The sequence below is a fragment of the Alishewanella sp. SMS8 genome (genome assembly GCF_030737935.1).
GTDB lineage: Bacteria > Pseudomonadota > Gammaproteobacteria > Enterobacterales > Alteromonadaceae > Alishewanella > Alishewanella maricola.
In genome coordinates, this window is the sequence record NZ_JAPJEA010000003.1 from 348,771 (window position 1) to 406,441 (window position 57,671).

The following is a 57,671-nucleotide window of genomic DNA, read 5'->3' on the forward strand; positions in this document are numbered from 1 at the left end:
AAATGATACAGTGTTCGGGTTTAAATTCTGCTTTTTCAATCGCGCTATCAAGTAACGGTTTGTAGCTGATAACACGATTAATCTCGATGCCACAAGAGGCACTGATCACCACTTTGGGTTTAGCATCATCGATTCGGATCGCTAACTCATGCGGTGCAAAACCACCAAATACCACTGAGTGAATGGCGCCCAGTCTTGCTGAGGCTAACATGGCGATCACCGCTTGTGGGATCATCGGCATGTAGATGACCACACGATCACCTTTGGTTACGCCATGTGCTTGTAATACGCCGGCGAATTTTGCTACTTCATCGAGGAGTTGCTTATAAGTGTATTGTTGTTTGGTTTGCGTTACCGGAGAGTCATAAATTAGCGCAGTTTGTTCGCCACGGCCTTCAAGCACTTGCTGATCCAGTGCTAAATAACAGGTGTTAAGCTCACCATCGGCAAACCAGTGATAAACATTGTCATACTGGCTGATAATTGTTGTAGGCGCTTTATACCAAGCAATTTTACTAGCCTTGTGAGCCCAAAATTTAGCGGGATCAGCAACAGACGCTTGATATTCTTGTAGGTAAGACATGTTAGTATCCTTAAGGATGTTTAGTTATATAACCAATGTACAGAATTTATAATGAAATAAAACTAGACTTATGGCTAAGGCGCAATAGTTGAGCTACCACGTTTTGAGTGCTTGGCTAGCGCAATTTTGAATTTACAGATACACTTTTGAAGTATGTTTAAATTGGGAAGAGAATATTGTCTGTTAACCAAGACTATAACGTTGCTTTTTTTAGATTAGTTGCGGCGATTTCCGCTGAATTTGTGTTGAGTTCAGCTAACGAAGTGGATGACGTCATTAATAAAGCCATATCGCGTATTGGTATGTTTTATGGTGCTGATCGTTGTTACGTATTTATGTTTAGTGCCGACTTAGTGACTGCAAGTAACACACATGAATGGTGTGCCTCGGATGTTTCGCCTCAAAAATCGTGTTTACAAAATTTAGCTTCAGCAGAATTTGGTGGCTGGTTTAGCAGCTGGCAAGAGGGAGAGATCTCGCGTATCGCAGATATTTCCGTTTTAGAGCACACGTCAAATGAGTATCAATTGTTAGCCAGTCAAGGTATCAAATCGCTTTTGATGATCCCGTTACGCAGCAATACACGCTTAATCGGCATGTTTGGTATTGATATGGTGAAACAATTACAGGATTGGCCTGAAGCAGAAGTGGCCGGCTTAAGTCTGATTGCGGGTAATATTTGCGGCGCGTTATTGCGAAAAGAGGCTGAAGAAAAAGCAGAAAGTTTGTCGTTTTACGATACGGTAACCGGTTTGGCCAATCGGCAGTTAATGTTAGATCGGATCCATCAAGCCCAATTGCAAAGCCATCGTAATCAGTTTTATGTGGCATTACTGTTTATTGATGTCGACGATTTTAAAACACTCAATGATAGCTTAGGTTTTAGTAAAGGAGATGAAGTCCTTAAACTTATCGGCCAAGCGTTGCAATCGGTGTTGCCGCAGGGAGACACCATTGGGCGCTTTAGTGCAGATGAATTCTTAGTATTAAGCGAATTGTTTACTGCTGAGCGTTGTAAAGCGGTGCAGGCGGTAACGGAATTAGCAGCGCGTTTACAGTACGCACTCCTTTTTAATCACGATTTAATGTCGCTCAGAGAAAAAAACACCATCAGTATTGGTTGCACTTTGTTTTTGGGCGGGCAGCATGATACCGATGTTCTTATTACACAGGCCGATCTTGCCACTTACCAAGTAAAGCAAGCGGGGGGTAATGGCCTAAGCTTTTTTGACATGACATTACAGGAACAAGCTAACCAACGTTTGAATTTAGCCAACGAATTACGGCAAGCATTAAATCAAGCACAGTTTGAATTGTTTTATCAGCCACAATTGGTTCATCCGGGGGTCGTGCTGGGGGCTGAAGTATTGTTACGCTGGCGTCATCCCGAGCGCGGCTTACTTGGTCCAGATGCGTTTATTCGTTTTGCTGAAGAGACCGGCTTGATTGTGGAAATCGGTGAGTACGTGCTTTTTCATGCCTGTAAACAATTGGCTGTTTGGCAGCAAACGCCTAGTACAGCCCGTTTAGAACTGTCGGTAAATATTAGCGCTAAGCAATTAAAACAAGCTAACTTTTCAGATAAGGTGCTCGAAATTTTAAAACACACTGCTATTGATGCGTCGGCGCTGAAGCTGGAGCTTACTGAAAGTGTGTTGGTTGAAGATTTTGATAATGTTATTGGTATTATGCAGATTTTGCAGGCTAAAGGGATCCGTTTTTCTTTGGATGATTTTGGTACAGGGTATTCTTCGTTAGTCTATTTAAAGCGTTTGCCCTTATATCAATTGAAAGTTGACCGTAGTTTTGTTGCCGATTTACTGACAGATGAAAATGATCAGGCTATTGCGAAGATGATCATTTTATTAGGCCAGACCTTAGGATTAGAAGTGATGGCTGAGGGCGTAGAGACGGTGGAGCAGTTAAAAACCTTGTTCAAACTGGGATGTTACCATTATCAAGGTTACTATTTTTCTAAACCATTACCATTGAACTTATTTGAGCATTATTTGGCAAAAACGAGCCGGCTTTTGATTTAGTTTTCGAAAAGTCAACAAAAGCCTTTAACTCAATTGGTCAATTAGGCTCATAGTGCTAACTAACCTTTTTAGCCATGAATAGTATGAAGTTTAATCATACCTTCTTGTATCGCACCATTAAGATCTGATTGTAAATGCGGCTCTGCATCGGCAAACGGCACTTTCAATTCGTCAATCAGGTTGATTTGGTTACGGCCATTCAACTTACTTAAGTAAAGGGCCATATCGGCAACCTGTAATACTCTTTCCCAGTTAAATTGATGTTCAGGCACTTGCGAAAACGGTAAGCGAATAAAGCCACCGCTAATCGTCACGGGGATCTCATTGCCTTCGTATGTCACGGGCAGGGCGCTAACTACTTGCAACACTTGCTGGCAGAGTTGATCAATTTCTTCTTGCTCTAAACGCTGAATTACAATTAAAAACTCTTCACCGCCCCAGCGGATCAACAGCTCGTTCTCATCAGTTAAGGTCAATAAGCGTCGACTTAAATCAATCAGCACGGCATCACCTGCCGCATGGCCATAGTTATCGTTAATTTGTTTGAAAAAGTCGATATCTAACAATAAGAGTGCGCAAGCATCCGGCTGGCTGCTTTTATGGCGTTTTGCCATTTTATCTTGCATAGCACGTCGATTGAATAAGCCGGTTAATGGGTCGCGTAAAGACTGATATTCCAGTTGTTTGTTAACTTCTTTTAAGCGTAGATTAGAGCGTTGTACTTTGCGATATAAATTAACCAACAACAACGCCGCTAAGCCCATAATAAAAATAAACAAAAGGGTAATGGTTTGCTGCAGTTGTTTATTTTTAAGCATCTCTTCTTGCAGTTCGTTTTGTTGTTGTAAGATAGTGATTTGCTGTGTTTGAGATTTGAGTTCATAGCGAGATAACAAATCACGTGTAATTTTTTCACTGGACGCTGCGGCAATTTCTTCACGAAGTTGCATTTGCCACTCAAGGGTTTCGGCTAGTTTTGGATAGTCTTTAAGCGATTTATAGGCTTTAGCAAACCACCCAAGTAGGTCTTCTAGTTCAGTTTTACTATCGCGTTGCTGGTAAAAAGCAAAAGCGTTTTGCATTTTGGTCAGGCCTGATTCGGCGTCACCTAAAAGTACTTCTAAATAACCGATGTTAAAGTTAATAAGGTTAACGTTTTCTGTATCTTTTAATGCTAGCGCTTCAGTTAATGCTTCTTCTAGAATATTTTTTGCTGCGGGATAATTTTGTTGCTCGATATACACCGAACCAAGGTTGTTCATGAAGGTAAGCACCAGACTCTGCTGTTTTTGAGCTCGGGCGCGGGCTAAACCTTTGAGATTCACTTCCACAGCTGCGGCATAATCTTTTTGACCCGCCATGACAAAACCGAGCGATAAAAATAGGTCAGGTAGAAGTTGGTCTTGTTTATAGCGTAACAAATCTTTATAAACTTCTTCTAACAAACTTCGTGCACGTTGCCAATCTTTTAAATCGGTATGCACAATTGCAATCTGTTGTCTTAAAGAGGTGCTACGAACTAAAGTTCTACTGTCGTTTGTTGTATTTAAGGCATCAAGTGCTTGCTCATAATGTTTTAACGCCTTTTCGTATTGTGTGTCTTGTCTAAATAGTCTACCTAGTAGAGCGTTTATCCAATATTTAACTCGGGGGTTTTCAACGTCTGTGAGTATACCGGCCAGTATTTCAGCATTAATATATGCCTGATTACTTTGATTGCGAAAAGACAGCACTTCGAGTTCTGCAGCCATAATTTCTGCAATGGCGTTAACTGATGTAGTGTTATTTTTAATTTCTGCCAGAGTCGCTAAAATATCATCTACAGCAGAAGAGTTGGCTTGATATAAATGAGCAAATAGCTGGTAAGTTAGTGCTCTTACAGTGCTCTCAGGTGTATTGTCTTCAGCCAGATTAGTAGGAAGGCGGTCGATGATACTTTGTAGTTTTAGATTTGCTTGTTCTGGGTCAACTAAGGTTAACGTTAAATATTCGTCTAATGCTTGCTCAACTGAAGCATCGCGCATAGCTTGAAACTGAACGTGTTTCGTGTCATCGCTAACATGTTCTTGCGCCACTGCCCAATTAGGTAGCAGCGATATTGCCAGAGTAAAAACAAGAACAATAAAACATTTAGTTAATGACATTATTTTTATGAAACCAAATTTAACTTAAATTTATTCTATAGTTTTAACTAAGATTGCATAATAAGTCCACTTTAAAAAAATATACTTATAAATCAGGTATAATTTAAATAGTTCAGCATAATGCTTAATAAAGGCGATATCACGAGAATGGATTTATTATGAGTGCTTTAGAATACCTTATTATCATGTCTACTTTAGTCGCCACCAGCGCCTTTTTTTCTGTTTCTGAAATTTCTTTAGCTGCCTCGCGCAAAATGCGTTTGCGTTTATTAGCGACTGAGGGCGATGTTCGCGCAGAGAAAATTTTAGCGCTGCAAGATCACCCTGGTAATTTTTTTACGGTAGTGCAAATTGGTCTTAATGCCGTGGCGATACTCGGCGGTATTTTAGGTGAATCGGCTTTTACACCTTATTTTGCCAATATGCTTGGTTTGTTTAGCAACGAAACTTGGGTACAACCTGCGGCCTTTGGTTTGTCCGTGTTCTTTGTCACGTCATTATTTATCTTGTTCGCAGACTTAATGCCTAAACGTTTAGCCATGATTGCCCCCGAGCAAATTGCGCTGCGCATTGTCGCCCCCATGCTATTACTGATTATGCTGCTTAAACCCTTAGTGTGGTTGTTTAACGGTTTAGCCAATTGGTGTTTTAGTATGCTTAAAATACCGACATTGCGTAAAGATGATATTACCCCCGATGATATTATGGCGATGATGGATGCCGGCGCGCAGGCGGGTGTGTTACAAGAACATGAGCATCAGTTACTAGAAAACGTGTTTGATATGGAATCGCGCACCGTAACCTCTGCCATGACGGCGCGCGAAAGCTTAATCTTTTTCACCAAAGACGAAGCGCAAGAGAGTATTAAAGCGAAAATTGCTGAGCATCCCCATGCGAAGTTCTTGGTGTGCGCGGGTGTGTTAGATCAAGTGATTGGTTATGTCGATACCCGTGATATTTTAATGCAGGTATTACACGATCAGCCTATTTCTTTGCAAAAAGACGGCATTGTGCGCACGCCATTAATTATCCCCGATACCTTGTCTTTATATGAGGTGTTAGAGCACTTTAAATCGGCGGGAATCGACTTTGCCATTATCTTAAACGAATACGCGATGGTGGTGGGTATTATCACCTTAAAAGATGTGATGAGTATTGTGATGGGCGAGTTGGTTAATTCAGAAGAAGAGCAGATTGTCGCGCGTGACAGTAATTCATGGTTAGTTGAAGGCTTAACGCCACTGGCGGATGTGATGCGGGTACTGGATATATCGCGTTTTCCGAATGCCGAAAACTACGAAACCATTGCGGGTTTTATGATGTATACCCTAAAGAAAATTCCGAAACGTACCGATTTTGTGCTGCATGCTGGCTATAAATTTGAAGTGGTTGATATCGACAGCTACAAAATTGACCAATTATTGGTCACTCGTATCGAGCCTATTGCGGAATAAACGCTTAATGTTGGTTATGGGGTTTTTGTCTCTGGCTCATTTTTAACCGTTTCGGCTTGTTGCTCATAGCTTGCCATTAATTTTTCACGGAAATTTTGTAAGCCTTTCATTACCATGTCGTAGGTGCTAGCGACACCTGTTTCGACATCACCTTCAAACACTTTTAACCCAGTTAAGATAGCCTTTGCATCGTTAAAACCTTGCTCAATGCCTTTGCCGATGGTTCCCATAAAATCATCTAATTGCTTTAAGCTATCTTCTGATGGTTTCTGTTGTTTATAGATATTAAACAAGCTAGTGGCAAAACTGACAATGCGTTCGGCCGTGGCCTCGGGCGAGGTATCAATGCCAGACTCATAGATTTTTTTGCTGGCGTTTTTACCTAAGGTTGGCTCTAGCGCCTCGTTAATGCCTTCGAGTGCTGTTTTGTAAAGCAGGCTGAGGGTGTTGTTATTACTTTGCAGCGCGACTTTTTCACTGGCCGCTAAAATAGCGGCATTTTGTTGTTGTTTGCTCAGTTTCTCTGGGATCACAGCAGCGTTATTAGCATTGCTACGTAGCGGACTTACCATGCTGTCGGTTTTAATGCTACTCATGAGTTATCCCTAGATCCATTTTCAATTAACGTTGTAGCGGCCGCTACAGCAATAACTTTAGCCGTAAATCCATAAAAAAACACCTCGGCCAGTAGACCGAGGTGTTTGAGGGTAAAGAAGTGTTTAAGATTATTGAATGCCGTGCATGCGTTTTTTCAGTAGCGGGCTGATAACCAACATAAAAATACCTGCAGCGATACCAAAGTAACATAAGAAGGTAAACAGCTCAGTGTAGGCTGCTAAGGCAGCGCCAACATCGGCGACTTCACCACTGGGGGTTTCAATGGCGGCCAGTTTAGCTAATTGCGTTGCCAGTAATTCTGAGTATGCGGTGGCCAAGAACCACGCGCCCATCATCACACCGACCACTTTGTGGACAGCTAATTTGGTAACTGCTGATAAGCCCACTGGGGATAAGCACAATTCGCCCATGGTATGCAGCATATACGCTAGCACCATCCAACCGGCACTGACTAAGCCCGCTTCATTCGGAAATTGTGCACCAATGACTAAGGCTCCAAAGCCTAAACCCGCTTGCATAATACCCAGTGCAAATTTAACTGGCGTACTCGGTTCAAGTTTACGTTTGCTAAGTGCCACCCACAGCCAAGCAAAAATAGGCGCTAGGGTAATAATAAATAAGGGATTTAACGCACCGTATTGACCAGCGGTAGTTTCAAAACCGAACACTGTTCGATCCATTACTCGATCGGCAAACAAGGTCATGGATGAAGCAGATTGTTCAAACAAGGCCCAGAACACCACTGTAGAGAAGGTTAAGATGATCAGCACTAACATGCGATCACGCTCTTCTTTGTTGCATTGCGTTACCATAAACCAGATCACGCCGGCTAAAACTAAGAACGATAAACCTAACAACGCAGAATGAACGATAGGGTTGTATTGTACTAATTGCCAAACAACAAACAGGGCAGGGATTGTTGCTAGGTAAATCAGCCATTCACGATCGACAAAAGCAAATACCTTTTGTTTTAAGCGCACGGGATCATTGGGCTCGGCATAACCATACAGGTATTTTTGACCAGCTAAGAACACAATTAAGCCTAGTACCATACCGATACCGGCTAAACCAAAACCCCAGCCCCAACCGAATTTTTCACCGATATAGGTAACCAATAAGGTGGCAATAAATGAGCCGGTATTGATACCCATGTAAAAGATGGTGAAGCCAGAATCGCGGCGGGCATCATCTTTACCGTACAATTGGCCAACGATAGTAGAAATGTTTGGCTTTAAAAACCCCACACCCATGATGATTAAGGCTAACGAAAAGTAGAACACTTGAATTGCGCCGGTATCTTGCACGACCACATCGTTTTCGACATAGGCTTGGAAGCCTTCGTAGGCAAGGCCTAAGTGACCTAAACACAACAAAATGGCACCAAAGGTAACGGCTTTGCGCATTCCTAAATAACGGTCAGCGAGCATGCCGCCGATCACGGGCATGGCATACACCAAACCGGCATAGCTACCTAATACATCTAAGCCGCCGGCGTCACTGAATAGGTGATATTTTGTTAAATATAACAACAGCAAATATTTCATGCCGTAAAACGAAAAGCGTTCCCACATTTCAGTTAAAAAGCATACATAAAGCCCGACCGGATGGCCGAAAAATTGTGGCTGAGTTTGATGGTTGCCCAGCGCAGTGGATTGAGAATTCATGGAGTCCCCGGGTAATGAATTATTATTATTGTCTGCTTTTATGCAGTTCGCACTCGATTATGCCGCTATCACAACGTTTTGTCATCCTCGGTACAAGCATTTACTTCATCGCTCCTATAATCTCCGCCGCAAGCTGGTCATACCACACTCCGGTACAGGTCGGGCCTCACTCAGAGACAGGTCATACCACACTCCGGTACTGGTCGGGCCTTACTCAGAGACAGGTCATACCACACTCCGGTACTGGTCATACCTTACTCAGAGACGTTTTATTGGGGGGGGGAGTTTTATTGTGATTAGTTGGTCAGTTGGTTTGTTCGCGGTTGGCGATCCGTTACAATAACCGCAAGTAGTTAACTGAGCATAGTCAGTGATCGAATATAAATCTGCCGCTTATTACCGCAGTGTTGCAGCACTTTGTTTAGCCGCCGTGGCGGTATTTGCTAATTTGCATTTAATGCAGCCGCTGTTGCCGGAAATTAGCCGTCAATTTGCGTTAACCCCGCTGCAAGCCAGTATGAGTTATACCGTGGCAACATTGTGTTTGGGCCTGTCGCTGCTGGTATATGCTGCTTTATCGGATGCATGGGGGCGCAAAACGCTGCTGTTAGCCACTTTAATTGGCATGAGCGTAAGTACCTTGTTACTCACGCAAGTGCAAAGTTTCAGTAGCCTGGTGTTACTTCGGGCAGTACAAGGCTGTTGTTTGGGGGGCTTGCCGGCGATTGCAATTGCCTGGATGGGCGAAGAATACAGTAAGCCGGCGTTAGTGAGCGCGGTGGGCTATTACATCAGTGCCAATTCATTAGGCGGGATCTCAGGGCGCTTGCTCGCCGGTGGTTTAGCGGATTTGGGGCATTGGCAATGGGTGTTTTGGCCAATGACGCTGTTAGGGGCGCTCAGTTGTTATGCGGTTTGGCGCTATTTACCGGCCGCTCAGTATTTTGTGCGTCAACCGTTTCGTTTAAAACAGGCTTTACGAGATAATCTGTATCACTTACGCCAGCCATTATTATTATTAACCTACCTGATTGGTGGCTTAAATTTTTTAGTCTTTTTAAACCAATATACCTACTCCAGCTTTGTGCTGGCAGCCACGCCGTTTAATTTAAGTAGCGGCCTTATCGGGCTGTTATTTATAACTTATTTAACTGGCACTTTAGGCTCGGCTTATTCCGCTAAAATTGCCCAGAGGCTTAATTTGCCCGGCGCGATGGCGCTGGGGGTGTTGATTATGATGTTAGGCTCAATTATGACGCTTTTTGCAGGGCTGTTGGGAATGGTAACGGGCTTTTTTATCAGCGCCTTTGGTTTCTTTTTGTGCCATTCACTCGCCAGCAGTTATGTCAATCAACAGGCTACCCGCGCAAAAGCCAGTGCCAGTGCGTTATATCTGGTGTTTTACTATATCGGCGCCAGTAGTGGTGGCGTTTACCTACAACCATTTTGGCAGTGGGCGGCTTGGCCTGGGGTGATTATGGGCTCTTTGCTGATGTATAGTTTAACGTTAGCACTAAGTTGTTGGCTCTGGCGTTTGCAACGCACGAAGTTGTGCTAATTCGATTGTAGTTAAAGGCCGATAGCGGCCCTCTTCGAGATCACCAAGTGGTAAATCGCCAATAGCGATCCGACACAAATCAACCACTTTAAAGCCGAGCGCTCGGCACATATAACGAATTTGCCGATGCTGTCCTTCACTGAGGCAAATTTCTAAGCTGTGTGCAGTTAATACCTTAACTAAACAGGGATTTGCTTGATATTGATGCGGCCCCACTTGCCATGTTATGCCATCGGCAAAAGCTTTGATCAGGGCGTTTGCATCGGTAATCGCTTGCTGCACACGCACTCGATAGCGCTTATGGTGCTGATAACGTGGATGAAGTAAGCGCTGGGCAAGTTCGCCATCATTGGTCAGCAGTAATAAACCGCGTGAGTCTTTATCCAGCCTACCCACGGCAAAGGCTCGAACCGGTAATTGTGACAGCACGTGCGCGACACTGGCGGGATCAGTAGCTCGATTATTACAATCGATACCCACCGGCTTATGATAAAGCCAATATTGCCATGCTGGGGCAGGTGCTAAGCTTTGACCGTTAATCTGGATTTCATCATCAACAGCAACTCGTTGTTGTAATCGAGCCGGCTCACCGTTAACCAACACTTGGCCTGCACTGATCAAACGGTTTGCCGCTTGGCGCGAACAAAAACCGCGCGAAGCAATTGCTTTAGTTAGAGGAATTCGTGGGTTCATGGTCGAAGGGCAAAGCAGTTAACTAAGGACATCAGCGGGCTTGAGCATCTAGGGTGTTAATAGTCGACATTATAACTCAATGTAATACCTTGTTGGCAGCACTTGATTAAATCTTCGGGCATTAAGCCAGTGCTGTTGAGGCACTGGCTAAAGCATTTATTTGTTGTCGGCACTTAACCGTGTAGGGTAACGCTGATAAATCAGCGCCACCGCTGCGCTAATACTATCTTGCGAATGTACTTTCGAGTCTGCTGCTAATTTACCTTCGGTCATACCTTGCCAAATTAAACGATTCTCGCTGGCATCAATCACATCAATCAGAATTGATCCTACTTTGTAACGATGTGTTTCAACACCGCCAAAAATAGGAAAGCCGAAACTCAAAGCGCTATTGCGACCGAAAAAGCCATAACCGGCGTTAATGCTAAAAGGCGAACTGCGAACATCTTCCCGATTCTCTGTATTGATCTGGTAATTCACTAATAATTGCGGGCTTTGCTCATTGTAGCGATAGCCTAAATCGGTCATTTCGCGAATGATGGCGGCTTTAAAATGTTGCGCTTGTAGCGGATCGTAGCTAGGGGCTGTCGCAGCAGTCTCTGCCGTATCAGCTGTTTTAGTTTCGGCTGTTGCCTCAACCGTTTCGGTGGGCTTAAAAAAAGCAAAGGTTTGATATTGTTGAAAGTTAACCGAACGGTCATAGTCAATATTAGCTTGTTTCGGGCTGGCGCAACCGGCCAATACAAGCGTGGTGGTCAGCAGCAATAAGCTGGTTTTTAGCACGTTAACAACAGACATCAGACACCTCATCCTGAAACAAACAATTATTACAGCGAGTTTAGCGCAGTTTATACGAGCCTCACAGTATAATAATTTAGCAAGCCAAGCTGAACGCAGCCTGTACTTCGTTTTACGCCGCTATCAGGCTGAAAGTTTAGCAAGGCTAGTTAAATTGACTAATTAATCGTTATTTACGCTATTTAATTACCATGTTAAAAAACATGAATTGTAACAATTATCTGCTAACTTACTGATTATATTTTTATTTTAGTTTTGGCATAGTGGCTGCAACAAATATCTATAATACTTTTTATAGTTCAAGGAATGGAAAAATGCAGGCGAAATTAGCATTAGTGGCGGTGGTGTTTCTCGGTAGCGTAGTTTTAACAGGATGCAATAAGGCGCAAAGTAGCCCGAACAGCACCGCTGCCGCTGAGGTGGCAATCCCAGTAGAAACGTCACGTTCGCGTTTAGGGGCCATCAGTAGCAGTTATCGTACAACCACTACCTTAACAGCGCGGGCTGAAGCCGACATGATGGCGAAAAGCACCGGTATCGTGCAGCAAGTGCTCGTGGAAGAAGGCGATCAGGTTAAAGCGGGGCAATTGTTAGCGGTTTTAGAAAACGAGCGGCAACAACACTTGTTAGCCAAAGAGCGGGCAGAGTTAGGCCGCTTAGAATCTGAATTAAGCCGCATGCATGAAATGCATCAGCGCAAATTGGTTAGTACCGACGTGTATGAAAAACTAAAATGGCAAGTCTCGGCCATGCAAGCCGGCGTTGCACTGGCTGAGTTAAATTTGCGAGAAACCGAAATTCGCGCACCGTTTAACGCAGTGGTGGCACGGCGTTTTGTTAAAACCGGCCAATTGATTAACCAATTGGCGCCAAATTCACTGTTTTATTTGGTCAGTGAAAGCGAATTAGAAGCGGTGGTGCATTTACCTGAGCAACAAATGCTGCAAGCGAAAAGTGGCCAAGCCGCCATACTAAGCTTTGCTGGCGTACCCAGTGTTACTGCCAGTATTAGTCGCGTCGCGCCTGTGGTCGATGCCAGTTCTGGTACGGTGCGTACCACGCTGATTATTGATAACCAAGCAAGGCAGCTCAAAGCCGGCATGTTTAGTCAGGTAGAGATCCAATTTGATACCCGAGAACAGGCACTGTTAATCCCTAAGCGCGCGCTCATTACCTTAGATAATTTAGCCGGTGTGATGGTGTTAGATGCCGACAATCGGGTGCAACGTCGCCAAGTGTCTTTGGGGTACACCGCTGATCATATGGTTGAAGTGCTTGAAGGTTTAAACGTGGGTGATCAGGTGGTGGTTGCAGGTCATGCTGCATTAAAAGATCAGAGCTTGGTCAAGGTTGTTTCTGAGCGCGAATTCTAACAAGGACGTTAATCATGAGTTTGGTCAATACTGCTGTAAACCGGCCGGTTACCGTCTGGATGTTTACCCTCGCCATTGTATTATTTGGTTTAGTGTCGGTCGGTCGCTTAGCGGTTAATTTACTACCCGATCTGTCCTATCCTAGCTTAACGGTACGTACTACCTATATAGGCGCGGCCCCAGCTGAAGTAGAGCAACTGGTCAGTAAGCCGGTTGAGGAAGCGCTGGGCATTGTTAAAGGGGCTCGTAAAGTCACGTCGGTATCTCGAGCTGGGCGCTCTGACGTGGTACTGGAGTTTGATTGGGGCACGGACATGGATCTGGCGCTGTTAGAAGTGCGAGAGAAACTGGATGTGTTGTTCTTACCCTTAGATGTTGATAAACCGTTATTACTGCGTTTTAACCCCAACCTAGACCCGGTGGTGCGGCTGTCGTTGTCTAAAGCAAACATGACCGCAGCAGAGTTGGTCAGTATCCGTACCTTTGCCGAAGAAGATTTACGCCGCAAGCTTGAATCGTTTAGCGGTATCGCTGCGGTGCGCCCAGACGGGGGGTTAACCCAAGAAATTCAGATCTTGGTGGATCCACAAAAGTTAAGTCAGCTGCAACTTGATATCAGCGTGATCACCCAGCGCTTAAAAGCCGAAAATATTAATTTAGCAGGCGGACGGTTAGAAACCGCCTCTTATGATTATTTGGTCAGAACCATTAACCAATTTGCTGAGCTGCAAGAAATTGAAAATCTGTATTTAACTACGGTTGGCAACAGCCAAGTTCGCCTAAAAGATGTGGCCGAGGTGCGAGATGCCTTTGCTGATCGGCAAAGTATCAGTTACATCAATGGCAGTCAGGCCATTGAGCTGGCTATTTATAAAGAAGGCGATGCCAACACGGTGCGCGTGGCTGAAGGGTTATTGGCGCGTTTGCCTGAGCTACGTAAAATGCTGCCGCCAGGCTATCAGCTAGAGGTGCTATCTGATCAATCTCAATTTATTAAACAAGCCATCTCCGATGTAAAATCTGCTGGTATGGTCGGCGGTTTGCTGGCGATGTTAGTGCTGTATTTGTTTTTACGAAATGCTTGGGCCACCTTGATAATTTCGGTTTCCATTCCGGTTTCGGTGATTGCGACCTTTAATTTGATGTACGGTCAGGGTATTACGCTGAATATGATGAGCCTAGGCGGTATTGCCTTGGCGGTGGGTTTACTGGTCGATAATGCCATTGTGGTACTGGAAAATATAGCCCGGCACAAAGAGCTGGGGTTATCGGGTAAAGCTGCTGCGCAAAAAGGCGCCGGTGAAGTAGCGATGGCGATTACGGCCTCTACTTTAACCACGGTTGCCGTGTTTTTCCCCTTGGTCTTTGTTGAAGGTATCGCCGGGCAACTGTTTCGTGATCAAGCCTTAACCGTGACCTTTGCTTTGTTAGTGTCGCTGGTAGTGGCTCTGACGTTAATTCCGACCATGGCTGCGCGCAGTCGTAAAGCGAGATCTTTAGAGAGCGATCAAGCCCCTGCACCCTTGCCATCATTAAAACCCTCACGTTGGTATCACTGGCTATTATTGCCGCTGCGCTTAATTGGTCGCGGTTTTTACCTTGTACTATTATCGCTGGTTAGCGTGCTGAGCCTGCTATTTAGTCTTATTGCAAAAGGCTTGTATTGGCTGTGTCGCCCTGCCGTGTTGTTGGTGCAATGGGTATTAAGTGTAACAGAGCAAAGCTATCTGAAAGTGCTTCGTGCTGCGCTGCGGGCGAAAACGCTGACTTTACTTGTTACTTTTATTGCCGCAGGGGCCTGCTTTAGCTTGCTACCGCGCTTAGGGGCTGATGTGTTGCCACAACTTAGCCAAGGTGAGTTTTATGTTGATGTGCAATTACCGGTAGGCTCGGCAATTGAGCAAACGGATGCACTGTTAAAGCAGCTAGCTAAGCAATTAGAGCAATATCCGGTGGTGGCGCGCAGCTATGGTTTAGCCGGTACTGGCGCGCAAATGACAGTTGATCCCGCCATTGGTGGCAGCCATTGGGGCCGTTTACATGTGGTGTTAACCGATGAGAGTAGTGCTGCAGACGAGCAATTATTGCAAGAAGAGCTGCGCCGCAGTTTAGCCTTACAGCCAGGGGTAAACGCGCACTTTGACCGGCCGCAGTTGTTTAGTTTTAGCACGCCGTTAGAAATTGAAATTAGTGGTTATGATTTAACCCAGCTAGCCGAATCGGCAGAGCGCTTGCAGGGCTTATTAAGTGCCGATCAGCGCTTTACGGATGTTAAATCGAGTTTACGGCCAGGCCAGCCTGAGATTACGCTGTATTTTGATCATGCCCGTTTGGCGCAATTAGGTATGACAGCACAGCAGGTGGCCAAGCGTGTCGCAACCTATATCGGCGGTGAAGTGGCGGGGCAGTTTTCGGTAAACGATCGTAAGATTGATATTCGCGTACGCTTAGCTGAGCAATATCGGCAATATGAATTACAACTGGCGCAACTGATTATCAACCCCGGTGCAGCCGAGCCTTTGCCGTTAAGTGCCGTTGCGCAAGTGCGCCGTGAAGTGGGCCCAAGCGAAATTACCCGAGTTGGCCAGCAGCGGGTTGCCATTGTCACGGCCAATTTAGCCTATGGTGATTTAGAGCAAGCTACAGACCGTGCTAATACACTGTTACAGCAACTGGTGTTGCCGCCAGGTCAAGTAGTGCAGGTGATGGGCCAAAGCGAAGAAATGGCCCGCGCATACAGCTCTTTGCTGTTTGCGTTGTTATTGGCCGTGTTCTTGGTGTACCTAGTAATGGCCTCGCAGTTTGAGAATTTACTTCAACCCTTACTGATTTTATTTACGGTGCCGCTAGCAGGAGCAGGGGCGGTGTTAGGTTTGTGGCTAACAGATACACGGTTATCAGTGATTGTGTTTATTGGTTTAATTATGTTAGCCGGTATCGTAGTAAATAACGCCATTGTGCTGATTGACCGCATCAATCAATTGCGAGCAGAAGGCCAAGCGATGACCGAGGCCATTATACTGGCTGGGCAAAGTCGTTTACGCCCCGTGTTGATGACCACTTTAACCACGGTGCTCGGTTTATTACCACTGGCGCTTGGTACTGGCGAAGGCAGTGAAATTCGGGCGCCGATGGCGATCACGGTCATTTTCGGTTTAAGTTTAGCCACCTTATTAACCTTGGTGTTTATACCAGTGCTGTATAGTTTTCAGCAAAACCGCCAAAGCGCTGTTGTTACGGAGGCGCAAGTATGAACACAGAGCAACCTACAACAGAAAAACCCTTAGGGTTAACCCGGTTAGCCTTGCGTCGGCCGGTGACTATTTGCATGTTTTTTATTTCGCTTCTGTTACTCGGCGGTTTAGCCAGCAGGTTATTGCCGCTAGAGATGCTGCCGGGTATTGATGTGCCGCAATTATATGTCACTGTGCCGTATCCTAATGCTAGCCCTGCTGAAGTAGAGCGTTTAATTACCCGCCCTTTGGAAGAAGCATTGGCTACGGTTAGTGGTATTAAGCGTTTGCGCAGTTTTGCCAATGAAAACAGCGGTGATGTTTCGCTTGAGTTTCGTTGGAGCGAAAACATCAGCAGCAAGGGCTTAGAGGTACGCGAACGTCTTGATAGTATTCGGCATTTGCTGCCAAGCGATGTCGAGCGCGTGTTGCTGTTTCAATTTAACACTAGCGATTTGCCGATTTTTCAATTACGCATTTCTTCTGAGCGTGATTTGGCGATGGCCTACGATCTGCTGGAACAGCAAATTAAGCGGCCATTAGAGCGCGTGCCGGGCGTATCAAAAGTGGAATTATACGGTGTTGAAAAACGCCAAGTCATTATTCGCCTTGATCCCGACAAATTGCGCGCCCTGAATGTTGATGCCAGTAGTTTACTGGCGCAATTACGCGGCAGTAATTTTTCGTTAAGTGCCGGCGAGTTACGTAATCCAGAGCAAAGTGTCTTAGTGAAACCGCTGGGTGAGTATCAAGATTTAAGTGAGATCGCTGCTTTGCCGATACGCCCCGGTTTGCAACTACGCGATCTGGCCAGCGTTGAGCTTGAACTGCCTAAACGCCAAGAAGGGCGCCATTTAAATCAAACCTACGCGGTTGGTATGAACGTGTACAAAGAGTCGGGTGCTAACCTAGTGGATGTTGCCGCTGCCGCCATGCAAGTTGTGGCAAAGGCTGAAGCGAACCCGGCGTTTAATGGCATCAATTTATTTGTGATGGATGATTTGGCCGACAGCGTGACAACGTCGTTGCGTGATTTATTAATGGCCGGTGCCATCGGCGCTTTGCTGTCGTTTATTGTGTTGTTTTTATTTTTACGGCATTTAACCACCACCTTAATTGTGGTGTTATCGGTGCCTGCGGCCATCGTGATTGCGCTGGGCGCCATGTATTTTATGGGCTACAGCTTAAATATTCTTAGCATGATGGGCTTAATGTTAGCCATAGGTATGCTGGTTGATAATGCGGTAGTTGTCACCGAAAGCATCTTTCGGGAACGTGCAGCAGGCGGCGATATTCGCGCGGCGACCGAGCGGGGAGTAAAGCGCGTTGGCTTGGCGGTATTAGCGGGTACAGCCACTACGGCGATAGTGTTTTTACCGAATATTATTGGTGAAAAGATGCAGCTGACCATCTTTTTAGAGCATGTCGCCATTGCCATCTGTTTATGCTTGGGCATTTCTTTATTGTTAGCCTTAACGCTGATCCCGTTGTTAACCACCAAATTAAGTGTGCAGCCACAACCGCAACAAACCGCTTCAGCCTTAGAGCAGTTTTATCATCGTGCGCTGACACTGGTGATGAATTGGCCAAAAACAGCCAGTGTTGCCGCCTTGTTGGTGCTAGCCAGTGCGGGCTTACCCTTTTCACAAATGGGTACTAGTAGTGATGAAGACCAAGATAATAGCCGCTTGTACCTAAATTACAATGTGCAAGGCAATTACAGCCTAGAAGAAGTGCGGGCAGAAGTGTCAACGATGGAAGCGTTTTTATACAGTCGTCAGGCAGAGTTTGGTATCGCTTCTGTATACAGTTATTATCGTGCTGGGCATGCCATGTCGATTATTCTACTGAAACCTGAGCTTGAAGTGCCCTTAGCGCAACTAAAAGAGCACATTCGCGCCGACTGGCCAACGTTGGTGCGTTCGCAACCTTCATTTAGTTTTGGTAATAATAACAATGCGTTGCAGCTACACTTATTAGGCAATTCGACTGAGCGTTTATTAAGCTTAGCGGGTGAGATCCAACCGCTGTTACAAAGCTTGCCCAGCCTTGCCGAAGTGAGCTCTGATTTGGCGAAAGGTCAACAAGAAATTCAAATCATACTTAAACGTGCTGAGCTGGATCGCCTTAAATTGGCGGCCGATCAGGTAGCGAATGCCGTTGCGTTGGCGTTACGTGGGGTCAATTTACGTACCTTTCGTAGCAGTGAGCAGGGGGAGCTGTTGATCCGCTTGATTTACGATGAGCGCATCAGCCAATCACCGGCCGAGCTTGCTGCCTTGCCCGTGGCGGTGGTTAACGGTGTCAGTATTTCATTGTCGCAGGTGGCGGAATTAAAGGTGATGCCACGGTTACAGTCGATCCAACGCTTCGAACGGCAGACCGGCATAGCATTGCAATTAGCATTACAGCCGGAGGTTAAAAACGAAGAGGCGAGAGCGCAAATCGATCAGTTAATGCAACAGGTGCAATTACCCGATGGTTATCGTTGGTCTTATCAAGGCGGCTTTGTACGGCAAAACGAAGAGCAGCAAGTGATGATGGTGAATATGTTGCTGGCGCTGGCGATGATTTACATTGTAATGGCGGCGTTATTTGAATCGTTATTACTGCCCAATGCGGTGATCAGCAGCCTGTTGTTTTCTTTTGTTGGGGTGTTTTGGACATTCTGGCTCACCGGTACCAGCATGGGGGTGATGGGCATGATTGGTATGCTGGTATTAATGGGTATTGTGGTGAATAACGGCATCGTATTGGTTGATCGTATTAATCAGGATCGGCAATTACAGCCTGATATGCCGCTAAAAACTTTGATTGTAGAAGCCTGTACTTTAAGGCTACGGCCAATTTTAATGACGGTATCGACCACGGTGTTGGGTTTAGTGCCCCTGGCGTTAGGCGGCACTTCGATTGGCGGTGACGGCCCCAGCTATGCACCGATGGCCTTAGCGATCATCGGTGGCTTGTTATTCTCTACCTTAACGAGTTTGCTGCTGGTACCGTTAAATTATTATGGCTTGATAAAGTTACGCGCCGGTTGTGCGCAGTTGTTACTGCGCAGTCAGCGTTGGCAACATCGGTTATTGAAAAGAGCTTAACCTTTAACTTTGGCTGAGTGGGTGGCGAGCACGTTGCCGACTCAGCCAAAGGCCAAATATGATAATTAAAAAGCTTGAACCGAAGCTACCGCCACCACGGTAATGGCTGCTTTTGACAATTTGGATATCCTCTGGCCGTGCTTTTAAACGCTCGGTAAAGCGTTGTAATTCAGTTTCTAAATTGCTGATCATATCTTCACTGGCGGCAGCAAAGCCGGCGCTACTATCAAGCCGTAGTTCTTCACTTAAATTAATGGGTGTGGAGCGCCCTTGTATTTGGCTGACGCCCGGAGCTCGAAATAACAACTTACGACTGTCGATGGCATAAACCGCCGTGTCCATTAACGTGCTGGTATCGTTTTTTTGCCCCGATACTAAATAAGCACCTACCAAGGTCCAATAACTCAGCGCCGCTTTGGATTCGTCACTAAACTGCGCTTGATCAAACGATACTAAAGCAATGACATCGACACCAAACATGGTTTTTAGTTGATCAAGATTGGTAAAACTACCTTGCGGCCGCAAATAGGCGCTGGGGATCACTTGAATATCGCCAATAAAGTCACGTTCTCTAAATTGTGCAGCAATGTTATCCAAAATTTGCATCTTGGCCGGCTCGGTCAGCAGGTTGGCACCAGTGTTTTGCCACGCCCAAGGATTGTCGCCACGTTGATGACTGCGATCAGCCGGTACAAAGGCAATACCCAAACGAATAGGTAATTGTAAAATCGGTGTCGCTGGGCTGATCATCACTTCATTTTCAGTGGGGTAGAGGTACTCGACCACGCTACTGCGACTGCCCATTTGCTGGCTGGCGCAACCGGTTAAACTGCAAAGTAGGGCAAGACTAATGCTGATTTGACGAATTGATAGAGCCATAATAGCGTCCTTTAGGTTGAGCAGGTTTGCTTACGCATTAAACTAGCAGGCAAGTGAACATAGCGCTACTTAAAAAATAAAAGCAGCAACATTTATCGCTTTTGGTAGCGTAATACGCTACTTTTAAGGCTGGGTATAACAATAGCTGATCTTCCGATGCAACAAAGTAACGCATTAATTAAAGTGATAAAACAGGCCTTAAAACAGCATGGTTTTACTTACCAACAGGTTGCGGCTCATCTTGAGCTGACTGAAGCCAGTGTAAAACGGATGTTTTCCCAGCAACAGTTTACGCTGGCGCGCATTGAAAGCATTTGTCAGCTGATGGCGCTCGATTTTACAGATTTGCTGCGTTTATTAGAGCAAGCCCAGTGGCAGGTGACGCAACTGAGTGAACAGCAAGAGCAGCAGTTAACTGAAGATCTGACCTTGTTAGTGGTGGCGGTATCGGCGTTAAATCATTGGACGATGCAAGACATGCTGCAGTGGTATCAACTGACGCCAACTGAATGTTTGCAAAAGTTGATTAAATTAGACCGTTTAAAGTTGATTGAACTGTTACCGCAAAACCGCATTAAATTAAAAGTTGCCCCCAATTTTAGCTGGCGTAACGATGGTCCCATTCAACGCTTCTTTCAACAGCAATTGGCAACTGATTTCATTCATCATCGTTTTAACGGCGATCAAGAATGCTTACTGGTATTAAATGGCATGTTGTCGGTATCGAATAACGCGGTGTTTCAACGAAAACTAAAACGTCTTGCTAATGAATTTAATGAATTAGTTCAACAAGACAGTCAGTTGCCGCTCAGTCAGCGCCATGGCAGTAGCGTGGTTCTAGCGCTACGCGATTGGCGTTTTGGCGCTTTGCAGCGGTTATTACGCCAAGATAATCCAAGCTAAACGTGCTTTCAGCCACCGTTCAGCCTTAAGCGCGTAAAACACAGATCAGACCACACTCAGAGACAGCTCCGACCACACTCAGACACCGGTACGAGCTCTGAGCTCTGGCCGCACTCAGAGACAGGTTGGACCGCACAGATTAAGAGACTTGTCGCTGGTTTTGTGGAGCAATTTACTTAAATAGTGAAGAGGTTTTTATGCGAATGAAAGTATTAGCGCTGATGTTGCCGTTGTTTGGCTTTAGTAGTGTGTTGTCGGCTGCTACCGTGATTACTGAGCAAAACATTAGTCGCTTAGAAGCGGTTTTACCGCAATTGGCGAAAATTGAGCAGGACAGCCCCGCGGAGTTAAAGCGGTTAAGATTACAGCCACATTGCAACTGGCCACAGCATGTTAGTGAGTTACAAGCGAAAGAAAGCGGTAAAGAGTATGTGGCGCAGATGCAAAAAATTTTGGCCGCGCACCAGCTTACTCCGGCAGTCTTTTTAGAGTTAACCGCGAAAGGGGCTTGGCCGGTTCTGCAATCGATGCAGCCGATGTTGAATCTGTCACAGCAGTCGTTGCCGTTTTTACCGCAAGCGCAGCGCGATCAAGTTGAAAAAACCTTGGCGCAAACCAGTCATATGCAAAAAGTGATTCAGCCGTGTTTAACCAGCGAAGACTTGGCGGCCTTGCAGCAACACCAGCAGCGCTTCATTAATTTAGCGGTCAGTATGCCAGGCTTGGCGATATAGTTTTGACTGTCTCTCGGCATTTAGCGCCGCCTAGCGATGTCGTTCGTTGCTGAAGAGTATCGCGCCAAGGTCGCGAGCTAATGCAGCATCTTGCCAATATGACTGGCTAAAGTGAGTTAATGAACGGTTGGATTGAGTAGCCTGTTATCTGAGCTGTTATAGTCCAACGGTTCAATATGTACTGTTAATTGCACACCTAAGCTGAGTAATTGTTGCTCGGCAGCATCAGCTAATTGATGCGCACGCTCGACACTCCAGTCACCGGGCACCAGCAAATCCGCTTGCGCAAACGCTTGGGTGGCGGCAGCGCGGGTGCGTAAATGAGTAAACTGCGCCTGGCGATTACCCAGCTCGACAAAAATTTGTTCAATCGTGGCAATTTGCTCTGCAGTCAAGGCTCTGTCCATTAAGCCATTTATCGCCTTGAATAAAATACTGCCGCCTTCACGCAGAATATGTAAGGCCACCAAAATAGCCACCAAGGCATCCAACCAAATAAACCCCGTTAATGCCGCTAACACGACCCCGATAACCACGCCAGCAGTGGTCCAAACATCGGTTAATAAATGTTTGCCATCCCCCTCTAAGGCCGGCGATTGATGTTGTTGACCACCTTTAACCAGTAGCAAGCCCACAGCTAAGTTAAGCAGGCTGGCCAGCACGGTTAGTGCGATGCCGATATTTAAGCCTAGTAAAGGTTGAGGATTGAGCAAACGCTCAACGGCGGTAAACATAATCGCCAGCGCCGCCAGAAAAATCATGCCGCCTTCAAAAGCGGCTGAGAAGTATTCTGCTTTGCTGTGGCCAAAAGGATGGTGTTCATCAGCAGGGCGTTTGGCCAGTGTTACCATCATTAGCGCAAAACTTGCGCCCGCGACATTCACCAGCGACTCGATAGCGTCAGATAAAAAACCCACCGAATCGGTTAAATACCAAGCCAGGGTTTTTAACGCCATGGTTAAAAAACCGGCAAGTAGCGACAGTAACAGCAATTGACGTGGGCGTAAGTTAGACATCAGCTAAAATCGTTCATACTAAAAATTCAGTGTAGTCCCGCGAAGCGGTAAAGTCATGCGGCTTATTCGCCTTTCAATCGTACACCCTGTATAATATGCGGCCTTGTAACACTCAGGTGCTGTAATTATGTCCGCGACTACTGTAAATCTTCGTAAATCTGCTCCGGTAGCCCGGATGGCGCCTGAGCGCGATCTGTTTTCTTACCCAAAATACTGGGCCGAATGTTACGGCACCGCGCCTTTTTTACCGATGTCTCGCGCCGAAATGGACAAACTCGGTTGGGATAGCTGCGACATTATCTTAGTGGTTGGCGATGCTTATGTTGATCACCCCAGCTTTGGGATGGCAGTAGTTGGGCGTATGCTAGAAGCACAGGGTTATCGCGTGGGGATTATTGCCCAGCCCGATTGGCATAGCAAAACCGACTTTATGCGCTTAGGCAAACCTAATCTGTTTTACGGTGTGTCTGCCGGTAATATGGACTCGATGATCAACCGTTATACCGCCGATAAAAAATTGCGGCATGACGATGCTTACACCGCCGGCGATATTGGGGGTAAAAGACCGGATCGCGCGGTAATTGTTTATACCCAGCGCTGTAAAGAAGCATACAGTGATGTGCCGGTTATTATCGGCGGTATTGAAGCCAGTTTACGCCGTATTGCCCATTATGATTATTGGTCTGAGAAAGTTCGCCGTTCAGTTATTTTTGATGCCAAAGCTGACATCTTAATTTATGGCAATGCCGAGCGGCCGTTAATTGAAGTAGCCTACCGCCTTGCCAGTGGTATTCCGGTGGCCGATATTCAGGATGTACGCGGTACTGCGGTGATCCGCAAAGAGCCTCTGCCGGGCTGGCGCGGCGTAGATTCCACCGCCATTGATAAAATTGGCAAAATCGACCCGATTCCCAATCCTTACGGTGCTGATGATGTCGGCTGTAGCAGTTATTCTGAATTTGCCAAAGCCGGTATTGATTTAACTAAACCGGCAGAAGTGGAAGCCAAACCTATTATCGTGCAGGCACCACGGCAAAAACCGTGGGAGCTGACTTACGTTAAGCTACCAGCGTTTGAGCAGGTGAGTGTGAATAAGCCGTTGTATGCCCATGCCTCACGTATTTTGCATCAAGAAACCAATCCAGGCTGTGCGCGCGCCATTATGCAGCGTCATGGTGATCGGCATATTTGGGTAAATCCTGCGGCTTTTCCGCTGAGTACCGAAGAGATGGATCTGGTGTTTGGTTTGCCCTATCAGCGTATTCCGCATCCGGTGTATGGTAAAGCCAAGATCCCTGCCTATGAAATGATTAAAACCTCAGTGAATATTATGCGAGGCTGTTTTGGTGGCTGTTCGTTTTGTTCCATTACTGAGCACGAAGGCCGGATTATTCAAAGTCGCTCGAAAGAGTCGATTATGCAAGAGATCAAAGACATTCGTGACAAAGTGCCGGGTTTTACCGGCGTTATCTCCGATTTAGGTGGGCCCACGGCCAATATGTATCGCTTAAATTGTAAAAACCCGAAAGCAGAGCAAACGTGTCGTCGACCTTCCTGTGTCTATCCGACCATTTGTGAGCACATGGATACCGATCAAAGCCCGACGGTAGAGTTGTACCGTGAAGCGCGTAATATCGAAGGTATCAAAAAGGTTCTGATTGCCTCGGGTGTCCGTTATGACTTGGCGGTAGAAGATCCTAACTATGTGAAAGAATTAGTGCAGCATCATGTCGGCGGTTATTTAAAAATTGCCCCTGAGCATACCGAAGAGGGCCCATTAAGTAAGATGATGAAGCCGGGTATGGGCGCATACGATAAATTTAAAGAAATGTTTGATCGCTTTAGTAAAGAAGCGGGCAAAGAGCAGTACCTGATCCCGTATTTTATTGCCTCGCATCCTGGCACCACCGATATGGATATGGTGAATTTAGCCTTATGGTTAAAAGAGCGTGATTTCAGACTAGATCAAGTACAAAACTTTTATCCAAGCCCGATGGCCAATGCCACTACGATTTATCACACCGAGATGAATTCGCTGAAAAACATTAATAAAGCGAATAAAGAAGCGGTGCCGGTACCCAAAGGTGAGCGGCAACGCCGTTTACATAAAGCCATTTTGCGTTATCACGATCCAAAAGGCTGGCCAAGTATTCGCGAAGCACTAACGAAGATGGGTTTACAGCATTTAATCGGCCGGGGCAAAGATTGTTTAGTACCACCGGAAAGCAAAGACGAGCAACAGCGCAAACCTCTTCGGGGGGGTAAGCCGGCATTAACGCGGCACACGGGGTTAAACCCGGCGGCTAAAGCCACCCGCGCCGATAATACGGGCAAGCCTAAAGCCAAACTCAACGGCCAAAAGCCAGCTACGCCAGCTAGTACTAATGGCCCGACAGCAGCGAAACCAAAAGCGAAGCGGCCGCAAAACGGCAAAGCGCAACGCGGTTAGTCTTGAACAAGCAAGTGCCTGGCACACACTAGGCGCTTGCTTGTGATGAGAAAACCGAGCAGGTCTCGCTGACAATAACCGCGGCTTTAGCTTCCTTAACTTAGCGCATGAGCGTATGAAAAGACTGTTCTTTGCACTGCAATTTTCCCCAGCGCAGCAACAAGCTATCCTAACCTATCAGATGCAGCTGATAACGCAGTATCCTCATGCGCGAATTGTGACTGCGGATAACTTTCATTTAACCTTGTTTTTTCTTGGTCAAGTAGACAGTGAGCAAGAGCCGTTTTTACTGTCTGCGACGAAGAAGATTGCGCCAATTGATATAACGCTCACTTTCGATAAATTGGGCTATTTCGCCAAACCTAAAATTGCTTACTTAGCGCCCAGTGTCGTTCCTGAACCTTTAATGCAGCTACAACAGCAGATCACGCAGTTGTGTCAGCAACAAGGCTTTGAGGCACAGCACCCTGAATTTAAGCCGCATATTACCTTACTTAGAAAAGTGGATCACGAGGGGCCCTTGCCGGCCTGTTTGCCGTTAGAGCTCAGGGTAGGCCGATTTGCCTTGTTTCATTCAACGCAAATTGCCGGACAACTGCGTTATGTGCCACTGAGTGAATAGCGTGTTACGAGATTAAAGCTCATTGAGTTTCAGTTGTCCGACCACACTCAGACACCGGTCCAACCAGTCTCGGAGTGTGGTCCAACCTGTCTCTGAGTGCGGTCAGAGGTCTGAGCTCTTGCCGGTGTCTGAGTGTGGTCGGAGGAGGTAGCTTAGCGCATTCAGGAGGAAAGGTGATTAGCGATATGTGATGTCTTTGTACATGGGCGCAAGTAGGGCCAATAACTGATTTTGCGCGCTGATGCTAATCTGTTGTTGTTGCATCACGTCAATTAAGTTTTCGACTAACGCATCGTAATGCGCCAAGGTAATGTTAAAGCCGGTATGGCTTTCTTGCATGGTGCCACCAGTATATTCACAAGGGCCGCCGCTGATATTACACAGCTGCTCGGCTAGTAATCGGCGAAAACGTGCAATATCGGTATCGGCAAAGTGATGCACGATACGTTGATCTTGTTCAATTTTTTGCAATAAACCATCGGTAATGGCGGCAATACCCGGCTCGCCACCGAGTTGTTGATACAAGCTAGGTTGGGGGTGTTGGCTACAAGCCGTCAACAGTAACGCGAAAACTAAGGGGGTGATGGTGCGCATTACCAGGCTCCTTCTACTGAAATATAATAACCTTGTTGCTGATCAAAACCGGCAATACTGCCAAGATCGACATAGCCACCGACCACCGACACATGCTTATTGATAAACCACGCGACAAACAGATCGCGCCAATGTTGCTCGGTAGCAAAGTCTAATTGATCAGGCTTTTGTTTAAATTCAATGCCCACCGCCACGTTATAATTCAGCAAAACAGCCGCTGAACCTTCAAAGACAAACTGGTAATCGTTATCGCTAGCACTGCCAAAGCCGAGTAAACCGGTTTGGTTGGCTTTAGTGGCACGCACTGTGCCGTTTAGTAGCAAATTGCGCCCGGCAACTTGGTCAAACAACACTTTACTGGCAGAAAAATAAACATCGACACCACTATCATCACGAGCGCCAACCGCTTGCGGTAAGCCAAAATCACGGTGTTTTTTATACTGTAAGCCAACGCTGATTTGCGGCCATGCCGTATACAGCAGTTCTCCGGCGATATGGTATTTAACACCAAACACATCTTGGCGTAATTCACCGCCAATGCTATCTAGTTTGAAGGTTTGCCGGGCAACCGACCATTCCCATTTATTGTCATAACTGACGCTGGCGCCAAACACATTTAGCGTGAAATCATCAACACCGACGCGGCTCGTAAAAGCGGTGGCGCTCCACTCATCACTGCTGCCATAACCGTTAATCACTGCCCACGGCACTATACCGCCGCCCGCACTGCCTTCAATGCTACTTGCACCGCCTGTCGCCACGATTTTGCTGCCGGCAACACTGCTCGCGCTGGCAAGTAGGCAACAAAGGGCTAATGTAAAACGCGTGATCATCGTGTATCTCCAGACTCCACCCAAAGTGGCAAATGCTTAAGCTATTACCCCAGGCGTTTTTTTAGCATAAATAAACTTAACTACCAAAGCCGCGCTTTGGTGCACTGGGCTTTTCATTGTCTTCGATGGCCAAGGAAAAGGTCAGATGGCCCGTTTCATCTGGCGTAACCACTTGCTCAGCTAAAGCCTCAACTTGCCATGGATGCCAGATTTTTAAGCGAAGTTCACCCGCAGGTACCTCTGGGAACTGTACTTTACCTTCCTTATCGGTAACGAGTAACAGCGGGCTTTCACCAATGTAGATATAGGCCAGCATATAATCATGAATATTGCAGCCAAGAACGACGATACCGGGCTCGTCAAATTGAACAGGCGCTTCAGGCTTACCGGAATACAGTTGGATCTCAAAGGTTTTAGCACTGGAAAAAGAGTAAACATGATGTCGGGTTTTGTCGCGATTGGGAAATTCGATTAGGCTACCTTGTTGAATCGCGGTAACAAAAGGCACAAACACCAGATCTTCTTGTGCGACATGCGCGATTTTCGCTGTTGTGGTTGTTTTAACATCAGGGCTGATAATTTCAATCACCGCATCGGCCAACGGTTTGTTAGTCTGATCTAACACGGTAATGCTGACACCTTGCCCTTGAGTAGCAAAGCTAGCAAAGACTAGCGTTACAATGCCTAGTAGTGCGGAATGAAATTTCATGTTGAACACTTTTTTAGTGGGATCTGATTTTCACTAAGAACTACGGCTAGTTTAAATTCAATTTTCTCCCTAAATCATTAGGTTATCACCGCCTTTTTTTAAAAGAGTTCATCGGTTATTAATATAACAGGGCTATACTTTAACAATATTGAGGAATTTTCCGCGGTTGACGCGAGCAAGGATGGGGTATGTCAGGGTCTTCGTCTCTATTTACTCGGCTGTTTGGGCAGCTCAGCTGGGCTGCACCGGCTTGGTTAGCCAAGCTACAACAACAAGCGAAAGCGCAGCCGAAGCGTTTTGGTTCGGCTTTGCTTATTGTGTTATTGGCGCTAATGAGCCTTGCCTTGTTCACTCGCTATTATTGGCAACTGCCCAAGGCACCGCAGGTGTTAGCGCAAGTGATCGCGCCAGGCCAAGGTGAAATAGTACAACAGGAAGAACAACCCACACCGTTATTATTGCGCTTTTACCAGGAAGACCCCGCCAGCGATAACGCGCAACTTGCCGATGTTAACCCCGCTCGGATCAGTTTACCGATAACGACTGTAAACTTAAGCGCAGCAAAGTTGGCTTTAATCGGTGAAAGCCTGGCGGTAGGGGATACGATCACACCCGCCATTCAGGGCCAGTGGCAATGGCTGGATGATAACCAACTACAGTTTTTACCCGAGCAAGCATGGCCAGCGGGTCAGCGTTATCAGATCACACTGCCTAAAACCTGGTTTGCCGACAAGCTAGCTCTCGCTACCCGCGAATGGTCATTCGACAGTCCGGCCCTTAATGTTGCCATAGAACAACTGCAGTTTTATCAAGATCCCGAGCAGGTTTCGGTGCGACGCATTTTAGCTACGCTGGCTTTTACTCATGCTGTTGAGCAACAAAGTTTGCAAAAAGCGTTGAGTTTAAACTTGCCGCAAAGCGCAGAAAAATTGGGTAGTAAAGCGCAGTCTGTTGCTTATACCTTGCAAAGTGCTGAGCAAGGACGGGTTTGGTATCTGCAAAGCGAACCGATTAGTTTGCCTAAGCAAGCACAATTTTTAACTTTCGAGCTCGCCGCTGGCGTTAAAGCGCAGTATGGTCAAGGCCGCACGCAAGAGGCGCAACAGCAGCAAGTGTTGATCCCCGATCACGCTACGGTGTTGCAGATCAGTGATGCGCAATTGCAATTAGTGCGCAACGCCCAAGCGGAGCCTGAGCAAGTATTGCAATTAAGCCTGACTGATCGGGTGCGTTTTACTGATCTGACGGCACATTTACAGTTATATCTGTTACCGCTACATCCGGCGAAACGCACTTGGACGGCCGCAGAGTTAACGCCGGCTATCTTAGCGCAAGCCAGGTTATTGCATTATCAGCTAGAGCCCGGTGCTTTTGCCCATCAACAAGATTTTGCCATTAAATTGGATTTACCGGCGCAGCGGCAATTGGCGGTGATAGTTAAGGCGGGTTTACCCGGTTTAGATAATTATCAACTAAGCCAAACCTATCAACGCGTAATGACGTTACCGGATTATCCAAAAGAAGCACGGATCACTGGTGAGGGTGCGGTATTAATGTTATCAGGTGAGCAAAAGCTGCAACTGGTCAGCCGCGGCTTACCACAGCTAAAAGTGCGATTGGCTAAGGTATTACCGCAACATCTTAATCATCTTATTAGTCAAAGTGGCGGCGATATCAGCAACCCCTTTTTTTACAATCGTAGTTTCGGTGCGGAAAACCTCGCGGTTATCACCGAGCAGATCTTTGAAATCAATAATCAAACACCCCAAAAGAATCAGTTTTTAAGTTTAGATTTAAAACCTCACCTGCAGCGTGAAGGTATGGGCGTTTATTTTGTAGAGCTATATCAACACGATCCGAAGTATCCGGATTGGTTAGGCGAAGTATTAGATAAGCGGCTAGTGTTGGTCACCGATTTAGGCTTGATGGTGAAACACCAACAAGACAGTAGCCAAAAAATCTTTGTGATGTCTTTAGCCAGCGGCAAACCGGTGAATGGTGCCAAGGTGCAATTGCTTGGGCGTAATGGCTTGGCGGTTTACAGCGGCATCACCGATAAGCAAGGCCATGTGGAGCTGGGTGTGACTAATGGCTTAAAAGAGGCGGAGCAGGCCACGGTGTATTTGGTCCAGCACACTGATAATGGTCGCACCGACAGCACGTTTATTCCGTTTAATCGTTACAGTCGACAACTCGATTATTCGCGCTTTGCGATTGATGGCGAATATCAGTCTGGCAATGCGGCTCAGCTTAAAGCCTTTATGTTCAGCGATCGTGGCATTTACCGGCCGGGTGAAACGGTGCAATTAGCCAGTATTATTCGCCGCAGTGATTTAGCACCGGTAACAGCCAAAAACCTCAGCTTACAATTGCAGGTTAACGGGCCTAGAGGTAATACACTGCATCAGCAAAAATTCACTTTATCAGCGCGTGGTTTACAAAGCTTTCAGTTAGACACCGCTAAGTTTAGCGATACCGGTGAATATGATGCCCTGATTATGTTAGTGGATTCGCAAGGCCGGCATCAACAAACACTCGGTGATGTCAGTTTTCAGCTAGAAGAGTTTTTACCTGACAGCTTAAAAATAACCAGTAAGTTTAATCAACAGGCAACCGGTTGGTTATTGCCTGAGCAATTAAGTTTAGCACTGCAACTTGATAACTTGTTTGGCAGTGCCGCGCAGCAGCGGCGTGTGGCTGCCCGTTATGTCTTGATGCCCAGCGCATTTCAATTTGATGCTTATCCAGATTATCAGTTTGGGATCCCAAATGAGCAGAGCTTAGTTGCGCAGCGCGAGAATTTAACCGAGCAGCAAACCGATAGCGCCGGTCAGGTGACCTTTAGCTTACCGCTGCAGCGTTTCCAACAGGGCCATTGGCAATTGCAAGTGTACGTTGAAGGGTTTGACAGCGCCGGTGGGCGGGCAGTACAGCACAGTAATGGCGCGCTTATCGCGACTAGCCCCGTATTAATTGGCATGAAAGCCGATGGTGCGCTGAATTTTTTAAAGCAACAGCAAGCTCGGCAATTGCATTTTTTAGCCATTAATCAACAGTTAGCTCCGTTAGCACAAGACAATTTAACGCTAAAGTTAGTGCAAAAAACACCGTTATCCAGTTTGGTGAAACAACCCGATGGTACCTTGCAATATCAAACGGTGTTGCAGCAAAAAGTCATAGCAGAGCAAAACTTCAGTATTGCCGAGCAAGGGCAAACTTATCAGTTGAATACCGATCAACCTGGCGATTATCAGCTGCAGCTGTTTAATAAGGCTGGTGAAGTGGTCAGTCAAACCGATTACACTGTGGTTGGTAATGCTAATTTAACAGCGCAACTCGAGCAAAATGCCGAGTTACAACTAAAACTTAGCAAAAGCGATTATCAGCCGGGCGAGTGGTTAGAGTTTAGTGTAACGGCACCTTATACCGGAAGTGGTTTAATCACCATTGAAACGAACAAGGTCGTCGCTTTTCGCTGGTTTCAAGCAGACAGCAGCCACAGTATGCAGCGCATTCAAATACCGGCAGACTTGCAAGGTAATGCTTATTTAAATGTTAGTTTTGTGCGCGCAGCCGGTGCGCCTGAGTTGCTGTTAAGCCCGCTAAGTTATGCGGTGCAGCCCTTTAATATTGCTCGCGCTGCCAGAACCTTGCAGCTTAACTTAACGGCACCGGCGTTGATCCAGCCCGGGCGAGAATTTAGCTTTAGCTTAAGCAGCGATCAGCCCGCCGATGTGCTGCTGTACGGTGTCGATGCCGGTATCTTGCAGGTAGCCGCTTACGACTTACCCGATCCACTGGCGTTTTTCTTACAAAAACGTGCCTTACAAGTGCGCAGTATGCAGATGCTTGATCTTATTTTACCGGAATTTAGCGCCTTACAGCGTTTAACGGCAGGCCCTGGTGGTGATACTGAAAGGATAATGGTTTCGGGGGCTCGATTGAAAAGTGACACCAATCCGTTCGCGCGTCGGGTGGAACAACCTGGCGTCTTTTGGTTAGGTGTGGTGAAAACCGATGCTAATGGCAGTGTGCATCAGGCGCGATTACCCGATACCTTTAATGGCACGGTGCAATTAATGGCCGTGGGGGTCTCTGAGCAGGCGTTAGGGGCGACTCGCCAAGACGTGTTAGTTCGTGGGCCCTTTGTTCTGCAGCCCGATGTATTCACGGCTGTGGCACCGGCAGATGAATTTGAGATCAGTTTGTCGATCAGTAATATGCTTGAAGGCTCAGGTAAAGCGTTACCGTTAGAGCTTAAGACAACAGTGAGTCAAGGTTTAACCTTGCTCAGTGAGCCCATGCAAAGTATTACTGTGGATGAAGGCGCCGCACAGGTTCTGCGGCTGAAATTAAAGGCAAACGAGCAACCAGGCGAAGCCTCAATTCGTTTTAGTGTGGCCACGATTGATGGCCTGCAGAGCAGTCAACGAGAGTTGAGTTTAAGTATTCGCCCTGCACAGCCTTATTTGCGGCAATTGCAGTTTGGTTATAGTAAAAGTGGGCAGCAACAACTGAATGCTACGGCGTTGTTGCCGGTGTTGGCCGAGCGGCAGCTTACGGCGGGTAGCAGCCCGTTACTATTGGTCGACCGTTTAAGTCATTACTTAGATACTTACCCGCATGGTTGTACCGAGCAGATGGTTAGCCAAGTTTTTCCTTGGATCCCTTTGGTTAAGCAAGCGCATTTCCAAGCGCAGTGGCCACAATTAAATGAAAAGTTTGCCAAGCTGCTGCAAGCCTTAGCCGAACGACAACAAGCCGATGGTGGCTTTGCTTTTTGGCCAGGCCATACTCAAAGCGCAGATTTCCCCTCGTTGTATGTGATCCAGTTTTTACTGGAAGCGGAGCAGCAAGGTTTTGCTGTGCCACATTATATGCTGGAGCGGGCGCTGAATTATTTACGCAGCGTGAGCCAAGCCGCTGGCGCTAATCTTTATCAAGCGAGATTACGTGCACAGGCAATTTACTTGTTAAGTGTAAAAGGCGAGCAAGTCAGTAATGCCCTAACATACTTGCATGAGCGCTTAACATTGCAGCATGAACAACGTTGGCAATCGGATATATTGGCGGTGTACATGGCGGCCAGTTATCAGATTTTGCAGCAACCGAGCTTAGCGCAAAGTTTGCTTAAACCTTATCAAGCGGGCAAAACCTCGTTGCTTGAGCGTGACTACAAACCGGTTAATCGCATAGCACAGCCTTTTGCTAACGCTGAGTTTCAATCGCAGTTTAACTTAGATAGCCAGTATCTTTTGTTATTAGCGCGGCATTTCCCAGAGCAGGCAGCACAGCTCAGTAGCGAGCAACTGTTAACACAGCTCGAGCCGTTATTTGCGGGCGATTATCATACGCAAGCGGCGGCTTACAGCATTTTGGCGTTAGCAGCTTATGCCGATATCAAGCCAAATACCTTAACGGTATTGCCCACCTTATCAGCCGATGGCGAAAAGTTAGCGCTTATGGATAACTGGCCTTATGCGCATGCCACAACCGGGCAAGCGGTACAGCAATTTAGCTTAAATGCAGGTTATCCATTGTTTTATGCCTTATCAGAGCAAGGCTATGCGGCACAATTACCAAGCAAAGCCCGCGCAGACGGTGTTGAGCTGGTGCGTGATTACCTGAACAGTGAGGGCGAGAAAATCACTAGTGCAAGCCAAGGGCAGCTGTTAACCGTGCGTTTGCGGCTGCGTAGCTTAACGGGTGCCACGATCAGTAATATGGTGATTACCGATTTATTACCGGCTGGCTTTGAGGTAGTGCGCAGCTCAGTACCCAGGCAAAGTGGCCTGTGGCAGGCAGATTATATGGACATTCGTGAAGATCGCGTGCTGTGGTACGGCGCTATTGCACCGCAAATGACCGAGCTGACTTATCAGGTGCGTGTTAGCACAGCCGGTCGTTTTACGGTGCCGGTGGCCTCGGCTGAAGCCATGTACGACAATCGTGTGCGCGCTTACACGCCAGCCGGCCAGCTTGAGGTAAGTGCCTATCAAGCTCAACCAACACGACCTTAGTTGTGCGCAGCTGATGACGGCTAATACGCTGGGGCACTGTCAGTGATGCGGCTTAGGTTAAAACGGCTGTGGCGTCAGAAAATAGCGCGCGGGTTGTTCTTAGTCGCGCTATTGGCGTTGTTTTGGTATGGCTTACCCTTGTTTACGGCTAAACCGCAGCTGTATGCCCATTATGCACAAAGCCAAGCGGTTTTTGCCGCAGGCGGCCAATTGTTAGCTCTGCGTCCGGCAATGGATGAACGTTATCGGTTACGACTGGCGCTAACCGATATGACACCAGCTTTACAGCAAGCCACCTTGTTATATGAAGATCGTCGCTTTTACCAGCATTTTGGTTTGGATCTGCCCGCATTGGCTCGCGCTTTTTGGCAAGGTGTTGTAAAAGGTGGGCGACGGCAAGGGGCGTCGACCATTACCATGCAATTAGCCCGTTTACATTACGGAATTGACAGTCAAACTGTGCTGGGCAAATTACAGCAAATTGGCTTGGCCTTGTATTTAGAGCGGCATTTCAGTAAAGATGCCATTTTAGAAGCCTATTTAAATTACGCGCCATACGGTGGCAATATAGAAAGCGTTGCTGCCGCTAGCCTGATTTACTTTGGCAAGACTGCCGCAGAACTCAGCACGGCTGAAGCCTTAGCGCTGGCAGTGATCCCACAAAACCCGCTACAGCGTAACCCTGAGCGGCAAAACGGCGCGGCACAACTCGAAGCGGCGCGAGCCAGGTTACTGCAAATATGGCAACAGTATTATCCGTTAACAGCAAGTGAGCAGCAGTTATTGCAGATCCCACTTCGCTTTAAACGCCGCTCCGACTTGCCTTTCACCGCCCCTCATTTTGTGCAAGCACTGGCTGTGCAACAACCCAATGGCCAGTTGCACAGTAGTTTAGATTGGCATTTACAGCAGCAAGTACAGCAACGGGTCGACAGCTATTTGCGCCAGCAACAGCGTTTAGGGCTGCGTAATGCCAGCGTGCTCGTGGTGCACCGCCCAACCATGCAGATCAAAGCCTATATTGGCTCTGCCGATTTTTATAATCGCGAGATAGCGGGGCAAGTCGATGGTACCGCGGCACTACGTTCACCAGGCTCAGCCCTAAAACCTTTTATTTATGCCTTAGCGTTACAGCAAGGGCATATTCACCCGAAAAGCTTATTAAAAGATCTACCACAGCGCTTTGGCCTGTTCAGCCCAGAGAATTTCGATCGCCGTTTTCAAGGCCCGTTAACCGCCACAGCAGCCTTGGTGCAAAGTCGAAATGTGCCGGCGGTCACTTTACAAGCAAAGTTAGCACAACCTGATTTTTACCAATGGCTCGGTGCTAATGGGGTTCGCTTACCGCAAGACGCCAACTATTATGGTTTAGCCTTAGCTCTGGGCGGACTGGAGTTGTCGATGCAACAAATGGTGCGTTTATATGCCATGCTTGGCAATCAAGGGCAGTATCGTGATTTGCAGTGGCTTGCCAGCGAGGCGACCACCAAGGTTGCAATGACACAACCCGTGAGCATAGAGACTAAGCCGTGGACGGTAACAGCCAATCCCCCCCAAGATGTTGTTGAGATAACCTCCCATGAACTAAAAAAGAGGGTAGCAGCAGAGAATAACGCCGGCTTATTGCCCGAAGCGGCGTTTTTAACCTTACAGATGCTCAGTAGTCAGCCCTTACAAAATGCGCGGTTAGCTGCGCTGACCGATAGCCCCCCCGTCGCTTGGAAAACGGGCACCTCTTATGCGTATCGCGATGCTTGGACCTTGGGGCTCTATGGTGATTACGTGGTGGCCGTTTGGCTTGGCAACTTTGATGGCAGCAGCAATCCGAATTTAGTGGGGCGCACGGTAGCGGCACCTTTGTTCTTTTCGTTATTACCGCTACTCGGTGAGCAACAACACGCGAATCAGCAGCTGTTTGCGGTGTCAGAAAAGCTTAACTTACGCCAAGTTGCGCTGTGTCGGCAAAGTTTTCAATTACCCAATCGCTTTTGCCCAGCGACTGAGCTGGGTTGGGTGATCCCTGGCGTATCACCGATTGCTTTGTCAGAGTTACATCGGCCAGTGCCGATTTTTCGCGCTTCAGGCTTGCGTGCTTGTTACCATCAACCGCCGTTAACCGAGTTACAGGTATTTGAGTTTTGGCCCTCTGATATTGCGGCCTTGTATCAGCAAGCAGGTGTGCGTTTACAGCAACCGCCCGCTTACGCCAGCCCATGTTCACAGTTAACCCAAAGCCAAGCAAAACCACCGCAGATTTTGTCGCCCCAAGCGGGTTTAACTTATTTTGCTCAAGCCGGCCGGCCATTAGCCTTACAGGTGCGCTTAGATGGCGCCGCCACACAAAGTTATTGGTTTGCCGGGAAGCGTTTTTTAGGGGCGGTTGGCGCGAATGAAACCTTATTTTGGTCAGCCAGTGCCGGAGAATATCAGTTACGGGTACAGGATGATTTAGGCGGGAGCAGTGAAATTACGTTGAACGTGCAATAATTATGGGCAAAATGGCATGAAGCGCCTTTGAAAAAGCAGTAAACTAAGCGTCTTTACCAAATTGCATGCTGCGTTAGCTGCAACTTGTACTTTCGCCAAGGGGTTACCGCAGCACTGGGCAGGTTAATGCTTTGGCTTTGTGGGTTTCCGCTGATAGTTTCTGCTAATAAAAGGTTAGTTTCATGCGATTTTTAACTGTTGTTATGCTGCTGTTGCTAGTGTCTTGCGCTAAACCCGAACAAACCGAGTCGACGGTAAAAGACGGCGCTCAAACCAGCTTGTTAATTATTTCAATTGATGGTTTGCGTCACGATTATTTGCAACTGCATCACGCACCAACTCTCTCTAAGCTTGCAGCAGCGGGCGTGCAGGTTAAACAGTTACAACCGGTCTTCCCAAGCAAAACCTTTCCTAATCATTATTCTTTGGTAACCGGTTTACACCCAGAAAAGCACGGTATTGTGGATAACTCTATCTATGATCCGGCAACGGGCCGTATGTTTGCCTTGAGTAAGTCAGAGGAAGTCGGGGATGGTTTCTGGTGGCAGGGTGAGCCTATATGGATCACGGCTGAGCGCCAAGGTAAGATGGCGGCCACTTATTTTTATCCAGGTACTGAAGCTGAAATCAATGGCCTGCGCCCAAGTTACTGGTTTCCCTATGAGCATAATACGCCAAATCGTCAGCGTACCCAGCAAGTGCTTGATTGGTTAGCGTTACCTTATGCTGAGCGCCCTAAGGTGATTACGTTATATTTCAGCGATGTGGATTCAGCCGGCCATGATTTTGGACCCTTATCCGCACAAACGGCACAAGCCTTAGCCGATGTGGATGCTGAGATCGCCTATTTGATGCAAACCTTAACCGCTCGCGGTCAAGCTGATGAGTTAAATCTGATTATCAGCTCAGATCATGGCATGGCCGAAGTGGATCAGCGCAAGCATATTGTGGCGGATGAGTTATTCTCAGCCGATTTAGCGTTAAATGTGCGGCTTTCACGTGAATTGATCAGTATTTTCCCGAAAGAGGGCGCAGAAGACACGCTGTATCAGCAAATTGCTGAGCGTTATAACCCTGAGCAAATGCGCTTATATCGTAAAGCTGATTTCCCAGCGCGCTTTCATTATCAGCAGCATAGCCGTATCGCACCGATTTTTTTACTGGCTGAACAGCCATGGATTTTTGTGCGTCAAAGTGCTTTAGCTCGCTTAAAGGCCGATCCCACTTATTTAGATCCGCGTGGTAGCCATGGTTATGATAATAGCGAAGCAGATATGCAAACGACCTTGATTGCTATAGGCCCGGCCTTTAAAAAAGCCACCGCCGTTGAGAAGCTCAGTATGGTTGATATCTATAATGTGATGGCAGCGGTATTGCAAATTGAACCTGCCCCGAATGATGGTGATCCTGCAGCTATAGCTTTGATGCTGGCTGAGGAATAATATTGTGCAATGTGCCCATTTTATGGCAGATCGATGCCAGTCCTGCCAATGGTTAGCGCAGCCTTATGCCACACAACTGGCTAACAAACAGCAACAGTTAGTGGATGTATTGGCTGCTTTTGCGCCGTTTCATTTATTAGCGCCAATGGCCAGTAGCGAGCAGGGTTTTCGTTATAAAGCCAAAATGGTGGTGCTTGGCACGGCAGAAGCGCCATTGCTGGGGATTGTTAATCAGCAAAACGAAGCGGTCGATTTGGCCGATTGCCCGTTATATCCAGAGCACTTTGCTGACGTATTTGCCGCTATTAAAAATTTTATCGTTTTAGCTAAACTACAGCCTTACCAGGTGCAGCAGCGCCGTGGTGAGCTGAAATTTATTTTACTGAGTCAAAGCCAGCATAGCGGCCGCTTTATGCTGCGTTTTGTGCTACGTTCAAAAAATCATTTAGCGGTCATTCAAAAGTATCTACCGCACTTATTAGCGCAAGTACCCGCTATAGCTGTGGTTAGTATTAATTTGCAGCCACAACCTGCTGCGCTGTTAGAAGGGGCAGAAGAGATTGTGCTTACAACAGAGCGCTTGCTGCGCGAGCAATTAAACCAGGTGCCGTTGTATTTATCACCCCAAAGCTTTTTTCAAACCAACCCCAGCTTAGCGGCAGCACTATATGATACCGCCGCAACTTGGGCGGTTGAGTTACAGCAACAAGGTGAGCCATTTGAACAGATCTGGGATTTGTTTTGTGGTGTCGGTGGCTTTGGACTGCACTTAGCAAGCCAATTAACGGCAATAACATGGCAACAACCCACACTAACCGGCATTGAAATTTCCGCCGCTGCGATAGCCAGTGCCGAGCAAGCGGCCAACGAGTTGGGGCTCACTCAGGTGCGTTTTCAAGCGTTAGACTCTGCGGCCTTTGCCCATGCCGCCGCACAGGCGCCTGATTTATTAGTGGTTAACCCACCTAGGCGGGGCTTAGGCGACGCGTTATGTGCTGATATCACACGGTTACAACCGCGTTTTATACTGTATTCCAGTTGCAACGTACACAGTTTAGCCGCTGATATAGCGCAGCTAAAAAGCTATCGCTTAGTCAAAGCCCAGCTGTTCGATCTGTTTGCTCATAGCAGCCATGCCGAGGTGCTGACCTTATTAGTTCGGCGCTGAACATTGCCAAACACACTTAGCGAGTAAAGCCAATACGAAAACCACCCCAGTGTTTACCGGCCACATAAATGGGAACCGACAGATCGTGCATGATCTCTCCGGTATCGCGCTTGTACGTTTGTAACAACATATCTTCGGTATTACTGCCACAGCGGCTGCCCGTACGATCATTAAAAATGCGTTTGGTACGATTTTGCAGTAAGTCTTTTTGATAATTACCGGTTAATGCTTGGCTAAATTTACGATTATGCGTTGGGAAATAGCCTTTACGGTCGACCGCCCCTGCATAGGTGACGTTAGACTGTCGAGCCAAAATGGCTTCTTGAATGGCAGGGAAGGCTTCATCGGTAAATTTATCATAGGCGGTATGATATTTTTGCGGATTGGTGTTAGCAATAGGCTGATATTGCTCGGCAAATAATTGTTGCTGGCTAAATTTACCCTGACTGATCGCTTGTTGCAGTAACTCGCCAATGGCACTTGCCGCTTGTTGTGCTTCTTGTAAGATCGGTTGATAAAAAGCATCGTGTTGTTGCTGGCTAAGGGCGCGATAAATGGTTTCGGTTTCTACTGAGACATCAATAGCTTGACTGGCAATACTGCCGCCTTTTTGCTCGATAGCCTGCAGTGCTTGGCTGATATTACTGATAGCGCTACTGATCTGCACACTGTTTTGTTCAAGATCGGCGCTGAGGTGTTCAATTTGGTTTAAGGTAGTAGAGGATTGACTGACCTCCTGACTGATATGCTGCACGCCGCTGGCAACATCTTGTAACTCTAACTGCACCTGATGGCTGGCTTCTTCTAATTGGGTCATCAAATTTGCTGTATGCGCGCTTTGTGAGCGAATATCGGCCAGCATACTGCCAATATCTTTGGTGGCATTCGCCGTTTTGCCGGCTAAGGCTCTCACTTCATCGGCGACCACGGCAAAACCGCGTCCTTGTTCACCCGCTCTTGCCGCTTCAATGGCCGCATTCAGTGCCAGCAAATTGGTTTGTGCCGCGACATTATCAATAACTTGAGTAATGTGTTGAATTTTATCTGCATTACCGCGCAGGGCAGACAACTCGTTCGCCGCATGGCTAACGGCTTTGGCGAGCTGTTGAATTTTATCCACACCGGATTGTAATTTCTGATCCGCTTGTAAACTGGCACTGGCGGTTTGAGTGAGCGCAAGGTTGATGGTTTGCAAATTGTGATTAAGTTTACTGCTGGTGTCGGCAACCGCGTTGGTCGCGTTGGCAATTTGCTGGCTATCTTGACCACTTTGTTGAATATCTTTAATTAAGCCATCAATATAAAAGGATACTTCAGCAGCACCAATAGCCATTTTTGAGGTGGCAGTTGAAATGTCATTTAAAACCGGCTCATGCGTTGTCTTTGTTTCAAGCGGCGAGTCGGGTTGTACAGATTTCGAGACTGCATACAAATAGAAAGCGGTAAGTAAAAAAGATAAGCCTACTGCTACCTTGGCATAGTCTAGCCAGAGCAACAGCAGTTGACTGAGTGCTAACAGCACTAAAAACAGCAGGTGTTGTGTCAACTTTAGCGGCATGATGACTCCCAATTTTTTATATGATTAAGCAGATTCGGTAAAAGCGTTAGCAAAGTCAATGCGTGCTCAGTGTGCTGCGACTAAAGTATAGCCAAGCAATTGTTTTATACTAATAATGAGGGCAATGTTGCGCTGATTTTTTTGTCGCTATAAGCAACGGTACGATTAAGACGCTTGGTCGCATCTCCATAGAGTAAAAGGTAGACGTTTTGGCTTATTTTTCGTTATTTTTAACCGGCTTTATTGCTGCTACGATCTTTCCGGCCTCTTCAGAGTTGCTGTTACTGGCTTTACTGCAACAGGGGCATGTCGCGTTGTTGTTGTGGCTAAGCGCTACCTTGGGCAACACTTTAGGCTCTTGCGTGAATTGGTGGCTTGGTCAAAAACTACGTTTATACCAGCATAAACGCTGGTTTCCAGTATCGACAAGCCAATTAGCGCGTGCCGAGCGACTGTTTTTGCGTTATGGCCGCTGGAGTTTGTTGTTATCTTGGCTGCCGGTAGTAGGCGATCCCCTAACGATGATCGCAGGCGTGTTAAAAATGCCTTTTTCGATATTTTTGCTGTTAGTGACTATCGGTAAGGCTTTGCGTTATGCCGTGTTGATATTGCTAGCACTGTCCTTTTTTTAAGCTAAGCGCTGCGCTAACGCTTTTTCTGATGGCATTATGCCGGCAGATCCGTCATCATTAACCTTATTATTGACAGTATGGGATAGACACATGGAATACCAATTATCGGCAGAAGAGTTAGCACGCATAACGGCGCTTGATGCAGAGCAGCGTTACGACTACTTTATTCAAGCCGTTGCAGATTTACAGCAGATCTGGATCCTAACAGATGATGAAGGTTTTGTTTTAGTCAGTGCCGAAGATGAACGTTGTATCCCAGTATGGCCACACCTTGAGTTAGCTGAGCAGTGGATTGAAGGCGAATGGTCAAACTGCCAAGCGCAAGCCGTGGATTTAGAAACCTGGTTAAGCAAGTGGACTGAAGGCTTAAATGGTGATGAGTTAAGTATTGCCGTATTGCCAGACGCGGATGGTCCAGGTGTGGTGGTTTCCCCAGATGAAATGGCTGAAACGCTGGTTGATGAAACAAGCGACGACGCCTAACATCGTTGGCGATGATCATTGTTAAGTGCAGTGTTGCGGCTTAACGGTGCTAATCTCGATGATAGAGAAGTCGCAATGGCTGCTTATTGCACCCATTGCGACTAGTTAGCTAACTCGTTACCGTTAAAACTGCCACTGGCATAAGCTAACAAGTTTTCACTGGTAATATGGCTAATTTGCTGTAACGCCTCTTTGGTAAAAAATGCCTGATGCCCAGTAATTAATACATTGGAAAAGGTTAATAAGCGCTTAAACACTTCATCATCAATCATCTGCTCTGATAAGTTCTCAAAGAAAATATCCGCTTCTTGCTCGTACACATCTAAGCCTAAATAACCAATTTTACGATTTTTCAAACCATCGATAACGGCTTTAGTATCAATTAATGCACCGCGGCTGGTATTAATCAGCATCACGCCTTCTTTCATCAAGTTAAGGCTATTGGCATTAATGATATATTGGGTTTGTGGTGACAGTGGGCAGTGCAAACTAATAATGTCACTTTGCTGATAAAGCGCGGTTAAGCTGGTGTAATGCTCGGCCAATTCCGGATCAGGTTTAATATCATAGCAAAGCAGTTTGCAACCAAACCCTTTTAAGATCCGAGCGGTTGCCAGCCCGATGCGGCCAGTACCAATGATGCCCACCGTTTTACCGTGCATATTAAAACCTAATAAACCGTCTAAGGCGAAATTGTCATCGCGCACGCGGTTGTAAGCTTTATGTAATTTGCGATTAAGCGTCAGCATCATAGCGACGGTATGCTCTGCTACTGCCTCAGGCGAGTAAGCGGGGACCCTTGCGATGCGGATACCTAAGGCTTTGGCGGTGTCTAAATCGACGTTATTAAAGCCGGCGCAGCGCAATGCAACCATTTCGATGCCCATCACTGACATCTGCTCTAACACTGGCGCTGATAAATCATCATTAACGAAGGCGCAGATAGCATGGCAGCCCTGCGCCAGTTTAAGGTGTTCTAGGTTAAGTCGGCTTTCAATATAGTGAAATTGAAGACTGGGATCAGCCCATTGGCTGAACCCTTCTTTATCGTATTTTTTGGCACTGAATACAGCGATTTTCATCGGCAATCTCCCATCAGATTGCGGATAGTGTAGGGTATCTTGTTCGGTCATAATTAGCGCCAGATCAAATTTACAGTAATTCTTCGATGGCCGGCGCTATGCTGGCGGGTTTAGTGCGCGGTGCATAACGTTTTACTACCATCCCCTGTTTATTTACCAAAAACTTGGTAAAATTCCATTTTATCGCTCTGCTTTTCAGTAAACCACGGGCATGCTCTTTAAGATAATCAAACAGGGGCGCGGTATCAGGCCCATTAACATTCAGTTTAGCCATTAATGGGAAACTTAGCCCGAAATTGATTTCACAAAACTGTTGGATCTCAGAATTGCCAGCAGGTTCTTGCCCACCAAACTGATTACAGGGGAAGGCTAAAATCACCAAACCTTGCGTGTGATACTGCTGATAGAGGGCTTCTAGCTCTTTATATTGCGGCGTAAAACCGCATTTGCTGGCGGTATTGACGATTAACAGCACCTTATCGCGATATTGACTGAGTTCGATGGGCTGTCCTTGGTTATCTTGCACAGTAAAATCATAGATAGAGGGCATTGCAGATCCTTTTATTTGCTGTTCATTGGTTAGAGAACTTAGTAAGCTATAACCACAGTATGTCATATTTTTGAGTCAGTTATATGTCAAATCAAGCAGTGAAAGTGGCCTTTATCGGCTTAGGTGTAATGGGTTTCCCAATGGCGGGTTATTTGCAACAAAAAGGCTATGCAGTCAGCGTATATAACCGCACCGCGAGCAAGTCGGCAAAGTGGGTTGAACACTACCAAGGTGAGGCTGCTGCAACGCCAGCCGCTGCAGCCAGTGGCGCGAGCTTAGTGTTTGTTTGTGTAGGTAACGACGATGATGTGCGCTCGGTGGTGTATGGCGAGCACGGTGTGTTAGCAAGCATGCAGGCTGGCGCGGTATTAATTGACCATACCACAGCGTCGGCTGATTTAGCACGTGAACTGGCCATGGCTTGTGCTAAACAGCAGTTAGGCTTTTTAGATGCGCCGGTATCAGGTGGCCAAGCGGGTGCAGAAAAAGGCATTTTAACTGTGATGGTTGGGGGCGAACCCGCAGCCTATACCAAAGCTGAAACCGCCATGCAAAGTTATGCGCGCTGCGTAAAATTATTGGGCCCCGCGGGCAATGGCCAGTTAGCTAAAATGGTCAATCAGATTTGTATTGCTGGGGTGGTACAAGGCTTGGCCGAAGCACTGAATTTTGCCCAAAATGCCGGTTTAGACGGCGCGGCGGTGGTCGAGGTGATCTCTCAAGGCGCGGCTTCGTCCTGGCAAATGCAAAACCGCTCGCTTACCATGTTGGCCGGAGAATATGATTTTGGTTTTGCCGTGGATTGGATGCGTAAAGACTTGTCGATTGCGCTGAATGAAGCGCGCAAAAATGGCAGTCATTTACCCCTAACCGCATTGGTTGATCAGTTTTATAGTGAAGTGCAACAGCTTGGTGGTGGTCGCTGGGATACTTCTAGTTTGCTGGCGCGGTTAAAGCGTTAAGCGTGGATCGGGCATAAATTCCAATTCAACAAGGCTGCTGAGGCAGCCTTTAAATTGGCTATGCTGCGGGTTTAATAAAATATTGGTTTCACGCGGTGCCAACACGCTGGGCACCGCTAAAGCTAAGCTGGCCTTTTGCTGCAGCCAATCATCGCCTAAACGGGCTGTATCAGCCCCAGCCGGTTGGGCGCGCCAATTTGCGGGCAGGTTCTCTTGGCTCAGTTGCAACACGGCACTGCTTGCTACACTAAGTTGAAATAAACGATATTGGCGCAGTGCCGCTCGATTATTTAAATGCACCAAGATCTCTAAAACGGCTAACGCTTCAGAGCCTGCCGTATAGATACAACGCTGACCTTTGTTATTCCAACGCCCACCATATAAATAGGCCCCTTCGCCATCAAAAGCCTGTGCTGCCCATTGTTGATGCACTAATCGATAAAGCTGAACAGTGTCTTTTGCGGACATCTTAGGCAAAAACGCCATGTGACAAGCGGCCGATTAAATCTAAGACGGCTTGGCTTTCGGCAGAGGTACTGAGCATATCGAGCGGGGTTTTATCACCTAGGCCATACACCGGCTCGGTTAACCAGCGTTTAGTGGCTGCGCTATCCTGTGCAAAAAGGGCATTAGCGGCCACCAGTACGGTAGCGAAACGGTATAAACGATCACTTTCATCTTGAGTAAAATGGCCACTTTTCGCGCGACGAGCCAGTGTTGCGGGCGCTAATTGACACACTTGAGCCAGTTGTTTTTTATCGAGCTGTGCCGATAAAGCGAGTTTTTCAAATACGTTGTAATGAAAGCCGTTATGTAACGCTTGATACAATTTAGGCCCGCGCTCGGCAATGCCTAGCTGTTGCCAGAGGTTCGGGCTAGCGTAGTGGCTTGGAATAAACTCATGAACTTGCGCGGTCATAATACACCTGATTTATCAGTTGGTATGCGCCGACTCTATCATATGATATTTGCTTGGTCAAAAAAAAGGCGCGATATCAACAATGCCTGTCAGTTAAATAAAAGGTGTTATGGAAAACACCAAACTGATCAGCCTTAGCCGTACTCGCGCCCTAATATCTGTTTATGGCTTACTTAATTAAATACCATTTCTGGAATAATGCCATTAACGATCAGTTTACCTGCCGTTTTTTGTTGGATCTCTTCCACGCTAATGCCAGGCGCACGCTCAAGTAAATGAAAGGCGCCATCCCGCACTTCTAGTACGGCCAGATCGGTAACGATTTTCTTCACACAACCGACACCGGTTAATGGCAAGGTGCAATCTGTCAGCAACTTGCTGTTACCGTATTTATCGGCGTGCGTCATGGTGACCACGATGTTGAGTGCACCGGCCACTAAGTCCATGGCGCCGCCCATACCTTTAACCAGCTTGCCGGGGATCATCCAGCTGGCAATATTACCGTTTTGATCCACTTCGAAAGCGCCTAGTACGGTTAAATCGACATGACCGCCGCGGATCATGGCAAAGCTTTCAGCCGAGCTGAAAATCGCCGCGCCTTTGATAGCGGTAACGGTTTCTTTACCGGCATTAATCATATCGGCATCCAGCTCTGCTTCGGTTGGGTAGGGCCCCATACCGAGTAAACCGTTTTCGGATTGCAGCATCACTTCAATACCGGCGGGTACATAGTTTGCGACTAACGTTGGGATACCGATCCCGAGATTGACGTAGTAACCGTCTTTAAGCTCCTGCGCGACACGCATGGCAACTTGTTCACGTGATAAAGCCATTGCAGTCTCCTTAATCTTTACGAACCATACGACGTTCAATGCGTTTTTCAAAGTTGCCTTTGATAACGCGCTGCACGTAGATACCTGGGGTATGAATTTGTGATGGCTCTAATTCGCCAGGCTCGACAATTTCTTCCACTTCGGCCACGGTGATTTTGCCGGCTGTAGCGGCCATCGGGTTAAAATTCATTGAGGTATGGCGGAACACTAAGTTGCCATAACGGTCGGCTTTCCATGCACGTACAATGGCAAAGTCGCCGGTAATGGCTTCTTCTAATACGTAATGACGGCCGTTGATTTCACGCGTTTCTTTGCCTTCGGCCACCGGTGTACCGTAACCGGTAGCAGTGAAAAAGGCGGGAATACCGGCACCGCCAGCACGCATTTTTTCGGCCAAAGTGCCTTGTGGTGTTAATTCCACCTCAAGTTCGCCGCTGAGTAATTGTTTTTCAAACAGGGCGTTTTCACCTACATAAGAGGCGACCATTTTTTTGATTTGACGATCTTCGAGTAATACGCCTAAACCAAAACCGTCAACACCGCAGTTGTTAGATACCACGGTTAAGTCGGTGGTCCCCATTTTTTTGATTTGGGCGATAAGCCCTTCTGGGATACCGCATAAGCCAAAGCCGCCGGCAATAACGGTCATGCCGTCTTGCAAGCCTGCCATGGCGTCTTCGTAGTTATGTACGACTTTATTAAACCCTGCCATTTTGTGTCCTCTGTTTTTGAGTCGCTTGTCTGACTATTGAACATGTATCAATCTAAATATGTATTAAACGGCTTAGCTTTTAAATGTTTTTCGCAGCTTTCGCCCTGAATGCTGCACTGGCCTAGGTATTTTCTGTGTTAAGCTCGTAGCGAAAGCGTATCTTAGTTAGTTACATCATCGTTTTCTATTAACCACTTGTACCATCTACGATTCAACAACCAACAATGCATTGCAAGGGCTGTCAGTGACTTTTCTAAGTGCTAACTAGCAGCCATAGTCTTGGCGAAATTGATTTTGTTTCTGTCATTTCGAAAACTTAAATTTATCGCTGCTGAACTAGAAACCTAAGCTAAAGTTCGATTGAGTTAAGCTTGCAATACACTTTGACCGGAACCGTGTTTTTCATGGATGAAAAACAGGAGACTACATGGATGTATTCACGGCGTGTTCCGGCAAAGTTGTATGTAAAGCTTAACGATATATCAAGCTCAATGTGTATTGTTGTTAACATTTAACTAAGAATGAGTTTGCCCGCTATGGGTGTTGAGCGACAATCCTACTTTAGAACTAGGCGCAATTTTAATTCCTTTCTTTCCTGCATATCTTACTTGGAAGTAAAATCGGATATTAATAAATATTATTTTTTATAAATAAAGTTCATTACGTTCTTTATTGGCAGCACTGTCGCTACGGCCAATTTTGTTGGGACACGCTGTAAATATATCCCTGTACGCTCCTGTTTTTCATCCCTGAAAAACACGGTCCCACCAAAAATTGCGCTGCGTTTTGTCTAACTAGCACTGCCGCTGCGCCCAATTTTGTTGGGACACGCTGTAAATATATCCTTGTACGCTCCTGTTTTTCATCCCTGAAAAACACGGTCCCACCAAAAATTGTGCTGCGCTATTTGTTTGTTGAGATTTCGCAGCGCTTCGATTTTTTCAGTAAAAGCGTAAGGCCTATTTTTATGTTACGTCGTGCATTTAGCGCTAAGAGCTAAGCCTACTTTTGAGTTCGTAGTTTTACCCAATTGCTCGGTAATAAACCCACCTGCAGCGGCTAAAGCGTCTAAATCCACACCGTGCTCAATGCCCAAGCCATTTAATAAATACACCACATCTTCAGTGGCGACATTGCCTGAGGCACCTGCAGCGTAAGGGCAGCCGCCTAAACCGGCTACGGCGCTGTCAATCACGCTAATGCCACGACTGAGCGCCACATAAATATTGGTTAAGGCTTGGCCATAGGTGTCATGAAAATGCACTGCGAGTTGTTCAACCGGCGCTACTTTGAGCACGGCGTCCAGCATGGCATTCACCATAAGTGGGGTGCCAACCCCGATGGTGTCTCCTAGCGAAATTTCATAGCAGCCCATCTCTAGTAGTGCTTTGGCTACTCGCGCGACCTCGCTTGGCGCAACGTCACCCTGATAGGGGCAACCGACGACGCAAGAGATGTACCCTCGTACTTTAATGCCATCTGCTTTTGCTGCATCCAGTACCGGCGCAAAACGCGCCAAGCTTTCACTGATCGAGCAATTAATGTTTTTTTGACTAAAGGCTTCTGATGCGGCGCCAAAGATGGCTACTTCAGTGGCACCGGCCGCTTTAGCGGCTTCGTAACCTTTTAAATTGGGTGTGAGGGCAGCATAGGTGATATTAGCACCGCGCGAAATACCGGCGAACACCTCGGCTGAGTCGGCCATTTGCGGTACCCATTTGGGGGAGACAAAGGCGCCACTTTCAATATAGCGATGGCCTGCAGCGCTGAGCATATTGATTAGCTGCACTTTTGCGTCGGTGCTAACATTTTGCTCGTTTTGCAAACCATCGCGAGGGCCCACTTCCACTAGGCGCACGGCTTTAGGAAAACTCATTGCTCCTCCGCTGTAAAATCGACCAGTTCTGCACCGTCTTGTACCAGCTCACCGGCACGGTAAAACAGCTGATTTACTACGCCATCTTTCGGTGCTTTGATACTGTATTCCATTTTCATGGCTTCCATGATCACTAAGGTCTCACCGGCTTTAACTTTGGCGCCAGCTTCAACCATGACCGCCACAATAGTGCCGTTCATCGGCGCGGTTAAGCTGCCGGCATGCTCGCTACCATCAACTTCGGTAGCGACTTCGGTTTGATAGATAAAGTCGTAGCGCTGATGCTTAATAAAGATGCTGATGGTGTCGCCATATTGGCTTACCCGCACCTTGGTACGATGATCACCTAACACGGCGCTAAGTTCATCACCGATAAGCTCGGCGGTACAGCATAATTGTTGGCTCTGCACATCAATAACATAATGCTGCTCATGTTGCTGAATAGTCAGTGTTTGTTTCTGTTCGCCATAATGCAAAGCAATGTGAACGGTCGGCATTTCATTTAAACGCCAGCCATGGCTAAATTGCCATGGGCTAAAAGTTGTATGACTGCAGCTGGGGGCTTTTTGTTGTTGTAAAACAAACAATGCAGCCAGTACTAAGGCTTGATTGGTTTCATTATTCGCTGGGGCAAATAAGCTTTCTTGATGCTGAGTGATAAAGTTAGTATCTAGCTGTGCAGCTTTAAACGCAGGGTGTTCGGTCAGGCTGGTTAAAAAGCTCAGGTTAGTCGTCACACCGGCGATACGGTAATCATCCAAGGCGCGCAGCATGCGGGCAATTGCGCGGTCACGGCTTTCATCCCAAACAATCAGCTTGGCAATCATCGGATCGTAAAAGGGCGACACTTCATCGTTTTCGACCACGCCGGTATCGACCCGCACATGGCGATTCGCTTCGGGTTGACGTAAGTAAGTCAGTTTGCCGGTAGCCGGTAAAAAGTCATTATCCGGATCTTCGGCATAAACGCGCACTTCAATAGCATGGCCGTCTAATTGAATATCCTGTTGTGCCAATGGCAGAGGCTCGCCCGCGGCCACTAATAATTGCCATTTTACTAAGTCTTGGCCGGTGATCATTTCTGTCACAGGGTGCTCAACTTGCAAGCGGGTGTTCATTTCCATAAAGTAGAAAGAACCGTCTTCGTCAAATAAGAACTCCACCGTACCAGCGCCACGATAATCAATGGCTTTAGCGGCTTTTACAGCAGCTTCGCCCATGGCTTTACGCTGCTCAGCGCTAAAATTGGGGGCTGGGGCTTCTTCAATCACTTTTTGATGCCGACGCTGAATAGAGCAATCACGCTCAGCCAAATACACCGCATTGCCGTGATTATCGGCAAATACTTGAATTTCAATATGGCGCGGTTTGGTTAAGTAACGCTCAATTAGCATTTTATCATTGCCAAAGCCGGCTTTGGCTTCACGTCGGGCACTGGCTAAAGCAGCGGCAAATTCGTCTTTGTTCCAAACAACCCGCATGCCTTTACCGCCGCCACCGTAGGCGGCTTTCAGTAATTGCGGATAACCAATACGGGTTGACTCTTCAGCTAACAAGGTATCGCTTTGATCGTCGCCATGATAGCCCGGCACTAAGGGCACACCTGCAGCCGCCATAATTTCTTTAGCCGCGCTTTTTGAGCCCATCGCGGTGATGGCCGCCACGGGTGGGCCAATAAAAATCACACCGGCTTGCGCACAGGCGTTAGCAAAATCTTCATTTTCAGATAAGAAACCGTAACCTGGGTGAATCGCCTCGGCGCCACTTTGTTTAGCAATTGCAATGATTTTATCACTGCGTAAATAGGAGTCTTTACTTGGTGCAGGGCCGAGTAAGTAGGCTTCGTCGGCCATTCTGACATGCCGGGCATTGGTATCGGCTTCAGAATAAACCGCCACGCAGCGAATACCGAGTTTGTGTGCGGTATCAATCACGCGACAAGCAATTTCGCCACGGTTAGCTATTAAGATCTTACGAAACATTATGTTATTTCCCTGCCTTATCATCGGTGGTTACTGCGTTTTGCCAAGCTGGGGTACGTTTGTCTAAAAATGCGCTTAAGCCTTCTTGGCCTTCGTCAGATACGCGGATATCGGCAATCGCTTGCTGGGTATGAGCAATAACATTGTTGCTAATTTTTCGGTTGTAGATGTTTTGCAACAAGGTTTTAGCCGCACGCATCGCCGCTGGGCTATTTTGCAGCAGTTGAGTAATAAAACCTTCACAGCAGGCCTGCATGTCATCGCTACTTACCACAACATGTAATAAACCCAGTTGCAGTGCGGTAGCGGCATTGAAGCGCTCTGCAGTGATAAAGTAGCGACGGCTGGCGCGCTCGCCCAATGCTCGCATCACATAAGGGCTAATAACGGCAGGCATTAAACCGATGCGCACTTCACTTAAACAGAAAGTGGCGCTGTCACTGGCAATAGCAATATCACAGCAAGCCACTAAGCCAACCGCGCCGCCAAAGGCTGCACCGTTAACCAAAGCAATAGTGGGTTTTGGAAATTTATCGAGCAAGTGCATTAAAGTGGCTAATTCGGCGGCATCACCCAGATTTTCATCGTAATCTTTTTGCGCCATAGCGCGCATCCAATTCAAATCGGCACCGGCAGAGAAGTTTTTGCCATTGGCGGCAAGTACCATAATCCGTACGGCATCGTTATTGGCGAGTTCGTTGAACACATTAATTAATTCGGCGATCATCGCGTCATCAAAAGCGTTATGCACAGCAGGGCGGTTCAGCGTTAAAGTTGCTACGCCACGGGTATCGATATTAACTTCTGTGTATACCTGGGTCATTTTTATCTCCGAAAGTTAAGACTTTCTGCTTATAAAGTAATGGGGTTGCCGGTATGGCTTGATAAGCCAGCAAGCGTTTGCTTACTACATAAAACACCTTTTGTGATTAACCTACTTCAGCGCAGCCAGCTCGCTATTAAGCAAACTGGCTGCGGTAACACCTTACATTCTGAATACACCAAAACGGCTTTCTTCAATTGGGGCGTTTAAGGCGGCCGCTAAAGCTAAACCGACGGTCATTCGCGTTTGTGACGGATCGATAATGCCATCATCCCATAAGCGACCACTGGCATAGTAAGGATGGCCTTGTTTCTCATATTGTTCAACAATGGGTTGTTTCAAGGCTTTTTCAGCGTCAACACTTAACGTTTCACCTTTGCGTGCTAAGCCATCTTTAGTTACTTGGGCCATAACACCGGCGGCTTGCTCACCGCCCATTACCGAGATGCGCGCATTCGGCCACATCCACATCATGGTAGGATCGTAAGCCCTGCCGCACATGCCGTAGTTACCGGCGCCATAACTGCCGCCAATTAACACGGTAAATTTCGGCACTTTGGCGCAGCTAACCGCCATCACCATTTTGGCACCGTGTTTGGCAATACCTTCGGCTTCGTATTTTTTACCCACCATAAAACCGGTGATATTTTGTAAAAACAACAGCGGGATTTTGCGCTGGGCACAAAGCTCAATAAAATGCGCGCCTTTTTGCGCCGATTCGGAGAATAAAATCCCGTTATTGGCGACAATGCCCACGGGATAGCCGAAGATGCGCGCAAAACCACAAACGAGGGTAGCACCGTAGTATTGTTTAAATTCATCAAAATCTGAGCCGTCGACAATACGAGCAATCACTTCTTTCACGTCGAATGGTTTGCGTAAGTCGGTACCGACAATGCCGTACAGCTCTTTAGCATCATATAAAGGCTCTTGCGCTGCTTTTACATCCATTTGCTGAGGTGCGGGGCGGTTCAGTCTGGATACCGCATTACGAGCAAGTTGCAGGGCGTGTTCGTCATTTAAAGCATAATGATCTGCCACGCCGGAGATTTTACAGTGCACATCGGCACCGCCGAGCTCTTCGGCGGAGACTTCTTCACCGGTGGCGGCTTTTACCAATGGTGGACCGGCTAAAAAAATGGTGCCTTGTTCTTTAACAATAATGCTTTCATCGGCCATGGCAGGCACATAAGCGCCACCTGCAGTACAAAGCCCCATGACTACCGCGATTTGCGGAATACCTTTGGCTGACATGTTCGCTTGATTAAAGAAAATACGCCCAAAGTGCAGTTTATCGGGGAAAACTTCGTCTTGGCGTGGCAGGTTAGCGCCGCCAGAGTCGACTAAATAAATACAGGGTAAGTGACAGCGCTCAGCAATTTCTTGCGCACGTAAATGCTTTTTTACCGTTAGCGGGTAGTAAGTACCGCCCTTTACGGTGGCATCATTGGCGACAATCATACACTCCACACCACTGACACGACCTACACCGGCAACCACTCCGGCACAGGGTACGTAGTCTTCATAGCATTCCCAACCGGCAAATTGGCCTACTTCTAAAAAGGGTGAGCCCGGGTCAAGCAGTTTTTGGATGCGCTCGCGCACAAACAGCTTGCCACGTGCGGTATGCCGCGCGATCAACGCTTCACCACCACCGAGTTTAATTTTTTGTACTGTGCTATTCAGATCATCGACCACGGCTTGCATCGCCGCAGCGTTTTTTTGGAAATCCTCTGCGCGAGGATTTACTTTTGACGTAATTCTGGTCACTTAAGTCACCTTATACTAGAGCGGGTTAAACAAAGCGGAACCGGAACAACTTAGCAGACTCACTTTTAATCGCTCGTTTCGTTAAATCTGTCGCGCGCTTCGCTTAGTTAATTTCACTTGCCTAGATTGCGAATAAAACAGTGGAAGCTAACGCTGCCACTGTTAATTCGGCTTAAAAGCTTAGTTAGATTCGGTAAAGAGTTCACGGCCAATTAGCATGCGGCGGATTTCTGAGGTACCGGCACCAATTTCATACAACTTGGCATCTCGTAACAAACGTCCGGTAGGGTATTCATTGATATAACCATTACCGCCAAGTAATTGAATGGCGTCTAAAGCCATTTGGGTGGCTAATTCCGCTGCATATAAAATCACGCCGGCAGCATCTTTACGGGTAGTTTCGCCTCTATCACAGGCTTTCGTTACCATGTAGACATAAGAGCGAGCCGCGTTCATGCGGGTATACATGTCGGCTAACTTACCTTGTACTAATTGGAATTCACCAATAGATTGGCCGAATTGCTTACGATCGTGGATATAAGGCACTACCACATCCATACAGGCTTGCATAATACCCAGCGGGCCGGCGGCTAATACCACGCGCTCGTAATCCAAACCGCTCATCAGTACTTGTACGCCACGACCAACTTCGCCTAATACGTTTTCGGCAGGCACTTCACAATCTTCAAAGACTAATTCACAGGTGTTCGAGCCACGCATGCCCAGCTTGTCAAGTTTTTGCGCTTGGCTAAAACCTTTAAAACCGCGTTCCACGATAAAAGCCGTGATGCCCTTTGAACCGGCATTCACGTCGGTTTTGGCATAAATTACATAGGTATGGGCATCTGGACCATTGGTGATCCACATTTTGTTACCGTTTAAAATGTACTTATCACCTTGCTTGTCGGCGCGCAGTTTCATGCTGACTACGTCAGAGCCGGCATTTGGTTCGCTCATGGCCAAGGCACCGATATGCTCACCCGAGCACAGTTTTGGTAAGTATTTCATTTTCTGAGCTTCAGTGCCGTTGCGTGAAATTTGATTCACACACAGATTTGAATGAGCACCATAAGACAGGGCCACTGAGGCAGAGGCGCGGCTAATTTCTTCCATGGCAATAACGTGCTCAATATAGCCTAAGCCTGAGCCACCGTATTTTTCATCCACGGTAATGCCTAATAAACCCAAATCACCAAATTTACGCCATAAGTCATGTGGAAATTCGTTCTGTTCGTCGATTGCCGCGGCACGCGGTGCGATTTCTTCACGCGCAAACGCATTTACTTGATCACGGATCATGTCGACGGTTTCGCCTAAATCGAAATTAAGGCCTTTGTAACTGCTAATCATGTTAAATCCCCATCTGTATTAGGCTTATCACCCAAAACCTTATCGGTTCAGGCGCTTTTTGGTTGTTTGGCTTCAGAAAGCGTTTCTCGGCAGCGCTTTTCGACGGTAACCAGCTCCATCAACACCACTTTAATGTCATCCATCTGTTGGTGAAGTTCGACTTTTTTTTGCTCAATTAAGGTCAACATGGTGCTGAGTTGTTTTACGCTGCTTTTATCGGCATCGTACAATTCAAACAACTGACCGGTTTCCGCTAAGCTAAAGCCCAAGCGTTTGCCGCGCAAAATAAGCTTTAAGCGAACGCGATCACGTTTGCTGTAAATTCGTGTTTGGCCGGCGCGCTGTGGCGTTATCAAACCCTGATCTTCGTAAAAACGAATGCTTCGGGTTGTAATGTCAAACTCCCGTGCTAGCTCGCTGATACTGTAGGTTTTCTCGTCTTTTTCTTTCATGGCATGCCTTCTCACTAAGTGCTGGCAACTATAAGTGAAGTTTACGTAAAGGTAAAGCAATCGGCCATAAGCTATCACTGTTTGAGTGGGTTAATAGTGCTCTTTGTAAAGTTTTTATGCCAACAAAACGCCACTCGCTGTACAGATTTTTGCACTTTAAATCTGTGGTAATACCATAGTGCTAACAAGTTGACGTTGGCGTAAACGTAAATTTGGTGTAGGCTCTGTGTCATTATTTAAGTCAACGCCAAGATTTGGAGAGCTGAATGAATCCGCAAAACCCTGTTGTTATTGTTGCTGCTAGACGTACCGCCATGGGCGGCTTTATGGGCGGTCTATCAGAGGTTGACGCTACACTGTTAGGTGCGGCGGCCATTAAAGCTGCAATGGCTGATGCAGGAATTGCTGCTGAGAAAATTAGCGAAGTGATTATGGGCAATGTGCTGCCCGCGGGTTTAGGTCAGGCACCGGCGCGTCAAGCCACTTTAAAAGCCGGTTTACCTCTAAGTGCCGGTGCAACCACCATTAACAAGGTGTGTGGCTCGGGTTTAAAAGCCGTGATGTTAGCCAGTGATTTATTACACGCTGGCAGTGCCGATGTTGTGGTCGCCGGTGGTATGGAGTCGATGTCAAATGCGCCCTACCTGTTACCCAAAGCGCGTAGCGGTTACCGTATGGGCCACGGCGAAATGAAAGACCATATGATGCTTGATGGTTTAGAAAATGCCTATGACGGTAAAGCCATGGGCTGTTTCGCGCAAAACACGGCTAATGACAAAGCAATTAATCGCGAGCAGATGGACGCCTTTGCGGTGCAATCTCTAACCAGAGCTCAAAGTGCCATTAGCAGTGGCGCCTTTGTTGCTGAAATTACGCCGGTCACCTTTCAAACGCGTAAAGGCGAAATAACCTTTAACGTCGATGAGCAACCGGGTAATGCCAAATTAGATAAAATCCCCACTTTACGTCCGGCGTTTGCCAAAGACGGCACTATTACCGCTGCGAACTCTAGTTCAATTTCTGATGGTGCTGCTGCCTTGGTATTAATGCGTTTAGACGATGCCAAAGCCTTAGGGGCTAAACCTTTAGCACGCGTCGTAGCACACAGCACGCACTCGATTGAACCAGAAAATTTCACGGTTGCGCCCGTTGGTGCGATGCAAAAATTATTGAAAAAAACCGGTTGGCAAAAAGATGAGGTTGACCTGTGGGAAATCAATGAAGCCTTTGCCATGGTAACGATGCTCGCTGTTAATGAGCTGGGTTTAGATAATAACAAAGTTAACGTCAACGGTGGTGCCTGTGCCTTAGGTCATCCGATTGGCGCTTCAGGTGCCCGTATTTTGGTGACCTTGATCCACGCCTTGCGTAACCGCGGTTTAAGTAAAGGTATTGCTTCACTGTGTATCGGTGGCGGTGAAGCCGTCGCGCTTGCAGTGGAAGTGATGTAACAAATGCAATGCTTCGTGGGCCGTGTGTTTTATACCGGCCAACGCAACAATAAATCATTCATATTTACCGACGGCAAATAATAACGACATAGATAAGATGCCGTCGGTATAGCCCAACAATCGGGAGATGCTTCATGACACAACAGGTTAAACACTTTATCGATGGCGAATTCGTCACCTCAACGAGCGATAAACTGATTGCAGTGACTAATCCTGCAACGCAACAGGTGATTGCTCAAGTGCCTTGTGCCACTAGCGAAGAAATGGCGCGCGCTATTGCTTCAGCTAAGGCGGCTTTTCAAACATGGAAAGAAGTACCGGTTTCTGAACGTGCTCGTTTAATGATGCGTTTCGCGCATTTATTAAAAGAACATCAGGGCGAAATTGCTGAGATCATTTGTGAAGAGTTAGGCAAAACCGTTGAAGATGCCAAAGGCGATGTTTGGCGCGGTATTGAAGTGGTAGAGCAAGCGGCGAATATCCCTTCTTTAATGATGGGTGAAACCGTTGAAAACGTGGCACGTAGCATTGATACCTACAGCTATATTCAGCCGCTAGGTGTCTGCGCGGGCATCACGCCATTTAACTTTCCTGCGATGATACCACTGTGGATGTTCCCGATGGCTATTGCTTGTGGTAATACCTTTATTTTAAAACCGTCTGAACAAGATCCGATGACGGTGAACAAAATTGCCGAGCTGTTTGTTAAAGCCGGTGCGCCAAAAGGCGTGTTGCAGGTAGTACACGGTGCAAAAGAGCAAGTGGATGCCATTTTGCATCACCCTGATATTAAAGCGATTTCGTTTGTCGGCTCGGTTAACGTGGGTCAATACATCTATAAAACGGGTACTGACAACCTGAAGCGTGTACAAGCTTTTGCCGGTGCGAAAAACCATATGGTGATTATGCCTGATGCCAATAAGCAACAGGTGGTGAATGCCTTGGTGGGCGCTTCTGTGGGGGCGGCAGGACAACGTTGTATGGCGATTTCAGTAGCCGTATTTGTCGGTGCCGCGGCAGAGTGGATCCCCGAGGTGGCCGCGGCCATTGGTAAAGTGCGTCCGGGGCATTACAGCGATGCCGATGCGGCTTACGGCCCACAAATCAGCCCACAAGCGCGTGCTC

43 protein-coding genes (2 of these 43 cut by a window edge) are annotated in these 57,671 nt (G+C 47.0%); 19 read left to right on the plus strand and 24 right to left on the minus strand.

All coding sequences use genetic code 11. The annotated features are described in order from the left end of the window. Positions 1 to 583: the 5' portion of a propionyl-CoA synthetase gene (locus tag ORJ01_RS12080; RefSeq protein ID WP_306178239.1), read on the minus strand. Its footprint begins 1,301 nt before the window's first position; 583 of the gene's 1,884 nt are visible here — the first part of the coding sequence; its start codon is at positions 581 to 583; its stop codon lies off the left edge, out of view. A 176-nt stretch (positions 584 to 759) separates the two neighbouring features. On the opposite strand from ORJ01_RS12080, the gene ORJ01_RS12085 reads away from it, so the two are divergent. Then, entirely contained in the window at positions 760 to 2,622 is a 1,863-nt protein-coding gene (locus ORJ01_RS12085; protein ID WP_306178240.1) for a bifunctional diguanylate cyclase/phosphodiesterase, read from the plus strand. 68 nt (positions 2,623 to 2,690) lie between these two features. Here ORJ01_RS12085 and ORJ01_RS12090 read toward each other — a convergent pair whose 3' ends face one another. Beyond that, the gene (locus ORJ01_RS12090) at positions 2,691 to 4,766 is read right to left on the minus strand and encodes a diguanylate cyclase domain-containing protein (protein WP_306178241.1); all 2,076 of its coding nucleotides are present in this window, start codon (positions 4,764 to 4,766) and stop codon (positions 2,691 to 2,693) included. A gap of 158 nt (positions 4,767 to 4,924) precedes the next feature. Between ORJ01_RS12090 and ORJ01_RS12095 the strand changes: the two genes are divergently transcribed. Continuing rightward, positions 4,925 to 6,220: a hemolysin family protein gene (locus ORJ01_RS12095; RefSeq protein ID WP_306178242.1), complete on the plus strand. Its 1,296-nt coding sequence runs from the start codon at positions 4,925 to 4,927 to the stop codon at positions 6,218 to 6,220. A 14-nt stretch (positions 6,221 to 6,234) separates the two neighbouring features. On the opposite strand, the gene ORJ01_RS12100 is transcribed toward ORJ01_RS12095, so the two are convergent. Both ORJ01_RS12100 and ORJ01_RS12105 read right to left on the minus strand, forming a co-directional pair. Further along, the gene (locus ORJ01_RS12100; RefSeq protein ID WP_306178243.1) at positions 6,235 to 6,816 is read right to left on the minus strand and encodes a DUF5610 domain-containing protein; all 582 of its coding nucleotides are present in this window, start codon (positions 6,814 to 6,816) and stop codon (positions 6,235 to 6,237) included. 129 nt (positions 6,817 to 6,945) lie between these two features. After that, positions 6,946 to 8,502 carry a peptide MFS transporter gene (locus ORJ01_RS12105; RefSeq protein ID WP_306178244.1) on the minus strand — a complete coding sequence of 519 codons (1,557 nt, stop codon included), beginning with the start codon at positions 8,500 to 8,502 and terminating at the stop codon, positions 6,946 to 6,948. A gap of 370 nt (positions 8,503 to 8,872) precedes the next feature. Between ORJ01_RS12105 and ORJ01_RS12110 the strand changes: the two genes are divergently transcribed. Next, positions 8,873 to 10,060 carry an MFS transporter gene (locus ORJ01_RS12110; RefSeq protein WP_306178245.1) on the plus strand — a complete coding sequence of 396 codons (1,188 nt, stop codon included), beginning with the start codon at positions 8,873 to 8,875 and terminating at the stop codon, positions 10,058 to 10,060. Here the strand turns inward: ORJ01_RS12110 and ORJ01_RS12115 are convergent. After that, positions 10,016 to 10,753: a pseudouridine synthase gene (locus tag ORJ01_RS12115; RefSeq protein WP_306178246.1), complete on the minus strand. Its 738-nt coding sequence runs from the start codon at positions 10,751 to 10,753 to the stop codon at positions 10,016 to 10,018. The two genes, ORJ01_RS12110 and ORJ01_RS12115, sit on opposite strands and share 45 nt — an antisense overlap. Before the next feature lie 156 nt (positions 10,754 to 10,909). Next, positions 10,910 to 11,551, minus strand: a complete 642-nt coding sequence (locus tag ORJ01_RS12120; RefSeq protein WP_226750127.1) for a DUF4136 domain-containing protein — start codon at positions 11,549 to 11,551, stop codon at positions 10,910 to 10,912. 314 nt (positions 11,552 to 11,865) lie between these two features. Here ORJ01_RS12120 and ORJ01_RS12125 point away from each other — a divergent pair, with 314 nt between their 5' ends. The 3 genes from ORJ01_RS12125 to ORJ01_RS12135 are packed head-to-tail and all read left to right on the plus strand — an operon-like array spanning position 11,866 to position 19,255. Next, on the plus strand, positions 11,866 to 12,924 hold the full coding sequence (locus tag ORJ01_RS12125) for an efflux RND transporter periplasmic adaptor subunit (protein ID WP_226750126.1): 1,059 nt from the start codon (positions 11,866 to 11,868) through the stop codon (positions 12,922 to 12,924). 14 nt (positions 12,925 to 12,938) lie between these two features. Further along, the gene (locus ORJ01_RS12130; RefSeq protein ID WP_306178247.1) at positions 12,939 to 16,178 is read left to right on the plus strand and encodes an efflux RND transporter permease subunit; all 3,240 of its coding nucleotides are present in this window, start codon (positions 12,939 to 12,941) and stop codon (positions 16,176 to 16,178) included. Then, complete coding sequence (locus tag ORJ01_RS12135) at positions 16,175 to 19,255, plus strand: efflux RND transporter permease subunit (protein ID WP_306178248.1); 3,081 nt, start codon at positions 16,175 to 16,177, stop codon at positions 19,253 to 19,255. Before ORJ01_RS12130 ends, ORJ01_RS12135 begins: the two co-directional genes overlap by 4 nt. A 3-nt stretch (positions 19,256 to 19,258) precedes the next feature. Here ORJ01_RS12135 and rhlP read toward each other — a convergent pair whose 3' ends face one another. Further along, complete coding sequence (gene rhlP, locus ORJ01_RS12140) at positions 19,259 to 20,134, minus strand: rhombotarget lipoprotein (protein ID WP_306178249.1); 876 nt, start codon at positions 20,132 to 20,134, stop codon at positions 19,259 to 19,261. Between the two features lie 156 nt (positions 20,135 to 20,290). On the opposite strand from rhlP, the gene ORJ01_RS12145 reads away from it, so the two are divergent. Continuing rightward, positions 20,291 to 21,037: a helix-turn-helix domain-containing protein gene (locus ORJ01_RS12145; RefSeq protein WP_306178250.1), complete on the plus strand. Its 747-nt coding sequence runs from the start codon at positions 20,291 to 20,293 to the stop codon at positions 21,035 to 21,037. A 197-nt stretch (positions 21,038 to 21,234) separates the two neighbouring features. Next, a complete protein-coding gene (locus ORJ01_RS12150) occupies positions 21,235 to 21,771 on the plus strand; it encodes a hypothetical protein (RefSeq protein WP_306178251.1) in 537 nt (178 codons plus the stop codon). Between the two features lie 116 nt (positions 21,772 to 21,887). Here ORJ01_RS12150 and ORJ01_RS12155 read toward each other — a convergent pair whose 3' ends face one another. Continuing rightward, entirely contained in the window at positions 21,888 to 22,787 is a 900-nt protein-coding gene (locus ORJ01_RS12155) for a cation diffusion facilitator family transporter (RefSeq protein WP_306178252.1), read from the minus strand. Positions 22,788 to 22,962: 175 nt separating this feature from the next. On the opposite strand from ORJ01_RS12155, the gene ORJ01_RS12160 reads away from it, so the two are divergent. Both ORJ01_RS12160 and thpR read left to right on the plus strand, forming a co-directional pair. Further along, positions 22,963 to 25,236: a YgiQ family radical SAM protein gene (locus tag ORJ01_RS12160; RefSeq protein WP_306178380.1), complete on the plus strand. Its 2,274-nt coding sequence runs from the start codon at positions 22,963 to 22,965 to the stop codon at positions 25,234 to 25,236. Between the two features lie 115 nt (positions 25,237 to 25,351). Continuing rightward, the gene (gene thpR, locus ORJ01_RS12165) at positions 25,352 to 25,858 is read left to right on the plus strand and encodes an RNA 2',3'-cyclic phosphodiesterase (protein ID WP_306178253.1); all 507 of its coding nucleotides are present in this window, start codon (positions 25,352 to 25,354) and stop codon (positions 25,856 to 25,858) included. A 177-nt stretch (positions 25,859 to 26,035) separates the two neighbouring features. On the opposite strand, the gene ORJ01_RS12170 is transcribed toward thpR, so the two are convergent. The 3 genes from ORJ01_RS12170 to ORJ01_RS12180 form a co-directional block, all read right to left on the minus strand. Then, positions 26,036 to 26,452, minus strand: coding sequence for a group 1 truncated hemoglobin (locus ORJ01_RS12170; RefSeq protein ID WP_226750118.1), 417 nt, complete (start codon positions 26,450 to 26,452; stop codon positions 26,036 to 26,038). Continuing rightward, on the minus strand, positions 26,452 to 27,285 hold the full coding sequence (locus ORJ01_RS12175) for a DUF3034 family protein (protein ID WP_306178254.1): 834 nt from the start codon (positions 27,283 to 27,285) through the stop codon (positions 26,452 to 26,454). Before ORJ01_RS12175 ends, ORJ01_RS12170 begins: the two co-directional genes overlap by 1 nt. 76 nt (positions 27,286 to 27,361) lie before the next feature. Then, the gene (locus ORJ01_RS12180) at positions 27,362 to 27,994 is read right to left on the minus strand and encodes a methylamine utilization protein (protein WP_306178255.1); all 633 of its coding nucleotides are present in this window, start codon (positions 27,992 to 27,994) and stop codon (positions 27,362 to 27,364) included. Positions 27,995 to 28,182: 188 nt separating this feature from the next. Here ORJ01_RS12180 and ORJ01_RS12185 point away from each other — a divergent pair, with 188 nt between their 5' ends. From ORJ01_RS12185 to rlmC, 4 genes are all read left to right on the plus strand, one after another. After that, the gene (locus tag ORJ01_RS12185) at positions 28,183 to 34,014 is read left to right on the plus strand and encodes an alpha-2-macroglobulin (protein WP_306178256.1); all 5,832 of its coding nucleotides are present in this window, start codon (positions 28,183 to 28,185) and stop codon (positions 34,012 to 34,014) included. A gap of 45 nt (positions 34,015 to 34,059) precedes the next feature. Continuing rightward, on the plus strand, positions 34,060 to 36,501 hold the full coding sequence (gene pbpC, locus ORJ01_RS12190) for a penicillin-binding protein 1C (protein WP_306178257.1): 2,442 nt from the start codon (positions 34,060 to 34,062) through the stop codon (positions 36,499 to 36,501). Between the two features lie 182 nt (positions 36,502 to 36,683). Continuing rightward, positions 36,684 to 37,943 carry an ectonucleotide pyrophosphatase/phosphodiesterase gene (locus ORJ01_RS12195; protein WP_306178258.1) on the plus strand — a complete coding sequence of 420 codons (1,260 nt, stop codon included), beginning with the start codon at positions 36,684 to 36,686 and terminating at the stop codon, positions 37,941 to 37,943. Positions 37,944 to 37,947: 4 nt separating this feature from the next. Then, the gene (gene rlmC, locus ORJ01_RS12200; protein WP_306178259.1) at positions 37,948 to 39,111 is read left to right on the plus strand and encodes a 23S rRNA (uracil(747)-C(5))-methyltransferase RlmC; all 1,164 of its coding nucleotides are present in this window, start codon (positions 37,948 to 37,950) and stop codon (positions 39,109 to 39,111) included. 16 nt (positions 39,112 to 39,127) lie between these two features. Here rlmC and ORJ01_RS12205 read toward each other — a convergent pair whose 3' ends face one another. Beyond that, positions 39,128 to 40,669, minus strand: coding sequence for a methyl-accepting chemotaxis protein (locus tag ORJ01_RS12205; protein WP_306178260.1), 1,542 nt, complete (start codon positions 40,667 to 40,669; stop codon positions 39,128 to 39,130). A 209-nt stretch (positions 40,670 to 40,878) separates the two neighbouring features. Between ORJ01_RS12205 and ORJ01_RS12210 the strand changes: the two genes are divergently transcribed. Further along, entirely contained in the window at positions 40,879 to 41,301 is a 423-nt protein-coding gene (locus tag ORJ01_RS12210) for a YqaA family protein (protein WP_306178261.1), read from the plus strand. A 36-nt stretch (positions 41,302 to 41,337) separates the two neighbouring features. After that, positions 41,338 to 41,784 (plus strand): DUF2750 domain-containing protein, encoded by a 447-nt coding sequence (locus ORJ01_RS12215; RefSeq protein ID WP_306178262.1) that lies wholly within the window; start codon positions 41,338 to 41,340, stop codon positions 41,782 to 41,784. Positions 41,785 to 41,885: 101 nt separating this feature from the next. Here ORJ01_RS12215 and ORJ01_RS12220 read toward each other — a convergent pair whose 3' ends face one another. After that, a complete protein-coding gene (locus ORJ01_RS12220) occupies positions 41,886 to 42,866 on the minus strand; it encodes a 2-hydroxyacid dehydrogenase (RefSeq protein ID WP_306178381.1) in 981 nt (326 codons plus the stop codon). A 70-nt stretch (positions 42,867 to 42,936) separates the two neighbouring features. Then, complete coding sequence (locus tag ORJ01_RS12225) at positions 42,937 to 43,416, minus strand: glutathione peroxidase (RefSeq protein WP_306178263.1); 480 nt, start codon at positions 43,414 to 43,416, stop codon at positions 42,937 to 42,939. 83 nt (positions 43,417 to 43,499) lie between these two features. Between ORJ01_RS12225 and ORJ01_RS12230 the strand changes: the two genes are divergently transcribed. After that, the gene (locus tag ORJ01_RS12230) at positions 43,500 to 44,378 is read left to right on the plus strand and encodes an NAD(P)-dependent oxidoreductase (protein ID WP_306178264.1); all 879 of its coding nucleotides are present in this window, start codon (positions 43,500 to 43,502) and stop codon (positions 44,376 to 44,378) included. Here ORJ01_RS12230 and ORJ01_RS12235 read toward each other — a convergent pair. From ORJ01_RS12235 to ORJ01_RS12280, 10 genes are all read right to left on the minus strand, one after another. Continuing rightward, complete coding sequence (locus ORJ01_RS12235; protein ID WP_306178265.1) at positions 44,367 to 44,846, minus strand: RES family NAD+ phosphorylase; 480 nt, start codon at positions 44,844 to 44,846, stop codon at positions 44,367 to 44,369. The two genes, ORJ01_RS12230 and ORJ01_RS12235, sit on opposite strands and share 12 nt — an antisense overlap. 1 nt (position 44,847) lies before the next feature. Next, positions 44,848 to 45,297 (minus strand): antitoxin Xre/MbcA/ParS toxin-binding domain-containing protein, encoded by a 450-nt coding sequence (locus ORJ01_RS12240; protein ID WP_236129432.1) that lies wholly within the window; start codon positions 45,295 to 45,297, stop codon positions 44,848 to 44,850. A 173-nt stretch (positions 45,298 to 45,470) separates the two neighbouring features. Then, on the minus strand, positions 45,471 to 46,130 hold the full coding sequence (locus tag ORJ01_RS12245) for a CoA transferase subunit B (RefSeq protein WP_226750104.1): 660 nt from the start codon (positions 46,128 to 46,130) through the stop codon (positions 45,471 to 45,473). 10 nt (positions 46,131 to 46,140) lie between these two features. Then, the gene (locus tag ORJ01_RS12250) at positions 46,141 to 46,842 is read right to left on the minus strand and encodes a CoA transferase subunit A (RefSeq protein ID WP_306178266.1); all 702 of its coding nucleotides are present in this window, start codon (positions 46,840 to 46,842) and stop codon (positions 46,141 to 46,143) included. A gap of 970 nt (positions 46,843 to 47,812) precedes the next feature. Then, on the minus strand, positions 47,813 to 48,718 hold the full coding sequence (locus ORJ01_RS12255) for a hydroxymethylglutaryl-CoA lyase (RefSeq protein WP_306178267.1): 906 nt from the start codon (positions 48,716 to 48,718) through the stop codon (positions 47,813 to 47,815). Next, positions 48,715 to 50,700, minus strand: coding sequence for an acetyl/propionyl/methylcrotonyl-CoA carboxylase subunit alpha (locus tag ORJ01_RS12260; RefSeq protein ID WP_306178268.1), 1,986 nt, complete (start codon positions 50,698 to 50,700; stop codon positions 48,715 to 48,717). The genes ORJ01_RS12255 and ORJ01_RS12260 overlap by 4 nt, the downstream gene beginning before the upstream one ends. A 4-nt stretch (positions 50,701 to 50,704) precedes the next feature. Continuing rightward, complete coding sequence (locus tag ORJ01_RS12265) at positions 50,705 to 51,523, minus strand: enoyl-CoA hydratase/isomerase family protein (RefSeq protein ID WP_306178269.1); 819 nt, start codon at positions 51,521 to 51,523, stop codon at positions 50,705 to 50,707. A 162-nt stretch (positions 51,524 to 51,685) separates the two neighbouring features. After that, positions 51,686 to 53,284 carry a carboxyl transferase domain-containing protein gene (locus tag ORJ01_RS12270; protein ID WP_371930752.1) on the minus strand — a complete coding sequence of 533 codons (1,599 nt, stop codon included), beginning with the start codon at positions 53,282 to 53,284 and terminating at the stop codon, positions 51,686 to 51,688. Between the two features lie 189 nt (positions 53,285 to 53,473). Next, entirely contained in the window at positions 53,474 to 54,643 is a 1,170-nt protein-coding gene (locus ORJ01_RS12275) for an isovaleryl-CoA dehydrogenase (RefSeq protein ID WP_226750098.1), read from the minus strand. Between the two features lie 47 nt (positions 54,644 to 54,690). Next, on the minus strand, positions 54,691 to 55,095 hold the full coding sequence (locus ORJ01_RS12280) for a MerR family DNA-binding transcriptional regulator (RefSeq protein ID WP_226750097.1): 405 nt from the start codon (positions 55,093 to 55,095) through the stop codon (positions 54,691 to 54,693). A gap of 266 nt (positions 55,096 to 55,361) precedes the next feature. Between ORJ01_RS12280 and ORJ01_RS12285 the strand changes: the two genes are divergently transcribed. Together ORJ01_RS12285 and ORJ01_RS12290 are read left to right on the plus strand one after the other, a co-directional pair. After that, positions 55,362 to 56,546, plus strand: a complete 1,185-nt coding sequence (locus tag ORJ01_RS12285; RefSeq protein ID WP_306178271.1) for an acetyl-CoA C-acyltransferase — start codon at positions 55,362 to 55,364, stop codon at positions 56,544 to 56,546. Positions 56,547 to 56,680: 134 nt separating this feature from the next. Continuing rightward, positions 56,681 to 57,671 carry the 5' portion of a CoA-acylating methylmalonate-semialdehyde dehydrogenase gene (locus ORJ01_RS12290; protein ID WP_306178272.1) on the plus strand. Its footprint extends 506 nt past the window's final position, so the window shows 991 of its 1,497 coding nt (coding positions 1-991); it begins with the start codon at positions 56,681 to 56,683; the stop codon falls past the right edge of the window.

Coding starts and splice junctions, on each gene's coding strand:
- ORJ01_RS12090 (WP_306178241.1), bottom strand. CDS start 4,766: ATGTCATTAACTAAATGTTTTATTGTTCTTGTTTTTACTCTGGCAATA.
- ORJ01_RS12095 (WP_306178242.1), top strand. CDS start 4,925: ATGAGTGCTTTAGAATACCTTATTATCATGTCTACTTTAGTCGCCACC.
- ORJ01_RS12100 (WP_306178243.1), bottom strand. CDS start 6,816: ATGAGTAGCATTAAAACCGACAGCATGGTAAGTCCGCTACGTAGCAAT.
- ORJ01_RS12105 (WP_306178244.1), bottom strand. CDS start 8,502: ATGAATTCTCAATCCACTGCGCTGGGCAACCATCAAACTCAGCCACAA.
- ORJ01_RS12115 (WP_306178246.1), bottom strand. CDS start 10,753: ATGAACCCACGAATTCCTCTAACTAAAGCAATTGCTTCGCGCGGTTTT.
- ORJ01_RS12120 (WP_226750127.1), bottom strand. CDS start 11,551: ATGTCTGTTGTTAACGTGCTAAAAACCAGCTTATTGCTGCTGACCACC.
- ORJ01_RS12125 (WP_226750126.1), top strand. CDS start 11,866: ATGCAGGCGAAATTAGCATTAGTGGCGGTGGTGTTTCTCGGTAGCGTA.
- ORJ01_RS12130 (WP_306178247.1), top strand. CDS start 12,939: ATGAGTTTGGTCAATACTGCTGTAAACCGGCCGGTTACCGTCTGGATG.
- ORJ01_RS12135 (WP_306178248.1), top strand. CDS start 16,175: ATGAACACAGAGCAACCTACAACAGAAAAACCCTTAGGGTTAACCCGG.
- rhlP (WP_306178249.1), bottom strand. CDS start 20,134: ATGGCTCTATCAATTCGTCAAATCAGCATTAGTCTTGCCCTACTTTGC.
- ORJ01_RS12145 (WP_306178250.1), top strand. CDS start 20,291: ATGCAACAAAGTAACGCATTAATTAAAGTGATAAAACAGGCCTTAAAA.
- ORJ01_RS12150 (WP_306178251.1), top strand. CDS start 21,235: ATGCGAATGAAAGTATTAGCGCTGATGTTGCCGTTGTTTGGCTTTAGT.
- ORJ01_RS12155 (WP_306178252.1), bottom strand. CDS start 22,787: ATGTCTAACTTACGCCCACGTCAATTGCTGTTACTGTCGCTACTTGCC.
- ORJ01_RS12160 (WP_306178380.1), top strand. CDS start 22,963: ATGGCGCCTGAGCGCGATCTGTTTTCTTACCCAAAATACTGGGCCGAA.
- thpR (WP_306178253.1), top strand. CDS start 25,352: ATGAAAAGACTGTTCTTTGCACTGCAATTTTCCCCAGCGCAGCAACAA.
- ORJ01_RS12170 (WP_226750118.1), bottom strand. CDS start 26,452: ATGCGCACCATCACCCCCTTAGTTTTCGCGTTACTGTTGACGGCTTGT.
- ORJ01_RS12175 (WP_306178254.1), bottom strand. CDS start 27,285: ATGATCACGCGTTTTACATTAGCCCTTTGTTGCCTACTTGCCAGCGCG.
- ORJ01_RS12180 (WP_306178255.1), bottom strand. CDS start 27,994: ATGAAATTTCATTCCGCACTACTAGGCATTGTAACGCTAGTCTTTGCT.
- ORJ01_RS12185 (WP_306178256.1), top strand. CDS start 28,183: ATGTCAGGGTCTTCGTCTCTATTTACTCGGCTGTTTGGGCAGCTCAGC.
- pbpC (WP_306178257.1), top strand. CDS start 34,060: ATGCGGCTTAGGTTAAAACGGCTGTGGCGTCAGAAAATAGCGCGCGGG.
- ORJ01_RS12195 (WP_306178258.1), top strand. CDS start 36,684: ATGCGATTTTTAACTGTTGTTATGCTGCTGTTGCTAGTGTCTTGCGCT.
- ORJ01_RS12205 (WP_306178260.1), bottom strand. CDS start 40,669: ATGCCGCTAAAGTTGACACAACACCTGCTGTTTTTAGTGCTGTTAGCA.
- ORJ01_RS12215 (WP_306178262.1), top strand. CDS start 41,338: ATGCCGGCAGATCCGTCATCATTAACCTTATTATTGACAGTATGGGAT.
- ORJ01_RS12220 (WP_306178381.1), bottom strand. CDS start 42,866: ATGAAAATCGCTGTATTCAGTGCCAAAAAATACGATAAAGAAGGGTTC.
- ORJ01_RS12225 (WP_306178263.1), bottom strand. CDS start 43,416: ATGCCCTCTATCTATGATTTTACTGTGCAAGATAACCAAGGACAGCCC.
- ORJ01_RS12230 (WP_306178264.1), top strand. CDS start 43,500: ATGTCAAATCAAGCAGTGAAAGTGGCCTTTATCGGCTTAGGTGTAATG.
- ORJ01_RS12235 (WP_306178265.1), bottom strand. CDS start 44,846: ATGTCCGCAAAAGACACTGTTCAGCTTTATCGATTAGTGCATCAACAA.
- ORJ01_RS12240 (WP_236129432.1), bottom strand. CDS start 45,297: ATGACCGCGCAAGTTCATGAGTTTATTCCAAGCCACTACGCTAGCCCG.
- ORJ01_RS12245 (WP_226750104.1), bottom strand. CDS start 46,130: ATGGCTTTATCACGTGAACAAGTTGCCATGCGTGTCGCGCAGGAGCTT.
- ORJ01_RS12250 (WP_306178266.1), bottom strand. CDS start 46,842: ATGGCAGGGTTTAATAAAGTCGTACATAACTACGAAGACGCCATGGCA.
- ORJ01_RS12255 (WP_306178267.1), bottom strand. CDS start 48,718: ATGAGTTTTCCTAAAGCCGTGCGCCTAGTGGAAGTGGGCCCTCGCGAT.
- ORJ01_RS12260 (WP_306178268.1), bottom strand. CDS start 50,700: ATGTTTCGTAAGATCTTAATAGCTAACCGTGGCGAAATTGCTTGTCGC.
- ORJ01_RS12265 (WP_306178269.1), bottom strand. CDS start 51,523: ATGACCCAGGTATACACAGAAGTTAATATCGATACCCGTGGCGTAGCA.
- ORJ01_RS12275 (WP_226750098.1), bottom strand. CDS start 54,643: ATGATTAGCAGTTACAAAGGCCTTAATTTCGATTTAGGCGAAACCGTC.
- ORJ01_RS12280 (WP_226750097.1), bottom strand. CDS start 55,095: ATGAAAGAAAAAGACGAGAAAACCTACAGTATCAGCGAGCTAGCACGG.
- ORJ01_RS12285 (WP_306178271.1), top strand. CDS start 55,362: ATGAATCCGCAAAACCCTGTTGTTATTGTTGCTGCTAGACGTACCGCC.